This is a genomic window from Streptomyces sp. enrichment culture (assembly GCF_964273145.1).
Classification (GTDB): domain Bacteria; phylum Actinomycetota; class Actinomycetes; order Streptomycetales; family Streptomycetaceae; genus Streptomyces.
Genome location: NZ_OZ186873.1, coordinates 2,608,012 through 2,664,298 on the forward strand (window position 1 = coordinate 2,608,012; position 56,287 = coordinate 2,664,298).

Sequence of the window (56,287 nt, forward strand, 5' to 3'; positions counted from 1 at the left end):
ACGGGCACGAGTGCCGTGCTGGCCGAGGCGGGCGCGGTGATCGAGCGGCGTCCCATCGTCAAGATCGAGAACGAGGTCGCCGAGGGCAGCAGCCCGCGCGCCGCGGCCACCGCCGACTACACCGTCCTGCTCCCCTCACCGGCCGGCGGGGACGGTGTCCCGGCGACGTTCGAGGCGTCCACCAATCGACGCCGGTCGATCGGCGGTGAACTGTACGTGGCGTACGTCCCCGGACGGCCCGAGCTGGGTGCCATCGGCGACGATCAACGCGAGGACGTGGAGCGCCAGCTCGCCGGGCGGGCCGTGAAGGCCAGCAGCGCATGGGGGATCGTCGGCCTGTGGCCCCTCGTGACCCTCTTCCTGGTCATCGGCTTGTGGTGGTGCGGCAGCACACGCCGTCGCGCCCGCACCGTCGGCCCCGGCTGGCAGGCCCTGCGGGTCACCGTCACCGGGGCGGGCGAGCACGTCGACGCGCCGCCGCCCGGCGGTACGACGGCGGCCGACGAGCGCAAGCGGCGGGAGAACACCCGGCGGCTGAAGGGCCTGGTGCTCCAGGGCCGCGGCACGGAGATCCCCTTCCACTCCCGGATGTCCAGCGAGGCCGCCGGAGCCGTGCTCTCGGGGACGCACGGCTGGCTGCTATGGGATCCGCGGCACCGCCGGGGCCGGGACGTCCTCGCCGACCTGGTGGGCGACGACGGCTGGCAGCTGCCCGGCGCGGTCCCGGTCCCGGTGGCCGAGCGGGTCGCGAAGGAGCAGCTCGCGGTCCCCGCACATCCGGACCCCGAGCGGCGGGTCCGCACGCTGGACCTCGGCGCGGGCTGGCTCGTGACGGCGTCGGTGCCGATGCTCGTGGGGTGGACGGTCGCGCTCGGCTGCCTGGCCGCCCTGCTGCTGGTCCCGGACGCCGGCACCTGGCGGCTGTGGACGGCCGCGGCGGGACTGCTGGCGCCCGCCCTCGGCTTCCTCGTGCAAGGAACGGCACCCGAAGACGGCCGGGCGGGCTGAGACCCGCCGGCGAGCGGCCCCCGCCGGGGCGGCCGGAGACCTGCCCGTGCGGGGAGGCGGGGATCACCCGCCCTCACCGCACCGGAATCACCCGTCCCGTCACACCGGGGCCACCCGCCCCCGCCGGACGGCGGCAGGCCGTCGGGGGGACGCCGCTACGCCCCCGGCGGGACCGGCCGTCGTACCGGCCCGGCCCGGTCCAGCAGCCCCGTGCGCGCCGCCAGGGCCGCGGCCTCCAGGCGTGAGCCGACGCCCAGCTTCATCAGGACCCGCTGGACATGGGTCCGGGCCGTGGACGGCGCGATGCCCATACCGGCCGCGATGAGCCGCGTGTCCTCGCCGTCGGCGACCCGGACCAGCACCTCGGCCTCCCGCGGCGTCAGCATCTCCATCAGCCGCTGCCCCTCGTCGTCCGGCTGCGCCACCGGGTTCAGCAGCTCGCCGAACGCCCCTTGGAGCAGTTGCGGCGCCACCGCCGACTCCCCGGCCCGCGCCTTCACGATCGCCCGCTCCACCCCCTCGATGCGCTCGTCGTGCCGCACGTATCCCGAGGCTCCGGCCGCGAAGGCCGCCGCGATCCCCCGCGGGTTCGGCACCGGCCCCAGCACGACCACCGCCACCTGCGGACGCTCCCGCTTGACCTTCGCCACCGGGTCGAACACCCCGGGCTCGGCCGGTGCCGCCGTCCCCAGCAGGCACACCTCCGGTGCCCGGCTGATCACCAGTTCCGCCGCCCCCGCGACGGGCGCCGTCGCGGCGAGCACCCGGTGCCCCCGCAGCTTCAGCGCCGAAGCCAGCGCCTCGGCGTGCAATCGGTGGTCGTCGACCACCATGAGCCGCACTCCCATCGAGCAACCCCCCAGTCCCCCCACGGCTCCCGGCCAATGGCTCCGGCGGGGCACCGCACGGCGCCCCGCCGATGCCCAACTGCGGACGCCCCCTCGGGGATGCGCACACGCCCCCCACGGGCGGAAGCCCCCCCCGGCTTCCGGCGCGACCCCGCCCCGCCTCCTCGTCTTCCGGAAGCTACACGCTTGTTCGACGTTGCGCTCCCCCTACGGGTAAGGAATGCCCCGGATCGCCGAAATCCCTCGCAATACGGCCCACAGCGGCCGGCGGGTCAGGCGTCCTCCGCCAATTCCAGCCAGCGCAGCTCCAGTTCCTCCCGCTGTCCGGCCAAATCCCGCAGTTCAGCGTCGAGTTCGGCCACCTTCGCGAAGTCCGTGGCGTTCTCCGCGATCCGCGCGTGCAGCGCGGACTCCTTCTCGGAGATCTTGTCCAGCTGCCGTTCGATCTTCTGGAGCTCCTTCTTCGTGGCACGCAGGTCGGCGGCGCTCCGCTCGGGCACGGCCCTGTCGGAGGCCGGGGCCTGGGCCGGGATCCGGGCCGGGGCGGAGGCGGCCGCCGCCTCCTCCATCCGCCGGCGCCGCTCCAGGTACTCGTCGATGCCGCGCGGCAGCATCCGCAGCGTGCCGTCGCCGAGCAGCGCGAACACGCGGTCCGTCGTCCGCTCGACGAAGAACCGGTCGTGGGAGATGACGATCATCGAGCCGGGCCAGCCGTCGAGGAGGTCCTCCAGCTGGGTCAGGGTCTCGATGTCGAGGTCGTTGGTCGGCTCGTCGAGGAAGAGGACGTTGGGCTCGTCCATCAGCAGCCGCAGCAGCTGGAGCCGCCGCCGCTCACCGCCCGAGAGGTCGCCGACCGGCGTCCACTGCTTCTCCTTGCCGAAGCCGAACGTCTCGCACAGCTGCCCGGCGGTCATCTCCCGCCCCTTGCCGAGGTCGACGCGCTCACGCACCCGCTGCACGGCCTCCAGCACCCGCCAGGTGGGGTCGAGCTCGGCGACCTCCTGCGACAGGTACGCCAGCTTCACCGTCCTGCCGACGCGGATCCGCCCGCCCGCGGGCTGCCGCTCCCCCTCGCTGAACGCGGCCTCGGCGAGCGCCCGCAGCAGCGAGGTCTTGCCGGCGCCGTTGACGCCGACGAGGCCGATGCGGTCACCGGGCCCCAGCTGCCAGGTCAGGTGCTTGAGCAGCACCTTGGGCCCGGCCTGGACGGTCACGTCCTCCAGGTCGAACACCGTCTTGCCGAGCCTGGACGACGCGAACTTCATCAGCTCGCTGCTGTCCCGCGGCGGCGGCACGTCCTTGATCAGCTCGTTGGCGGCCTCGACGCGGAACCGCGGCTTGGAGGTGCGCGCGGGCGCCCCGCGCCGCAGCCACGCCAGCTCCTTGCGGACGAGGTTCTGCCGCTTGACCTCCTCGGTGGCGGCGATGCGCTCGCGCTCGGCGCGGGCGAAGACGTAGTCGGAGTAGCCGCCCTCGTACTCGTGGACGACGCCGCGCTGCACGTCCCACATGCGGGTGCAGACCTGGTCGAGGAACCAGCGGTCGTGGGTGACGCAGACCAGTGCCGAGCGGCGCTCGCGCAGGTGCCGGGCGAGCCAGGCGATGCCCTCGACGTCGAGGTGGTTGGTGGGCTCGTCCAGGACGATCAGGTCCTGCTCGGCGATGAGCAGCTTGGCCAGCGCGATGCGGCGCCGCTCGCCACCCGACAGCGGCCCGATGACGGTGTCCAGGCCCTGCGGGAAGCCGGGCAGGTCCAGCCCGCCGAACAACCCGGTCAGCACGTCGCGGATCTTGGCGTTGCCCGCCCACTCGTGGTCGGCCAGGTCGCCGATGACCTCGTGGCGGACGGTGGCCCCGGGGTCGAGGGAGTCGTGCTGGGTCAGGACGCCCATGCGCAGCCCGCCGGAGTGGGTGACGCGGCCGGTGTCGGCGTCCTCCAGCTTGGCCAGCATCCGGATCAGCGTGGTCTTGCCGTCGCCGTTGCGGCCGACGACGCCGATGCGGTCCCCTTCGGAGACGCCGAGGGAGATGCCGTCGAGGAGGGTACGGGTGCCGTACACCTTGCTGACGTTCTCGACATTGACCAGGTTGACGGCCATTTCACTCCTGCCCAGGGGATCGATCAGTTTTCAAGGGTAGGCCCTGCGGCCCGTCGGCCACGTCCACGAGCCCGGTCCGCTCACCGGGGCCCGGGGCCGCCCGGCCCGCGCCCGCCGGCATCGGCCCGGCCGCCGTCGGCGGGCTCCGCGCGGCGCCCCCTCAGGCCGCCGCGGCTCCTCGGACCACCGTCGCCCCCGCCACCGGCCCCTTCGCCGTCCGCACCTCCCGGCACGTCCCCGACGCCCGCAGCACCGACGCCACCTCGGCCGCCGCCACCTCGTCGGAGGTGAGGAACGCCGTGGTCGGTCCGGAGCCCGAGACCAGCGCGGCGAGGGCGCCCGCGGCGCGGCCCGCGGCCAGGGTGTCGGCCAGCTCGGGGAAGAGGGACAGCGCCGCGGGCTGGAGGTCGTTGGAGACGGCGACGGCGAGCGCGCCGGTGTCGCCCTCGGCGAGCGCGTCGAGGACGGCCCGGGAGGCCACCGGTTCCGGCACGTCCCGGCCCTCGGTGAGCCGGTCGAACTCGCGGAAGACGGCCGGTGTGGACAGCCCGCCCCGCGCCATGGCGAACACCCAGTGGAACGTGCCGCCCACCTCCAGCGGCGTCAGCTTCTCGCCGCGCCCGGTGCCCAGCGCCGCGCCGCCGACCAGGCTGAACGGCACGTCGCTGCCGAGTTCGGCGCAGAGGCCGAGGAGTTCGTCGCGGGTCGCGCCCGTGCCCCACAGCGCGTCGCAGGCGACCAGCGCGGCGGCGCCGTCCGCGCTGCCGCCCGCCATGCCGCCGGCGACGGGGATGTCCTTGGCGATGTGGAGGTGCACGGCGGGGTCGCGGCCGTACCGCTCGCCGAGCAGCACCGCCGCGCGCGCCGCGAGGTTGGTGCGGTCCAGGGGCACCTGGCCGGCGTCCGGCCCGGCGCAGGTGACGCGCAGCTCGGCGGCCGGCGTCGCGGTGACCTCGTCGTACAGGCCGACGGCGAGGAAGACGTTGGCCAGGTCGTGGAAGCCGTCCGCGCGGGCGGCGCCGACCGCGAGCTGGACGTTGACCTTGGCGGGGACCCGGACGGTGACGCTCACGCGCCCGCCTCCTCGTGCTCGGCGGCCTTGTGCTCCGCGGTCCCTCCCGCCGGGGCCTCGCCCCGCGCGGTCCTGTTCTCGGCGATCCGCGCGAACTCCTCGACGGTCAGCGACTCGCCGCGGGCCTGCGGGGACACCCCGGCGGCGACCAGGGCCGCCTCCGCCGCGGCGGCCGACCCGGCCCATCCGGCGAGCGCCGCCCGCAGCGTCTTGCGGCGCTGCGCGAACGCGGCGTCGACGACGGCGAAGACCTCGGCCTTGGAGGCGGTGGTCCTGATGGGCTCGGTGCGGCGGACCAGGGAGACCAGGCCGCTGTCGACGTTGGGCGCGGGCCAGAACACGTTGCGGCCGATGGCCCCGGCGCGCTTGACCTCGGCGTACCAGCCGGCCTTCACGCTGGGCACGCCGTACACCCTGGAGCCGGGGCCGGCGGCGAGGCGGTCGGCGACCTCGGACTGGACCATGACGAGGGTGCGCTCGATGCTCGGGAAGGTGTCGAGCATGTGGAGGAGGACGGGCACGGCCACGTTGTAGGGGAGGTTGGCGACGAGCGCGGTCGGGGCGGGCCCCGGCAACTCGGTCACCTGCATCGCGTCGGAGTGGACGAGCGCGAACCGGTCGGCCCGCCCGGGCATGCGGGCGGCGATGGTGGCGGGCAGGGCCGCGGCGAGGACGTCGTCGATCTCGACGGCGGTGACCCGGTCGGCGGCCTCCAGCAGCGCCAGGGTGAGCGAGCCGAGTCCCGGGCCCACCTCGACCACCACGTCGTCGGGGCGCACGCCGGCGGTGCGGACGATCCGGCGGACCGTGTTGGCGTCGATCACGAAGTTCTGGCCGCGCTGCTTGGTGGGGCGCACGCCGAGGGCCGTCGCGAGTTCGCGGACGTCGGCGGGGCCCAGGAGGGCGTCGGGCGGGATGGGGCTGCTCACGGGCTCAAGGGTAGCCGCGGGTCGCCCCCGCGACCGCGCCCCGCAGTGCGGCCGGGGGCTCGTCCCCTGGCGCGCGTACGGCTTCCGGGTCCGGTGGGTCCGCTCCGCCGCCGGGGCGTCCTGGGGGCGGCCGTGCCCGCCGGGCCGCCGCCGGGCGCGGGTGGCGAACCGGTACGGGCCGCCCGTGCGTGCCCGCCGGGTCCACGGCGTCGGCCGGCCGCCGGAGCGGCCGTCGCTCCCCCGAACGACGCTCCTGCGGACGGTCGCCGTTCCCCTGCTTTTCGTTACGCCCGGTAATCGAAGGCGCGGGCCGTGTTCGCCCCGAGGGCCGTGGCCATCGCGTCCTCGTCGATGCCGCGTACGGCGGCCATGGCCCGCACGGTGACCGGGATCAGGTACGGGGCGTTGGGCCGACCGCGGTAGGGCACCGGCGTCAGGAACGGCGCGTCGGTCTCGACCAGGACCAGCTCCTGCGGGGCCGCGGCGAGGGCGTCGCGCAGGTTCCGGGCGTTCTTGAAGGTGACGTTGCCGGCGAAGGACATGTAGTACCCGGCGCGGGCGCAGATCCCGGCCATCTCCGCGTCGCCGGAGTAGCAGTGGAAGACGGTGCGCTCGGGGGCGCCCTCCTCCTTGAGGATGCGCAGGACGTCGGCGTGGGCGTCGCGGTCGTGGATGACCAGGGCCTTGCCGTGCCGCTTGGCGATCTCGATGTGCGCGCGGAAGGACCGCTCCTGGGCCGCCTTGCCCTCCTCGCCGGTGCGGAAGTAGTCCAGGCCCGTCTCGCCGACGGCCTTGACGTGCGGGAGTGCGGCCAGGCGGTCGATCTCGGCGAGCGCCTCGTCCAGCGCGGCGTCCCCGCCGGGCTCGCGGGCGCCCTGCCGGGACCAGCCGTCGGGGTCGCCGTGCACGATGCGCGGGGCCTCGTTGGGGTGCAGGGCGACGGCCGCGTGGACGGTGTCGTACGCGGCCGCCGTCTCGGCCGCCCAGCGCGAGCCCCGTACGTCGCAGCCGACCTGCACGACCGTCGTGACGCCGACGGACGCGGCCTTGGCCAGGCCCTCCTCGACCGTGCCGGACTGCATGTCGAGGTGGGTGTGCGAGTCGGCGACCGGCACCCGGAGGGGCTCCGGGAGCGGCGGGGCTTCGGTCTTGTCGGCGTTCGCAGGCATGTTCCGATCCTACGGAAGGGGCCTGCCGGGGGGTCGTGCCGGAGCGGTCAGCTCGCCCCGCGGTGCAGGTGGAGGGCGTTCAGGAGGTCGGAGAGGTGCCAGTGGTGCTTCTCGCCGGCCTTCCCGGTCCTCCCGGCCTCCGCGGCGGCCCTCGGCCGGGGGACCGCCGCCCGCCCGGCGGCCGGCCCCGGGCGGGCCGCCTCGCGCGCGGAGGCGACCCGCCCGGGCCCCATGATGCGCACGAGGTGGTTGCCGCACCGCCCGCAGGTGGGCCGGCTCAGCGGGGAGGGCACGACGCGGCCGTCCGCCACGTACCGCACGAACTCCCTGCCCCCGGCGTCGGTGTGGTGCTCTATGGCGAAGGACTGCTCCCAGCCGTGCCCGCAGCGCATGCAGGCGAAGGAGTACGCCTCGTGCGCGACGCGGGCGGGCGCGCGGCCCGGACCGGTGGATCCTGCGGACTCGCTCATGCCAGCTCCTGTCCAGGAGGGGACGGTTGCCTCGCTTCCCCGCTTCCCCCAGTGGACGCCTCCACCGGCGTGAACGCACTGGTCCTGCCGAGAATTGGGGCTGTCTTGGGCGTTCCTTGCCGAAGCGCCCCGCCCCCTTTGCCCGCCCGTGGCCGCCCCCTTTGCCCGCCCGTGGCCGTCCCCTTTGCCCGCCCGTGGGGCACGCCGCCGGTGCCCGGCCGGACGGCTCACCCGGTGCCCGGCCGGGACGGCTCACCCCTGCGCGTGCTTGGCCGCCACCACCGCGTCGAACACCTCCCGCTTGGGCAGGCCGGCCTCGGCGGCCACCGCGGCGATGGCCTCCTTGCGCCGCTCGCCCGCCTCCTCGCGCACCCGCACCCGGCGCACCAGTTCCTCGGCGCCGATCTCCTCGGACCCCCGCTCCGGCGCCCCCTCGACGACGACGGTGATCTCCCCGCGCACGCCCTGTGCCGCCCACGCGGCGAGCTCGCCCAGCGGTCCCCGCCGGACCTCCTCGTACGTCTTGGTCAGCTCCCGGCACACGGCCGCGCGCCGGCCGTCGCCGAACACCTCGGCCATCGCGGCGAGGGTGTCGTCGAGCCGGTGCGGGGCCTCGAAGTAGACGAGGGTGCGCCGCTCGGCGGCGGCCTCCCGCAGCCGGGCCAGCCGCTCGCCCGCCTTGCGCGGCAGGAAGCCCTCGAAGCAGAACCGGTCGACGGGCAGCCCGGACAGGGCGAGCGCGGTGAGCACGGCGGACGGGCCGGGGACGGCGGTGACGCGGACGTCGCGTTCGACGGCCGCCGCGACCAGCCGGTAGCCGGGGTCGGACACGGACGGCATCCCGGCGTCGGTCACCAGCAGCACGCGCGCGCCGTTCACCAGTTCCTCGACCAGCTCGGGCGTGCGGGCGGACTCGTTGCCCTCGAAGTACGACACCACGCGCCCCTTGGGGGTGACGCCGAGCGCCTGGGTGAGGCGGCGCAGCCGCCGGGTGTCCTCGGCGGCGACGACGTCGGCGCCGGCCAGCTCCTCGGCGAGCCGGGGCGGGGCGTCGGCGATGTCCCCGATGGGGGTGCCGGCGAGGACCAGGGTTCCGGGTGCGACTGTCACGTTTCCATCCTCGCAGGGGCAAGGACGGGACTCGCACGGACGGGTTCCCTACGATGGCGCGGTGACCAGTACCGCGTCCTCCACGGACACCCGGAAGGACCACCAGGCGCCGCACGGCCGGCCACCGTCGTCGTGGCAGCGGCGGCTGCGCCGCTTCGGATACACGGTGGGACCGGACGCCGACGCCCGCGAGCGGCTGGTGCCGCCGTACGCGCGGCCCGGCGCGCGGCTGTGGGCGTTCCTCGGCGTCCCGGCGCCGGCGGCCGACCGGCTCGCGCGCTGGTCGGGCTGGGGCGGCCCGTTGCTGGTGACGCTGCTGGCCGGGGTGGTCCGGTTCTGGAACCTGGGCAGCCCGAAGGCGGTGATATTCGACGAGACGTACTACGCCAAGGACGCGTGGGCGCTGATCCACCGCGGGTTCGAGGTCAACTGGGACAAGAACGCCAACGACCTGATCCTCGGCTCCGGCGGGGACGTGCCGATTCCGACGGAGGCGGCGTACGTCGTGCACCCGCCGGTCGGCAAGTACGTCATCGGCCTCGGTGAGCTGGTCTTCGGGTTCGATCCGTTCGGCTGGCGGTTCATGCCCGCGCTGCTCGGCACGCTGTCGGTGCTGCTGGTGTGCCGGATCGGCCGCCGCCTGTTCCGCTCCACCTTCCTGGGCTGCCTGGCGGGCGCGCTGCTGGCGGTGGACGGGCTGCACTTCGTGATGAGCCGCACCGCGCTGCTGGACAGTGTGCTGATGTTCTTCGTGCTGGCCGCGTTCGGCTGCCTGGTGGTGGACCGGGACAGGGCGCGGGAGAGGCTGGCCGCCGCGCTGCCGGTGGACGCCGACGGCCGCGTCCGGCCGGACGCGCACGTGGCGGAGACCACCCGGATCGGGTGGCGGCCGTGGCGCTGGGCGGCGGGGCTGATGCTGGGCCTGGCCATCGGCACCAAGTGGAACGGCCTGTACATCACGGCGGCCTTCTGCGTGATGAGCGTGTGGTGGGACGTCGGCGCGCGCCGGGTGGCGGGCGCCCGCCGGCCGTACCTGACGGTCCTCCGGCGCGATGTGGGCCGGGCCTTCCTGTCCACGGTCCCGGTGGCGGTCGTCACCTACGTCTGGACCTGGGCCGGCTGGATCTTCTCCGCCGACGACGGCTCCGGCGGCTACTACCGCGACTGGGCGGCCACCCAGGGCAAGGGCAGTTCCTGGTCCTGGCTGTTCCCGGACTGGTGGCGGAGCCTGTGGCACTACGAGACGCAGGTGTACGACTTCCACACCAGCCTCACGTCGCCGCACCCCTACCAGTCCAACCCGTGGAGCTGGATCGTCCTGGGCCGCCCGGTCTCCTACTTCTACGAGTCGCCGGCGCCCGGCACGGACGGCTGCCCGGCCGACGCGGGCGGGAAGTGCGCCCGCGAGGTGCTGGCGCTGGGCACGCCGCTGCTGTGGTGGGCGGCCTGCTTCGCCCTCCTGTACGTGCTGTGGCGCTGGGCCTTCCGCCGGGACTGGCGGGCGGGCGCGATCGCCTGCGGGGTGGCGGCCGGGTACGTGCCGTGGTTCCTGTACCAGGAGCGCACGATCTTCCTCTTCTACGCCGTGGTCTTCGTACCGTTCCTGTGCCTGGCGGTGGCGATGCTGGTGGGCGCGATCGCCGGCCGGCCCGGTTCGAGCGACGTCCGGCGGACGGCGGGGGCCGTGGGGGCGGGCGTGCTGGTCCTGCTGATCGCCTGGAACTTCATCTACTTCTGGCCCATCTACACCGGCACCGCCCTCCCGATCGACGACTGGCGTTCACGCATGTGGCTGGACACCTGGGTCTGAGCCGGTACGTCCCGGTCCGACCCCGGGCCGGTTCAGCCCGCTGGTCTCCGTTCGGCCACCAAACGGAAACTTCCGTACCGCCCGTCACCTCTTTGTGCCTACAGTGCTCGGACTACCGGGCTTTCTGAACACGTTCAGAAAACGTGGGAGGCCCAGGGGAGGGGACAGCCTGATGGGCAAGGGGGTCAAGGTCGCCGCCGTCGGCGGCGTGCTGGCCGTGCTGGTGGGCGGGGCGGGGTACGGCGCCTTCAACCTGGTGTCGGCGGTGAACGGCAGCGGCTCGAACGGGCCGGAGGAGGTCAGGACCGGCCCGCCGGACGCGGACGAGGTGAGGGAGGCGGCGGCGAGGTTCTTCGCGGCCTGGGAGAAGGGCGAGGCGGCGACGGCGGCGACGTACACGAACGACGCCGCGGCGGCCGAGCGGCTGCTGACGGCGTACGGCGCGGACGCCCGCATCACCGGTGTGCGGATCACGCCGGGGGCGGCCGGTGGCGCGAGCGTGCCGTTCACCGTGAGGGCGACGGTGTCGTACCAGGGGAAGTCCGAGCCGCTGACGTACAGGAGCGCCCTCACCGTGGTGCGGGGGATCACCACCGGACGTGCCCTGGTCGACTGGAAGCCGTCGGTCGTCCATCCGGAGCTGCGGGACGGCGACACCCTGGTCACCGAGGAGTCGGCGAACCCACCGATCGAGGCCGTCGGCCGGGACGGCGGCGTGCTGACGGAGGAGGAGTACCCCTCGCTCGGGCCGGTGCTGGACACGCTGCGCGCCAAGTACGGCGACCGGGCGGGCGGCACGCCCGGCGTCGAGCTGGTGATCCGGCACACGGCCCCGGAGGCCGCCGACACCCCCCTGCTGACCCTGGCCGAGGGCGAGCCCGGCACGCTGCGCACGACGCTCAGCGCGCGCGTGCAGGCGGCAGCCGAGCGGGCGGTGAAGCGGTACGCCGAGTCGTCGGTGGTGGCGGTGAAGCCGAGCACCGGCGAGGTGCTCGCCGTGGCGAACAACCGCTCGGACGGCTTCAACGCGGCCTTCCAGGGCCAGGTCGCCCCCGGCTCCACCATGAAGATCGTCACGGCGGCCATGTTCATCGACAACGGCGTGACGTCGATGGACGGCCCGGCGCCCTGCCCGGACACCGCGACCTGGCAGAGCCAGACCTTCCACAACCTGCCGGGCATGCGGCCGGACGAGGACGCCACCCTCGCGAGCAGCTTCCTGCGCTCGTGCAACACCGCCTTCGTCAAGCTCGTCGACGAGGCCCCGCTCACGGACGCCTCCCTGACGGCCGAGGCCCAGGAGCGGTTCGGACTGGGCCGCGACGACTGGAAGACCGGGATCGCCTCCTTCGACGGCCGGGTGCCCGCCTCCGGCGGCCCGGACCGCGCGGCCAACGCCATCGGCCAGGGCCAGGTGCAGATGAACCCGCTGAACATGGCCTCGGTGACGGCCACCGCGATCACGGGCACCTTCCGCCAGCCCTACCTGGTCTCCCCCGACCTCGACGGACGGCGGCTCGCCACCGCCGAGGGCCTGCCGGCCGGCACCGCCGCCCAGCTCAAGCAGATGATGCGGCTGACCGCCACGCGGGGCACCGCGCAGCAGGCCATGGCGGGACTCGACGGGGACATCGGCGCGAAGACCGGTTCGGCGGAGGTGGACCGGCAGGCCACGTCCAACAGCTGGTTCACCGGTTTCCGCGACGACCTGGCGGCGGCGGCCATGACCGAGGAGGGGGGCCACGGCGGCGACGCGGCCGGACCGATCGTGGCGGACGTGCTGCGGGCAGGTGGCTGAACTGCCGGATGATCGACGGGACTCTAGGGTGGAGCCGTCGTGGGAACCGCGGGGCTCGCCGCAAGCGTGGGGCTCGACGGAGCCGTGAGGCCCGCCGGACCCGCCGGGACGCCGAGCGGGCCGGCGCACCGAGGGCTGTTCACCCCGTGGGGTTCCCCTGGGGTTAGACGGAGGAAACGGAAGAGCAGTGGGCAACAGGAAGCGCGTCGCCGAGCGACGGAAGACGAGACCCGCCGTGCTCGGCGGAGTGATCGCCGCGGTCGTCGTCGGCGCCGGAGGGGCGGCCGCCTACGCGCTGTACGACGGCGGGACGGCCGCCGGGGACGGCGCGCGGGCGGCGGCGGCCGAGAAGAAGGTCAAGACCGGTCCGCTGACGGCCGCCGAGGTCTCCACGGCCGCCCGTGCCTTCCTCACCGCCTGGGAGCAGGGCCGCGTCGACGACGCCGCCGCCGCGACCGACGACGCGAAGGCCGCCGCGGACCTGCTCACCGGCGTCGCCGAGGACGCCCGCCTCAAGGGGCTCACCCTCGTCCCGGGCACCCCGGCCGGGGACAAGGTCCCTTTCTCCGTCAAGGCGGTGGTGACGTACGAGGACACCGGCAAGCCGCTGGAGTACGACAGCGCCCTGACCGTGGTGCGCCGCGCCGGTGACGGCGAGCCGCGCGTCGACTGGCACGCCTCCGTCGTCCACCCCGCCCTCGCCGACGGCGACAGGCTGGTCACCGGGGAGGCCGGGACACCTCCGGTGAAGGCCCTGGACCGCGACGGCGGGGAGATCACGGCCGCGAAGTACCCCTCGCTGGGCACGGTCCTGGACGGACTGCGCGAGAAGTACGGCAAGACGGCCGGCGGCAAGGCGGGCGTCGAGCTGCGCGTGGTGCGCGGCAAGGAGTCCAAGGAGAAGAAGCTCTCCGACAAGACGCTGCTGGAGCTGCGGGAGGGCACGCCGGGCACGGTGCGGACCACGCTCGACCCGGCCCTGCAGGCGGCCGCCGAGGAGCAGGTGGCGAAGAGGGCGCGGGCCTCGGTGGTCGCGCTGCGCGCCTCGACCGGCGAGATCCTCGCGGTCGCCAACAGCGGCCACGGCTTCAACACCGCCTTCCAGGGCTCGCTGGCCCCCGGCTCGACGATGAAGGTCATCACCTCCTCGCTGCTGATCGAGAAGGGCCTGGCGTCGGCGGACAAGCAGCACCCGTGCCCGAAGTACTTCTCCTACGGCGGCTGGAAGTTCCACAACGACGACAAGTTCGAGATCAAGGGCGGCACGTTCAAGGCGAGCTTCGCGCGCTCCTGCAACACCGCCTTCATCAGCCAGGCCCCGAAGCTGGGGAACGACGACCTGACCAAGCAGGCCCAGCAGGTCTTCGGCCTGTCGATGGACAACTGGTCGGTCGGGGTGCCCACCTTCGACGGCTCGGTGCCGGTGCAGAGCGCCGCCCCGATGGCCGCCTCCCTCATCGGGCAGGGCGGGGTGCGGATGAACCCGCTGAACATGGCGTCGGTGGCGGCGACGGTGAAGTCCGGCGCCTTCCACCAGCCGTACCTGGTCCCCCCGTCGGTCGACGGGCGCGAGCTCGCCACCGCCTCGCGCACGATGTCCGCCTCCACGCTGGCGCAGCTGCGCGAGCTGATGTCGTACACGGCCACCTCCGGCACGGCGGCGCAGGCGATGTCCGGGCTGGGCGGGGACGCCGGTGCGAAGACCGGCTCGGCGGAGGTGGACGGGCAGGAGAAGCCGAACGGCTGGTTCACCGCCTACCGGGGCGACCTGGCCGCGGCGGGCGTCGTCCAGGCGGGCGGCCACGGCGGTGACACGGCCGGGCCGATCGTGGCGCAGCTGCTGCGGCAGGGCGGCTGAGGCGGGCCCACCGGGACCTCAGCGCGCCGCCGGCTCCGCCGCCGTCGCCGCCCGGTAGGTCCGGGTCAGGAAGCGCAGCAGCGTCTTCGTCTCGAACTGGACCACCGAGCAGCCCTGCGCGGTGTGGAACTCCACCACGGTCTGCACCCGGCCGCACGGCCACACCCGCACCTCGCCGGTCCCGGCCGGCATCCGCAGTCCCTGTTCGAGCAGGGCCCGCGAGAGGGTCCATCCACGGGAGCCGCGCCCGGGCAGTCCGATGCGCACCGACCGCGGATCGTCCTCGGGGTCGTACCGGAGCACGACCGGTACGGCCCCGCCGTCCTCCTCGTCCGGCAGGTCGGCGTCGGTGAGGACGTGGACTCGTGCGTACTGCTCGACCACGGACATCGGACGGCCCCTTACTCTGTGCCACCGGCGCGAAAGCTGTGTCTCCCCACCCCAATGTCGCATATTTTCGTAAATGTGCCTTTTCGGTGGGGCGGTATATCGCATGTGAGATACCGCGGCGGCTTGCTCTTGCAAGCCCTTCGCAACAGCGTCCTATCATCGAACGGTGCACGTACCTGACGGATTCATCGACGCCCCGACCTCCGCCGTGGCCGGGGTGATCGCCGCCGGCGCCCTCGCGGTCGGCCTGCGCGGCGCGCGCCGCGAGCTCGGGGGCACCGGAGGAGAGCGGACGGCCCCGCTGGCGGGGCTGGTGGCGGCGTTCATCTTCGCGGTGCAGATGCTGAACTTCCCCGTCGCGGCGGGGACCAGCGGCCACCTGCTCGGCGGCGCGCTGGCCGCGATACTCGTGGGCCCCTGCACCGGGATCGTGTGCGTCTCCGTCGTCCTGCTCCTGCAGGGCGTCCTCTTCGCCGACGGCGGCCTGACCGCGCTCGGCGTGAACATCACGGACATGGCGATCGTGACGACCGTCGTCGCCTACGCCGTCTTCCGGGGGCTGGTGAAGGTGCTGCCGCGCTCCCGCCGGTCGGTGACCGCCGCCTCCTTCGTCGCCGCCCTCCTCTCCGTCCCGGCCGCCGCCCTCGCCTTCACGCTGCTGTACTGGATCGGCGGCACCACCGACGTCGCGATCGGCAAGGTCGCCACCGCGATGATCGGCGTGCACCTCCTCATCGGCGTCGGCGAGGCCGCGATCACCGCGCTCACCGTCGGCGCCGTCATCGCCGTACGCCCCGACCTGGTGTACGGCGCCCGCGGCCTGACCCGGAAGCTGAAGCTGCGGATCGGCGGCGAGCTGGTCGACGCCCCGGCCGTGCAGCCGGTCACCGTCCCGGCCACCCCGCGTTCCCACCGCAAACTGTGGATCACCGGTCTGGTCACCTCCTTCGTCCTGGCCGGATTCGTCAGCTTCTACGCCTCCGCCAGCCCCGACGGCCTGGAGAGGGTCGCCGCCGACAAGGGCATCGACCAAAAGGCCGAGGAGCACGCCGCCGCCGACTCCCCGCTCGCCGACTACGGCGTCGAGGACGTCGACGACGCCCGCCTCTCCGGCGGTCTCGCGGGCGTGATCGGCGTCGGCGTGACCGCCGTCGCGGGCAGCGCGGTGTTCTGGGCGGTGCGCAGGCGGCGTACGCACGACGTGTCGCCCACGAGCGTCGACGCGGCCACCGGCCCGAACACGAGCGTCTGACATGGGCGCGGGTCACGCGCACCGGCTCTACCGGCGGGGGCACTCGCCCGTGCACGCGCTGCCGCCGCACACCAAGCTCACCGCCGCCCTCGCCTTCGTGGTCGTCGTGGTGTCGACGCCGCGGGAGGCGATGTGGGCGTTCGGCGGGTACGCCGTGCTGCTGGCGGCGGTGGCGTACGCGGCCCGCGTCCCGGCCCCCTTCCTGCTCCGGCGGCTGCTGGTCGAGGTGCCGTTCGTGGCCTTCGCGGTGCTGATGCCGTTCGTGGCCGAGGGCGAGCACGTGGAGGTCCTGGGGCTGTCCCTGAGCGTGAACGGACTGTGGGGTGCCTGGAACGTGCTGGCCAAGGGCACGCTCGGGGTCGCCGCCTCCGTCCTGCTGGCCGCCACCACCGAGCTGCGGGAACTCCTCCTCGGGCTCCAGCGCCTGAAGCTGCCGCCGCTGATGGTGCAGATCGCCTCGTTCATGATCCGCTACGGGGACGTGATCACGGACGAGATGCGGCGCATGCGGATCGCCCGGGAGTCGCGCGGTTTCGAGGCGAGGGGCGTGCGGCACTGGGGGGTGCTGGCGAAGTCCGCGGGCGCGCTGTTCATCCGCTCCTACGAGCGCGGTGAGCGCGTGCACCTGGCGATGGTCAGCCGCGGGTACGCCGGTGCCATGCCGGTCGTCGACGAGGTGACCGCCACCCGGGCGCAGTGGTCGTACGCCCTGGCCCTCCCGTCGGCCGCGCTCCTGATCTGTCTGCTGGGATGGACCCTGTGAACGCCGTGACCCCCACACCCTCCGCGCCCGCCTCCCTGGAGGTCTCGGGCCTCGCCTTCGCCTACCCCGACGGGCACCAGGCCCTCTTCGGCGTGGACTTCTCGATCGCCCGCGGCGAGCGGGTCGCCCTGCTCGGCCCCAACGGCGCCGGGAAGACGACCCTCGTGCTGCACCTCAACGGCATCCTGACCGGCGGCGCGGGCACGGTGACGGTCGCCGGGCTGCCGGTGGACGAGAAGCACATGGCCGAGATCCGGCGCCGGGTCGGGATCGTCTTCCAGGACCCCGACGACCAGCTGTTCATGCCGACGGTGCGGGAGGACGTGGCGTTCGGGCCGGCGGCGGCCGGGCTGAGGGGCGCGGAGCTGGAGGAGCGCGTGGACCGGGCGCTGGACCTGGTCGGCATGCGGGAGTTCCGGGACCGCCCGCCGCACCACCTCTCCTTCGGGCAGCGCCGCCGGGTGGCGGTGGCGACCGTGCTGGCGATGGAGCCGGAGATCCTCGTCCTGGACGAACCGTCCTCCAACCTCGACCCGGCCTCCCGCCGGGAGCTCGCCGACATCCTGCGCGCGCTGGACGTAACCGTGCTGATGGTCACGCACGACCTGCCCTACGCCCTGGAGCTGTGCCCGCGCTCCCTGATCCTCAGCGAGGGCGTGATCGCGGCCGACGGCCCGACCGCCGGACTGCTGTCCGACGAGGAGCTGATGCGGGCCCACCGGCTGGAGCTGCCCTTCGGCTTCGACCCGGGGTCGGCCGGGGGCGGCGCCCGCCCGGCCGCCCCGGGCCGTCCCTGACGGATCCCGCTTACTACCCCCCGGTAACCTGCCTGTTCCCACCGGCCAGTACCTTGTGCGCGATGCACCAGCGCGCGCTTTCCGGAAGAGGCCGGCCATGACCGACAGCACCACCGTCGACACCCGTCCGACGAAGATCATGTACGTGGCCGAGGCCACCGCCCACGGCGGCCGGGACGGCCATGTCACCAGCCAGGACGGCCGGCTGGAGGTGAAGGTCGCCATGCCCCCGCAACTGGGCGGCGACGGCGACGGCACCAATCCCGAGCAGCTGTTCGCGGCCGGGTACAGCGCCTGCTTCCACAACGCGCTGATCCTGGTCGGCGACCGCGCGGGCCACGACCTGAGCGGCTCCGCGGTCACCGCCAAGGTCGGCATCGGCCCCAACCGGCAGCAGGGCTACGGCCTCGCGGTCGCCCTCAGCGTCTCCCTGCCGGCCCTGGACGCCGGCCTCGCCGCGAAGCTGGTGGACGAGGCCCACGAGATGTGCCCGTACTCCAACGCCACACGCGGCAACATCGATGTAACGATCGTGCTCGGCTGACCCGGCGCAGGAATCGCAGGCCGAGAGCGGGGGTTGCACCCACTGTCGCAGGCGAGACGAGGGGAGTGCGGGCGTGGACGCGGACGCGGGCGTGGCGGTGGACGGCACGGTGGCCGAGGGGTTCGAGCCGGTCCGGGACGCGTTCGCGGGGAACTTCGCCGCGCTCGGGGACCGGGGCGCGGCGGTCGCCGTCTACCGGGACGGGCGCAAGGTCGTCGATCTGTGGGGCGGGACGAAGCACGTCGACGGCACCGACGGCGGTGAGCCGTGGGAGCGGGGCACGGCCCAGGTGGTGCGCTCGGCGACCAAGGGCGTCGCCGCCGCCGTGCTCCTGCTGCTGCACCAGCGCGGGGAGCTGGACCTGGACGCTCCGGTCGGGCACTACTGGCCGGAGTTCAAGGCGCACGGCAAGGAACGGGTCCTGGTCCGGCACGTGCTGAACCACCGGGCGGGGCTGCCCGTGCTCGACCGCCCGCTCACCCCCGGGGAGGCGCTGGACCCGGCGCGCGGACCGGAGGCGGTGGCCGCGCAGGCGCCCGTGTGGGAGCCGGGCGCGGACCACGGCTACCACGCGCTGACGTACGGCTGGATGGTCGACGGGCTGGTGCGGCGCGTGACCGGACGCGGCACCGGCGAGTGGATCGCCTCCGAGATCGCCGCCCCGCTGGGCCTGGAGCTGTGGCTCGGGCTGCCGCAGGCGGAGGCGGGCCGGGTGGGGCGGGCCGGCCCGGTCGAAGGGCCGGAGCCGTCCGGGGGCCTGCGGCTGCGGCCCAGGCGCGCGGTCACCGAGGCGTACGAGGACCCGGCCTCCCTCACCCGCCGCGCCTTCGCCGCGATCACCCCCTTCCCCGACCAGAACGACCCGGCGTACAGGGCGGCCGCCCTGCCCGCGGCCAACGGCATCGCCACCGCCGACGGCCTGGCCCGGTTCTACGCGGCGCTGATCGGCGAGGTGGAGGGGGCCGGACGGGCCGGCGGGGGCCGGCTGTTCGACCCGGCGACGGCCGCCCTGGCCCGCGCCGAGGAGTCGGCGGGACCGGACCGCGTCCTGGTCGTCGGCACCCGTTTCGGCCTCGGGTACATGCTGCACGGCAGCGCCTCCCCGTTCCTGTCCCCGGCCTCCTTCGGCCACCCCGGCCGCGGGGGCGCCCTCGGCTTCGCCGACCCGGAGTCCGGGGTCGCCTTCGGCTACGTCACCAACGGCCTGCGCAAGACGGTGACGGCGGACCCGCGGGCGCAGGCGCTGGTGCGGGCGGTGCGGGAGGCACTGGCCCGGGGCGCCTGATCCCCGGTGCCCGGCCGGTCACAGGCTGCGGCGCAGCTCGTGGTGGAAGGCGAGCCGGTCGGCGCAGCCGCCGGCGATCCAGGACTTCCACTCGCCCTCCAGCCGGCCGTCCCAGGTGCCGTGGACCGTGGAACGGTCGTAGTGCGCGTCGGTGGCCTGGTCCGGGCAGAAGACGCCGTCGTTGCCGTAGTGGACGGCGGAGCTCGACGACTGCCGGGAGCAGTCGTAGACGTTCCGCCAGTCGTCCTTGCGCAGCTTCCACCCGTCGGCCGTGGACCAGTTGTAGCCGTATCCGCCCCAGTTCGGCGTCACGCAGTTCTGCGCGTTCCAGTTCCAGTCGACGTCGTTCCTGACCGCGTGGGCCTCCCGGCCCGAGGCGTCGCGCCAGGACGTGCGCAGGTGGCCGCGGGAGCGGGTGTAGGCGCGCACCTCGTCGCGGGACTCGCGGGTGGCGGTGCCCCGGGAGGTGGGCCGGGCCCGCTTCGTCTCGACGGACGCCCCCGGTGCCGCCGGGGTGGCGGCGGAGGCCGCGGCGTCACGGGTGACGGCGACCTCGGTGACGCAGCGCGCCGGGTCGACGCGGACCTGGTCGCCGCGGACGGCCTTCTCGCCGGGGGCGAGGGAGAGCGCGAAGGCGAAGGCGCAGCTGCCGTCCCGGCCCTTGGTGCCCTGCACGGTCTCCAGGGTGCTGCCGGGCGGGGCCGTGCCGACCGTCACCCACGCCGGGCGCGGTTCCGGCTCGCCGGCCGCCCCGGTCGCCGGGGTCGCGAACGCGGTCAGTGCCATGACCGTGACGGCGGTCGCCGCCCCGGCCCGCTTGGTGGTGGCACGCATCGGTACCGCCCTTCTCGAAGATCGCCGGTATTGGGATCTTCCTAACGGGCGGGGCGGTGGTTTTCGCTCAACCTGCTCTCGTGTTCCCCTCTCGTTCACTCGTCCGGACCGACTTCGGGCCGGCTTCGGGCCGGCCCGGGCCGACCCGGGCCGACCCGCGGACGGACTGGCGGACGGAGCTAGACGTGGATCGGGTGGGACACCCGCCCCGCCGTCTCGTCGATCTCCCCGTGCGCCTTGTCGAGCAGCCGCATCGCGAGCTCGTTCAGCGCCCGCGCACCGGCGATCTCCTCGCCCACGCGGGGCTGGTTGGGGTCGGAGCGGTGGCGGCTGGCGCGCCCGTGCGCCCGTACCTCGCTGCCGTCGGGCAGCCGCACCATGGCGACCGCTTTGGTGTGCTGGTCGTCCTCCGCGAACTCCAGCTCGACGTGCCAGCCCACAGCGGTGTGCATCATGACGATCACCTCCGGAACACCTGATTCCAGGGTGCTCCCCGCGGCGGGCGGACGCACCCACGAGACCGCGGGGAGCAGTCCGCCGGTGCGTTCCGGCGGGCTGCTCCCCCGGCCCCGGGACTACTCGGCGGGCAGGGCCTCCCGCATCGCCCGGGCGGTCGCGGACGGGTCGTAGCCCTCGGGGACGCCGTCCACCAGGATGATGTCGCCCTCGATGTGCCGTGAGCGCAGCGGCGCGATCTCCCGGTAGGCGGGCGAGTCCCACCAGGCCCGCGCCTCGGCGGCCCCGGGGAAGCCGATCATCACGACGGAACCGGGCCAGCGGCCCTCCAGCACCTCGTGCTGCGTGACGTGCACGAGGTAGCGGCCCCCGTAGGGCTCGAAGGTGGTGGGGAGCCGCTCGATGTAGTCGGCGACCTCGGGGTGCGGAGCGGCGTCCTGCAGGTGGGCTATGACGTAGGCGGGCATGGGCGTCCTTCCGGGCGGTGGTCGACGTGCGTATGGCGGTGATCGTGGCAAGGTGCCGCGCCGGTGTCGATGACCCGGGAGGTAAGCGGCCCCGGCGGGACCGGCCGGTCACGGCGGGCGGGCGGTGGCGTCACGCGTCCGTCCCCTCGCCGGCGCGGTCGTCCCGGAAGATCCGGTCCAGGTGGTACCCCAGGACCTCGGCGGCCTCCTCCGGGCCGCGCTGGCCCACGAGGACGCTGGTGCCGAGTCCGGCGGACAGGGCGAGCAGGCTGACGGCCTCCGCCCGCGGGTCGGCCCCGGGCCGCAGGAGACCGCGCTCCGCCGCCTGCCGCAGGAGCCCGGCCACGGCGCCCTCGGCGGCGTCGGGGTCCTTGATGAACGGCTGGGAGGCGAGCGCCGGATCGGTGGCCGACAGGACGGCGTACGAGGTGTAGACGAGGTGGAAGGTGCGGCTCTCCTCGTCGGCCGGCAGCGCCGCCCCCAGCACCGCCTCGATCGTCGCGCGCGGCCCCGGGTCGTCGCCGGCGGCCCGGAGGCGGGCGGCGACCCGCTCCCCGAAGCGCTCGGCCAGCCGGTGCAGCCCGTGCAGGAGCAGTTTCTCCTTGGTCTCGAAGTAGTACTGCACCAGCCGCAGGGACACGCCCGCCTCCGCCGCCACGTCGCGCATCCCCACGGCGTGCAGCCCTCGCCGTGCCGCCACCCGCAGCAGCGCGTCGGCGATCTGCGCACGCCGCTCCGCGTGATCCACGCGCTTGGGCATCGACAACTCCTCCGCTCGCCGTGTCCACCGGCCGGTCCCGGTCCCGGCGACCCCGTTGATGGTACAACCGTACCACCAACGTGATACGTTCGTACCACGAAGGCTCGACACCCGGAGGTGGCCGTGTCCCCGACCGCAACCCGCACCCAGGCCGATGTCGGCCGCTTCGTCAGCGACGCCTGGCGCGACCGGTACTTCACCGCCTGCGACGCGGTCTACGCGCTGGGAGCGCCCGCCGCCGCGGAGACCGACGTGGAGACCTCCTTCGGCACCACGCACGTCTACCGGTACGACCCCGCGGACCCCGCCGCCCGGTCGCGCACCCCGGTCGTCCTGGTGCACGGGGCGGGCTCCTGCTCCGCCATGTGGTACCCGAACACCCCGGCCCTCAGCGCCGCCCGCCCGGTCTACGCGATCGACACCCCGGGCGACCCCGGCCGCAGCGTCCAGCGCGAACCCCTCCACCAGCCCGAACGCGCCGCCCAGTGGCTGGAGGAGACCCTCGCCGGGCTAGGCCTCGACCGCGTGCACTTGATCGGCTCCTCCTACGGCGGATGGCTCGCCCTGAACCAGGCGCACCGCAGGCCCGGCCGCCTCGCCTCGGTCACCCTGCTCGACCCCGGCGGCCTGGAGAGGGTGGGCCCGCGCTTCTTCGTCTGGATCTTCGCCAGCCTCTTCGCGACCTTCGCGCCCGAGGCGCTGCGCCCGCGGCTGGCGGCCTGGCTGGAGCAGCCGGTCCTCGTCGTGCCGGAACTGCGCACCATGATCAGGACGGGTGTCCGCGCCTACCGCGTCCGCCGCCCCGCCCCCCGGCCCCTGTCCGACGACGAGCTGTCCGCCCTGCGCACCCCGCTCTACCTCGTACTCGGCAGGCGCAGCCTCCTCGTGCACCCGCGCAGGCAGGCCGAGCGCGTGCCGCGCCTCGTACCCGGCGCCCGGGCCGAGATCGTCGACGGCACCGGCCACGGGCCCCAGATCGACCACGCGCAGGAGATCAACCGCCGGATGGTGGCCTTCATGGACTCCGTCGACTGACGCACGCCGGGCCGCCGGGGGCCGGGCCGCCGGGGGCCGGAGGCGGTCCACCCGGCGTGCGGCATCAGCCGGGTCGGCGTCCCGCCGCCCGCGACCGGCGTGCGGCGGGCCGGCTTGTCGGTGGCCCCTGCGGCGATGGCGCCCCGGCCGGCGCGCGTGACGGCGGCCGGCGTCCCGGCCGCCGTGACCGCCGGGGTCACGCGGTGCGCTCGCGCACCTCCACGAGGGTGGCACCGGCGTGGGCGACGAGGTCCCCCGGCGCCATGGGGAAGACGGTGTACGGCGTCCCCGCGGCGGCCCACACGACGTCGTGCGCGAGGAGGGAACGGTCGGCGAGGACACGGGTCTTCGTCCGGTGCCCGAAGGGCGGGACCCCGCCGATGGCGTACCCGGTGGTCTCCCGCACGAGCTTGGCGTCGGCCCGCGTGACCTTCGCGGCGCCGAGCTCCTCGCGCACCCGCTCGACGTCGACGCGGGAGGCCCCGTCCATCAGCACCAGGACCGGTTCCCCGTCCGCCGCGAAGATCAGCGACTTGCAGATCTGGCTCAGCTCGCACCCGATCGCGGCGGCGGCCTCCGCGGCGGTGCGGGTGGCCTCGGGGAAGCCGCGGATCCGTCCGGTCACGTCGTCGAGGCCGAGGCCGCGGAGGGCCTCGACGAAACGGGGGTGGGCTGCGGAGTCGGTGGTCGTCATGCGACGCACGCTAACGGCACCCGCGGGGACCGCGCGACCGAGTTGGCGCGGGGCGCGGGACGGCGTGCGGCCCGCGCGCCCCGGGGCGCGTGGAAGAAGCCGGTGGGGGCCCTCCGTCCCCACGGAGGGCCCCCACCGGCCGGTTCTCCCCCGGGCGGGCCGGCGCGTCAGACGCGCGCGGCCTCCCGGTCCGCGTCGGGGCCGGTCCGCGCGCGCAGTCCCTCGCCCTCGACGTCGACGTCGGGCAGGGCGCGGTCCAGCCACTTCGGGAGCCACCAGGCCCTGCGGCCGAGGAGGGCCAGGACCGCCGGGACGAGGGCCATGCGGACGACGAACGCGTCGAAGAAGACGGCGATCGCCAGGCCGAAGCCGATCATCTTGATCATCGACTCGGAGGAGCCGATGAAGCCGGCGAAGACGGCGATCATGATGACGGCGGCGGCCGTGACGACCCGGGCGCCGTGCCGGAAGCCGGTCACCACCGCCTGGTCCGGCGTCTCGCCGTGGACGTGGGCCTCCCGCATCCGGGTCACGAGGAAGACCTCGTAGTCCATGGCGAGGCCGAAGACCACGCCGACCATGAAGATCGGCATCATCGACATGACCGGGCCGGTCTGCTCCACGCCCAGCAGGCCGGCCAGCCAGCCCCACTGGAAGACGGCGACGACCGCGCCGAGGGCCGCGAGGACCGACAGCAGGAAACCGAGGGCGGCCTTCAGCGGGACCAGGACCGAGCGGAAGACGACGATCAGCAGCAGGAACGCCAGGCCGACGACGAGGACGAGGTACGGCACCAGCGCGTCGTTGAGCTTCTGGCTGACGTCGATGTTCATCGCCGTCGAGCCGGTGACCAGGACGGTCGCGTCCGTGTCGGCCCTGACCCCGGCGCCCGCGTCGCGGATGGAGTGGACCAGGTCCTCGGTGGTGGCGGAGGACGGCTTGGACTGCGGGATCACGGTGATCGTCGCGGTGTCGCCGGCCTTGTTGGGCGCAGGCGGGGTCACCACCGCCACGTTCTCCAGGCCCTTGATCTCGTCCGCGACGCCGGTGAACACCGTCTTCGGGGCGTCGCTCGCCCGGGCGTCGACGACGACCACCAGCGGGCCGTTGAAGCCGGGGCCGAAGCCCTCGGAGAGCAGGTCGTAGGCGCGGCGCTGGGTCGTGGAGGTGGGCTGGGAGCCGTCGTCGGGCAGGCCCAGTTCCAGGGAGGCGGCGGGGACGGCCGCCGCGCCCAGGCCGACGACGCCGAGCAGGAGGACGGCCGCGGGGCGGCGCACGACGAAGTTGGCCCAGCGGGTGCCCATGTTGGGCCGGGCGGACCCGTCCGCGGCCTTCCGCGCGGCCCGGCCGCCACCGAGCAGCCTGCTCTTCTCGCCGGCCGGCTTGACCTTGCGGCCCGCGTAGCCGAGCAGCGCGGGGATCAGCGTCAGGGCGATCAGGACCGCGATGACGACCGTCGCGGCGGCGGCGACGCCCATCTTGGTGAGCATCGGGATGTTGACGACGGCGAGGCCCACCAGGGCGATGACGACGGTCAGGCCGGCGAAGACGACGGCCGAGCCCGCGGTGCCGGCGGCCCGCCCGGCGGCCTCCTCGCGCTCGCGGCCCTCGGCCAGTTCGGCGCGGTAGCGGGAGACGATGAACAGGGCGTAGTCGATGCCGACCGCCAGGCCGATCATCATGGCCAGCGTGGAGGTGGTGGAGCCCAGGTCCAGCACGCCGGCCAGTGCGGTGATCGAGGAGACGCCGATGCCGACGCCGATCAGCGCGGTCAGCAGCGGCAGCCCGGCCGCCAGCAGCGAGCCGAAGGTGACGACGAGGACGACGGCGGCGACCATGATGCCGATGATCTCCGTCGTGCCGGTCTCGGGCATCGCGCTGAGCGCGTCGCCGCCGATCTCGACGGTCAGTCCGGCGTCCCGCGCCTGCCGCGCGGTGTCCTGGAGGGCGTCCTTCGTCGACTCCTCCAGCTCCATGCCGGAGACGTCGTACTTCACCTGCGTGTACGCGATCGTGCCGTCCTTGCTGACGGCGTTCGCGGTGTACGGGTCGGTGACGGAGGCGACCTCGGAGCCGTCGGACAGCTCCCGGACGGCCTTGCGGACGGCCGCCTTGTTGCCGGCGTCCGTCATCGTCTCCCCGTCGGGCGCCTTGAAGACGACACGGGCGGTCGCCCCGTCGGCGCCGGCACCGGGGAAGCGCTCCTCGAGCAGGTCGAAGGCTTTCTGCGCCTCGGTGCCGGGGATGGAGAAGGAGGTGGTGCCGGCGGGCGGGGCGCCGGCCGCGCCGATACCGGCGAGGGCCAACAGCGCCACCCATATCAGGGCGACGGCGTGCCGTCGCCTGAAGGCGAGCCGGCCGAGTTTGTAGAGGAACGTGGCCACGAGGGCGTACTCCCGGTCAGGTCGTGGGGTGTGACATGGGTCTTCGGGGCAGAGGGGATCGGCCCGACGACGTGAGCGGTGTGACGTCAGGTGGTGAGTGACTCGCGGGGACGTGTCAGGGGGTGGTGGGCACGCCGAGGGCGGGGAGGACCACGGCGTCGACGTACGAGACGAGGAACGCCCGTGTGGGCGGCCGGTCGTCGATCAGCGTGCGGGTGACGAACGCGCCGACCAGCATGTGCACGACGTACTCCAGGGCGGGGGCGTCCTCGCGGACCTCGCCGCGCTCGACCGCGCGCCGCAGCACCCGCCGGAACTCCGCCATCTCCGGCTCGATGAGCAGTTCCTTGAACGCCCGACGCAGATCCGGGTTGGTGTGCACCGCCATGGCCAGGCCCCGCATCAGCGCGGAGTTCCGCTCCATGGCGCAGTCGTCCTCACGGGACACCAGGGTGTGCAGGTCGCCCCGCAGGGACCCGGTGTCGATGTCGGCGACGCCGCCCGGTTTGCTGTGGCGCAGCGCTCTGACGACCAGTTCGGGCTTGCCGCCCCACTGGCGGTAGAGCGTCGCCTTGCTGGAGTGGGTGCGGGCGGCGACGGCGTCCATGGTCAGGGCGTCGTAGCCGACCTCCCGGAGCAGGTCGAGCACGGCGGCGTACAGCTCGGCCGCGCGCTCGGGGGTGATGCGGCTGCGCCGTGCCGTTGCGACCTCGCCCATGCCCCTCACCCTTCCGCTCGCTCGGAACCCGCCGGACGGCAGCGGTCTCGTACGTGAGGAATGTATCCCACCCCACAAGCGAAACGAAACGGTTTCGTACGTGTTCTGGGTCACGACCGGCGTGCCGCGGCGGCGCGCCTTTCCGGCACGGGCTCCGGGCGGCGGGGATCAGGCCCGGATCGCGGTGCCGCTGTCGGGGTGCATGGGGAAGATCTGGTCGAGGCCGACGATGCGCAGGGTGCGCAGGGTGTGGGAGGGAACGGCCGCGAGCGCCACCTCCGCGTGGGCGGCACGGGCCTGGTTGCGGGCGTGGATCAGGGCGGTGATGCCGCTGGAGTCGCAGAACGTCATACCGGCCAGGTCCAGGACGAGGCGCTGCCCCGGCCGCAGGGAGAGCGTGGCGAGCAGGCCGCGCAGTTCTCCGGCGGTGCTGTAGTCGAGTTCTCCGGCGATCTCCAGGAGGGGACCGGCCGGAGTGTCTCGGGGGGTGATCTTCAACGGGTTCACGGTTCGTTCTTGGTCGCCGGGGTGGGGGGAGCGGCGGGGACGCCGAGCAGGAGGAGGGCGGTGTCGTCGTCCAGGCGGTCGCCGAAGTCGTCGAGCAGGCCGATCAGGGCCTTGAGGACGACCTCGGGGGTCTCACCGGCACGGTCGGCGGCGAAGGCCAGCAGGGCCTCGTCCCCGTACAGGTTCTTGCGGTCCTCGCCGATGCGGGCCTCGGTGAGGCCGTCGGTGTAGAGCAGGAGGGTGTCGCCGGGGGCGAGGACCGCGGTGGCCGTGGTGAAGTGCGCGCCCGGCAGCACCCCGACCAGGAGGCCGCCGGGGGTGGGCAGGGGGGCGGCCGTGCCGTCGGCCCGCAGGACCAGGGCGGGGGGATGGCCTCCCGAGGCGAGGTGGACGGCGACCCGTCCGGTGGCCGGGTCGGGGTCGAGGGTGCCGAAGACGACGGTGCAGTAGCGGGGGTCGCCGCTGCCGGTGTAGCGCTCGTGGAGCACCTGGTTGAGGGTGGACAGCACGGAGACCGGGTCGGATTCGAGCAGGGCGGCGGTCCGCAGGGTGTAGCGCACCAGCGAGGTCACCGCCGCGGCCTGGGGGCCCTTGCCGCACACGTCGCCGAGGAAGAAGGCGAAGCGCTCGCCGCCGAGGGGGAAGACGTCGTAGAAGTCGCCGCCGAGGCGGTCGGGGGCGGCGGTGCGGTAGTGGGCGGCCACCTCCATCCCGGGGACCGACGGCAGGGTGGAGGGCAGCAGGGACTGCTGGAGCACGGCGAGGGCGTCCCGCAGCCGGGCGCGGTCGGCCTCCGCCTGCTTGCGCGCCTCCTCGGCCGCCCTCTGGCGGCGCAGGAGTTCCTGCTCGTAGGAGCGGCGGTCCCGGGCGTCGAAGACCGTGGTGCGGATCAGCAGCGGCTCACCGGTGCTGCCGTGTTTGACGACGGAGGAGACCAGCACCGGCAGACGGCCCCCGTCGGCCTGCTTCATCTCCAGGGCGATGCCGCTGATCTCGCCCTGCATCCGCAGCAGTGGGGCGAAGTGCGTCTCGTGGTACAGCCTGCCGCCCACGGTCAGCAGGTCGCAGAAGCGCGTGCGGCCGACCACCTCGTCCCGCTCCCGGCCGAGCCAGCGCAGCAACGTGGTGTTGATCTTGGCGATGGTGCCGTCCATCAACGTGGAGAGGTAACCGCACGGGGCGCTCTCGTACAGCTCTTCGGCGCTGTCCTCCAGCAGTGAGGCGAACGCGGTGTCCGGCGCTCCCCCACCGCCGTGGTCGTGCGGTTCGGGTCGCCGCCCGGCGCGGCACATCACCTCAAGTCCGCGAGGAAGGCGGTGATCGCCTCGTTGGTGGCGTGGGGCGCGGACATGTGCGGGCAGTGCCCGACGGCGTCGAGGGTCACCAGGGACGAGCCCGGGATCGACCGGTGGACGAAGGCGCCCACCTCCCGGGGGGCGATGGCGTCCTCGGCGGACTCCAGCACCAGCGTCGGCACCCGCACGCTCTTCAGGTGGTCCCGGGCGTCCGACAGGAACGTGGTCCGGGCGAAGACGCGCGCCATCTCGGGGTCGGTGGCGCAGAAGCTGTTCTTCAGTTCCTCGCCGAGTTCGGGCCGGTCCGGGTTGCCCATGATCATCGGGGCCATCGTCGCCGACCAGCCCAGGTAGTTCGACTCCAGGGACTCCAGCAGCTCGTCGATGTCCTCCGCGGTGAACCCGCCCCGGTACTCGTCGTCGTCGATGTAGCACGGCGAGGGGGCGACCATCACCAGCGCGCCGATGCGCTCCGGCGCCAGGTCGGCGGCCAGCACCCCGATCATCGAGCTGACGGAGTGCCCCACGAAGACCGCGTCGCGCAGGTCGAGGGCGTCGCAGATCTCCACCACGTCCCGGGCGTACCCGTCGAGGGAGCCGTAGCGTTCCTCCGAGAACGCGGAGGGGTCCGCGCGGCCCGAACCCACGTAGTCGAACAGCACCACCCGGTAGTCGTCGGCCAGGGCGGGCACGGTCAGCCGCCACATGTTCTGGTCGCAGCCGAACCCGTGGGCCAGCATCACCGTCCGTCCCTGTGGGTTGCCTGTGACGGTGACGTGATTTCTGCGCATTATGTCCACACCCACCAGTGTCTCAGGTGCCGCCGCCGTTCCACACGGCCGCAGCGGTGCCCCGCGTCCGGCCCGCTCCCCGTGGGGTCGCGCGCCGCCGTCGGCGCCGTGCGGTCACCGCACCGCCGTCCGCACCGCCGTCCGCGCCGCCGTCCCGGCCGGCGCCCGAGTTGCCCGCGTCCGGCCCCCGGCAAAGCATGGGGAGGTGAGCTATCTGCGCCTTCCGCACCTCAGTGGCGACCTGCTGTGCTTCGTGGCCGAGGACGACCTCTGGCTCGCCCCCCTGGACGCCCCGGGCCGCGCCTGGAGGCTCACCGTCGACCGCACCAAGGCCGGCCACCCCCGCTTCTCGCCCGACGGGCGCCACATCGCGTACACCAGCTGGCGCACCCTGGTGCCGGAGGTGCACCTGGTGCCGGTGGACGGCGGACCGGAGCGGCAGCTCAGCCACTGGGGCAGCGCGGACGCCCGGGTGTGCGGCTGGGCGCCGGCCGACCGGGGCGCGGACGCCGCCGTCCTCGCGGTCTCCTCCCACGGCGAGCCGTTCTCCCACCTCACCTGGGCCTACAAGATCACCCCCGGCGGCGACCCCGGCCGCAAGCTGCCCTGGGGCCCGGTCGGCGACCTCCAGGTCGCCGACCTCGACGGCGAGCGCAAGACGCTGCTGCTCACCGGCGTCCCACCGCACGAACCCGCCGCCTGGAAGCGCTACCGGGGCGGGGCGACGGGCCGGCTGTGGCTGCACGGGCAGCGGCTGCTGCCCGGACTGGGCGGCCACCTGCAGTCCCCGATGTTCGTGGGCGGCCGGATCGCCTTCCTCTCCGACCACGAGGGCGTCGGCAACCTCTACTCCTGCGCGTACGACGGTTCCGGCCTGCGCCGTCACACCGACCACGACGCCTTCTACGCCCGGCACGCCGCCAGCGACGGCACACGGGTGGTGTACCAGTGCGCCGGCGACCTGTGGATCGTCGACGACCTCTCCCCCGGCAGCGAGCCGCGCAGGCTTCAGGTGCGGCTGAGCGGGCCGCGCGCGGGACGGCGCCCCTACCAGGTGCCCGCCGCGCAGCACGTGGGCGGCCTCTCCGTGGACGAGACGGGACGGGCCAGCGCCGTCGTCGTACGGGGCGGCCTGTACTGGCTCACCCACCGCGACGGCCCGGCGCGCGCCCTCGCCGACACCCCCGGGGTACGGGTGCGGCTGCCGCGGATGCTCGGGGCGAGCGGGCGGATCGCCTACGTGACCGACGCCGACGGCGAGGACGCCGTCGAGATCGCCCACCTGCCGCGCGCGACCGGGGGCCGTACGCCGCGGCGGCTGGCCTCCGGGAGGCTGGGCCGGGTGCTGGAGGTGGCGTCGGACCCCGAGGGCGAGCGGCTCGCCCTCGCCTCGCACGACGGCCGGCTGCTGCTGCTCCCGGTGCCCGGCGAGACGTCCGCGGCGGACGCCTCCGGGGGACCGGGCGGCGGACCGGACGGCGGGGACGTCACCGAGCTGGCCCGCTCGGACAACGGGCCGGTGCGCGACCTCGCCTTCTCCCCGGACGGGGCCTGGCTGACCTGGTCGCACCCGGGCATCGGGCGGACGCTGCGGCAGATCAGGATGGCCCGGATCAAGGACGGGTTCGTCGTCGACGTCACCGACGGCCGCTTCGAGGACGAGAACCCCGTCTTCACCCGCGACGGCCGCTACCTGGCGTTCCTGTCCTGGCGCGGCTTCGACCCGGTGTACGACGTGCACACCGGGGACCTGTCCTTCCCGCTGGGCTGCCGCCCCTACCTCGTCCCCCTCTCCTCGGCGACGCCCTCCCCCTTCGCGCTGAACCCGGAGGGCCGCCCAGCCGCCGGCGGCCTGGACCCGGTGCAGGACGAGCGCGGCGAGGGCGGCGCGGTGACCGTCGAGGCGGAGGGCCTGGGGAACCGGGTCATCCCCTTCCCCGTCACCGCCTCCAAGTACTCGGCGCTGCGTCCGGTCGCGGGCGGCGGGCTGGTGTGGCTGCGCTGGCCGATCTCCGGCGCGCTGGGCGAGACGTTCGCCAACCCCAACGACCCCAGCGAGCGGCCCACCCTGGAGCACTTCGGCCTCACCAAGGCGAAGAAGACCGAACTCGTCGGTCACCTGGACGCGTTCGCGGTCAGCGGCGACGGCACCCGGCTCGTCGTCCTCGACGAGGGCGACCTGCGCGCGGTGCCCGCCACCGAGCCCGGCGACGGCGACTCCACCACCTGGATCGACCTGCGCCGCATCCTGCACCAGGCCGATCCGGGCGCGGAGTGGCGGCAGGCGTACGCGGAGGCGGGGCGGCTGACCCGCGCCTTCTTCTGGGAACCGGGCATGTGCGGCATCGACTGGGACGGGGTGCTGGAGCAGTACCGCCCGCTGGTCGAACGGGTCGCCACCCCGGACGAGTTCGCGGACCTGCTGCGGGAGGTGCTGGGCGAACTGGGCACCTCGCACGCCTACGTCTCCGCCGCCCGCCGCAACGAGGGCCCGGCGCACTACCAGCGCCGGCAGGGCCTGCTGGGCGCCGACTTCGTGTGCCGGGAGGGACGCTGGGTCGCCAAGCGGATCCTGCCCGGCGACTCCTCCGACTCCAGGGCCCGTTCCCCGCTGGCCGGCACCGGCATCCGCGAGGGCGCCGTCCTGACCCACGTCGACGGCCGTCCGGTGGACCCGGCGGCGGGACCGTATCCGCTGCTGGCGGGCTCGGGCGGGACGACCGTGGAGCTGACGTTCGAGCCGGCGGCCGGAGGGCCGCCCCGGCGGGTGGCCGTCATGCCGCTGGTCGACGAGCGGCCGCTGCGCTACCAGGACTGGGTGGTCAAGCGCCGGGAGGTGGTGCGGGAGCTGAGCGGGGGGCGGTGCGGCTATCTGCACATCCCCGACATGGGCGGCTCGGGCTGGGCGCAGTTCAACCGCGACCTGCGCATGGAGGTGTCCCGGCCGGCGCTCATCGTGGACGTGCGCGGCAACGCGGGCGGGCACATCAGCGAGCTCGTCGTCGAGAAGCTGACCCGCACCATCCTGGGCTGGGACCTGACCCGTGACGCCCAGCCGGTGTCGTACACCTCGAACGCGCCCCGGGGCCCGGTCGTGGCGGTGGCGGACGAGGCGACCTCCTCCGACGGCGACATGATCACCGCCGCGTTCAAGCTGCTGAAGCTGGGCCCGGTGGTCGGGCAGCGCACCTGGGGCGGTGTGGTCGGCATGACCGGGCGGCACCACCTGGGCGACGGCACGGTCATCACGGTGCCGATGAACGCGGCCTGGTTCGACGCCTACGGCTGGTCGGTGGAGAACCACGGCGTCGACCCCGACCTCGAGGCGCTGCGCACCCCGCTGGACTGGGCCGAGGGCCGCTACCCGGTACTGGGCGACGCGGTCCGGCTGGCACTGGAGCTGCTGGAGACCAACCCGCCCGCCACACCGCCGGACTACCGGGAGGTGCCGGACCGGTCCCGGCCGCCGCTGCCGCCGAGGCCGTGAGCCCCCGCGCCCGGGCCCCGGCCCCGCGCCGGGGCCCGGGTACGGGGGAGGAGCGCCCCCGCCGAGGGGCGCCCCCGCGCTCAGCGCCGCGTCAGGCGTCGTACTCCCGGTCGAGGCGGTCCTCCCGCGTCTGCCGCTCGGTGTCCAGGTCGTCGTCGTCGCGGCGGCGGCGGTTCTGCATCTGCTCCTTGGCCTGCTCGGCCCGCTGCCGGGCCTCCTCCTGCAGACGCTCGGACTTCTCCCGGAACTGGTCCTTCATGCCCATGTGGGTTCACTCCCGTGGTGGGTGGGGAAAACGGGCCCGTCCCCGTACCGGACGGGTTCGGGCTCGATCAGATTCACACGGGCCGTCACCCTTCGCATGTCGATCAATTACACTCCGTGCCCACCTGTCTCCGGTGCTGTTCGTCGGCCGCTCCGCCGGCGCCGACCAGGCCCGTGCGCATGCCGGTGAGCCGGTCCGCGAAGCGCCGCATCTCCCGCGTGCCGACCGCCCCGACGAGCGCCGGGAGGCAGCCGCGCGCCCCCTGCATGCCGCGCAGCCACCACTGCCCGTAGACGTGCGCGGCCCGCCGCTCGATGCCCTCCACGAGCCGGTCGACGGCCGGGCCCGGCGGGTACGTCCTGTTCGCCGGCCACGGCAGCCGCCGCCGCAGCTCCCGCATCACGTCGTCCCGGTCGGCGCCGCGCACCATGTCGGTGTCGGTCCACGACAGGTAGCCGACGCCGACCTTCACGCCCCGGTGACCGACCTCGGCGCGCAGGCTGTGCGCGTACGCCTCCACACCGGACTTGGAGGCGCAGTACGCCGTCATCATCGGGGCGGGCGTGAGGGCGGCCAGGGACGCGATCTGGAGCAGGTAGCCCCGGCTCTCGAGGAGCGACGGCAGAAAGGCGCGGGCGGTCACCGCCGACCCGATCAGATTGACCTCGATCACCCGCCGCCACGCCTCGGGGTCGGAGTCGGCGAACGGCCCGCCGGTGGCGACCCCCGCGTTGGCGACCACGACGTCGACCCTGCCGAAGCGTTCCCTCACCTCCCGCGCGACCCGCGCCATCGCCTCGTGGTCGGTGACGTCGGCGTACCAGTGGTCGCTGTCGCCGTGCAGCCGCGCCGAGACCTGCTTCAGGGCGTCCGGCTCCAGCCCGACGAGGGCCACCCGCACCCCGCGCGCGGAGAGCTTGCGGGCCAGCAGCTCCCCGACTCCGCGCGCCGCTCCGGTGACGACGGCGACCCGTCCTGCCAGGCCGTTCCTGTTCATGCGCTCTCCTCGGTGTGTGCGGCGGGCGGGTGGGCGGACAGGTGGGCGGCGGCGAGGGCGCGGATCTTCCCGGTGACCGGGTCCGGGGCCTCGATCGGCGTCATGTGGCCGATGCCGGGCAGTTCGGTGAGGCCGAGGCAGTCGGGCAGCGCGGCGGCCAGAGCGCGGGCGTGCACCGGCGGGGTCAGCCGGTCGGCCGTGCCGACCAGCACCTCCGTCGGGGCCGTCAGCCGCCCCACCCGGTGGTCGAGGTCGAGCAGGTCGAGCACCCGCGACCAGGTGTGGCGCACCGAGCGCGGGCAGGCGTGCACGATCCGGGCGCACGCCCGGATCATGTGCGGGTCCGCGCCCGGGCCCATGGTCCCGTACTTCAGGACGCGCAGGCTGAGCGGTGTGACCGGTCCGAGCGGGGCGCGGGAGCCGAGGATCCGCCGGGTCAGCCCGGTCCGCAACGGCCCCTCCCGCAGCGGGAGCACGGTCGAGGAGGCGACCAGGCGGGAGCTGCCGGTGCTGCACAGCAGCACCGCCGCCGCGCGCTCGCGCAGGGCGGGCCGGCCCGTCGCGGCCAGCACCGTCATGCCGCCCATGGAGTGCCCGGCGATCACGGCCCGCTCGCCCGGGGCCAGGGTGGCGTCGAGGACGGCCTCCAGGTCGTCGGCGAGGGCGTCGGCGGTGCACACCGGGTGGGCCGGAGTGCGGCCGTGGCCGCGCTGGTCGTAGGCGATGACGCGGTGGTCGGCGGCCAGGGCGCGGATCTGCGCCGCCCAGAAGGCGGTGGAGCAGGTCCAGCCGTGGCAGAGGACGACGGCCGGGGCGTCCGGGTCGCCGTCGGGGCCGTGCACCTCGACGTGCAGGGGGGCGCCGTCGGCGGAACGGACGGTCAGTTCGCGGGCGGGGACGGGCGGGGCGTAGGGGCCGGCGGCGGAGCCGGGCGGGGGAACGGGCACGAGGGGGCGGCGAGGACTCATGCGGCCACCCCGGCCTTCCCCGTGCCGGTGCCCGTGCCCGCGCCGGCATCCGCGCCCGCGTCCGCGTCCGCGTCCGCAGGAACGTTCCTTCTGCCCGGGGGCCGCAGGATCCGGTACTCCGTCAGGTCCACCCGTCGCGTCGCCCGCCGGAACTCGCTCGTCGTGCCCGGCCAGACGGTGGTGTTGCGCCCGTTCGCGTCCAGGTACCAGCTGGTGCAGCCGCCGGTGTTCCACACCGTGCGCTTCATGCGCTCCTGCACCCGCCGGTTCCAGGCCCGCACGGCTTCGGGCCGGGCGTCGAGGGCGACCCGGCCGCCGAGGCCGTCCAGTCGGCGCAGGTAGTCGGCCAGGTAGTTCAGCTGGGACTCGATCATGAGGATCATGGACGAGTTCCCGAGGCCGGTGTTGGGCCCGATGATCGTCATCCAGTTCGGGAAGCCGGCCGCCGAGGCGCCGCGCAGCGCCTCCATCCCGCCCCTCCAGACCTCGGCGAGGGTGCGCCCGTCCGCGCCCACCACCCGCTCGGCGATGGGCATGTCGGTGACGTGGAAGCCGGTGCCGAAGACGATCACGTCGGCCTCGGCCTCGCTGCCGTCGGCGGCGACCAGGGTCGAGCCGCGCACCTGGGCCAGCCCGCTGGCGACGACGTCCGCGTTCGGCCGGGCGAGCGCCGGATAGTAGTCGTTGGAGAGCAGGATCCGCTTGCAGCCGATGCGGTAGTCGGGGGTCAGTTTGGCGCGCAGGGCCGGGTCCTTGATGGCGCGGGCCATGTTCCGCTCGGCGAGCCGCTCCACGATCCCCAGTCCGCCCGGGTACCTGGTGAACGCCTGGGTCTGGAGTTCCCGGATGCCCCACAGCAGGCCGCGGCGCAGCCGTGCGGTGGGCGGCAGCGCCCGGTGCAGGGCGCGCTCGGCGGGGCCGATGGCCCGGTCGGCGCGGGGCATCACCCAGGCCGGGGTGCGCTGGAAGAGGGTAAGGCGGCCGACGCGGGGCTGGATCGCCGGCACGATCTGGATGGCGGACGCACCGGTGCCGATCACCGCGACCCGCTTGCCGGTGAGGTCGCAGTCGTGGTCCCAGCGCGCCGAGTGGAAGACCTTGCCGGGGAAGGAGTCCAGTCCCGGGATGTCCGGGATCCTCGGCTCGGACAGCGGCCCGGTGGCGGAGACGACCATGTCGGCCGTCAGCCTCCCGCCGCCGGTCTCGATCTCCCACCACAGCCGCTCGGCGTCCCAGGTCATCCGCTTCACCTCGGCGCCGAACCGGATGTGCGGGCGGAGCCCGAAGGTGTCCGTCACGTGCTCCAGGTAGGCGCGGATGTGCCGCTGGCCGGAGAAGGTGCGCGGCCAGTCGGGGTTGGGCGCGAAGGAGAAGGAGTACAGGTGGGACGGGACGTCGCACGCGCATCCCGGATAGCTGTTGTCCCGCCAGGTGCCGCCGACGCTGCCGGCCCGTTCCAGGACGACGAAGTCGGTGATCCCTTCGCGGCGCAGCCGCACGGCGGCCCCCAGCCCGCCGAACCCGGACCCGACCACCGCCACCCGTACATGTTCGTGCTCGGCCATTCCGACGCCTCCACACATCGCCTCGGATTCTGCCAGTGAACACTGGCGCAATGGGGAGGGTAGAGGAGCCGCCTACCGACCGGTAGGGGTTGGGACAAGGAAAGTTACCGCCGGTACGGCCTAGGCTTCCGGCGTGGCAGAAGACGCTGGACGCACCGAAGACCCCGGAGCCGGCGAAGGCGCCGGGCCCGCGGGCCCCCGCGAGTACCGCACGCAGGAGCTGGCCCGGCTGGCCGGCATCACGGTGCGCACCCTGCGCTTCTACCGCGAACGCAAACTGCTCCCCCCGCCCCGCCGCGAGGGCCGCATCGCCTGGTACGACGACCGCCACCTGGCCCGCCTGCGCACCATCTCCGCCCTCCTGGAGCGCGGCCACACCCTCAGCGGCATCGCGGAGCTGGCCGACGCCTTCGACCACGGCCGCGACGTGGGCGACCTGCTCGGCTACGGCGAGCCCACCGAGGAGACGCCGGTCCGCCTCACCCCCGAGGAACTCGCCGACCGCTTCGCGGGCCAGGCCACCCCCGAGAACCTCGCCGCCGCCCTGGACCTCGGCTACCTCGGCACCGACGGCGACGAGATCGTCCACATAAGCCGCCGCCTGCTGGACGTGTCCTCGACCCTGGTCCGCGAGGGCATCCCGCTCGCCGACGTGCTGGCGGCGGGCAGGCGCGTGCGCGAACACGCCGACGCCCTCGCCGGCATCTTCGCCGACCTGATCCTGCGCCACACGACCGAGGCCGACCTGCCCCGCCTTCGCCCCCTGGCCCGCAGCGTGGTGGAGGCGGAACTGTCCCTGGCGCTGGACCGGCGGTTGCGGGAGCGGAGGGACGGGTAACGTCCCCTGCGTCGCGCCGCGTACGTACCGTTGCCCGCCCTTAGGGCAGCGGTGCGGACACGGCCGCGGACGGCCGCGGACGGAAGAAGAGGGGGCGACCGTGTCCGAGGAAGTGCGTGTCCCACGTGAGGAAGCGGCGAAGAACGCCTGGCACTTGCAGGGCACGCTCGCGGAGCTGACCCGCACCGCCGACGCCAAGGCGGCCTTCGCCCTGGCCATCGAGTCCGCCGCGCTCGCCGCCATGGCCGCGATGACCGACGCCGGGCGCGGACTGGCCGGTGTCTCCGCCGGGCTGCCGCGGACCATACTGGGTGCAGGCCTCGTGCTGCTCGGGCTCTCCGCCGTCCTCGCGGTCCTCGCGGTCCTGCCCCGTCACGCCCGGGAGGGCGGGACCCGCTCCCCCCTCCCCGACGACTTCGTCTTCTACGGGCACATCCGGCACTTGACACCCGGTGAGCTCGCCGACGGACTCAGTCGCCACGACCCGCTGCCCGCGCTCGCCCGCCAACTGGTTGCCATGAGCCGCATCCTGTGGGTCAAGCAACGATTGGTGCGGCAGTCACTGTTCGCCGCGGTCGGCGCGGGCGCGCTGATCGTGGTCGCGGTGCTCACCGGCTGACCCGCGCGGAATCAGTACCGGCGGCACCGGGCGGCACGGCCCGGCGCAGAGAGGAGGGCGATGACCTCGGACTTCCTGAACGACGGCCCGTCACGACGCGGGAGCGGACCGGCACCGTTCTGGAACCTGCTGGACTCCCCCGCCCGCGTGGCGCTGCGCACGGCCGGCCGGATCATGGCGTACCCGGCCCGGAAGCACCTGCTGCGCCAGGACGACCTCACCGACCACCTCATCGTCGTGGGTGAGGGCTGCGCCAAGGTCACCAGCGTGTCCGCCACCGGTTACCAGGCGGTGCTTGCCCTGCGCGGCCCTGGCGACCTAGTCGGCGAGCAGGCCGGGCTGGACGGTGGACCCCGGTCGGCGACCGTCACCGCGCTGACCCCGGTGCGCGCCCTGCGGTTGTCCGCCGAGATGTTCCGGGCGGTGGCCCGCGATCACCCCGTCGTCACCATCGCCCTCCACCGGATGATCTCCGCCCGGCTGCGCGACGCCGACCGGCAGCGCACCTCGGCCGGTGCCGACCCGCTCGCCTCCCGGCTCGCCGGTCTGCTGCTGGACCTGGCCTCGACGCATGGCCGGCGGCACGCCTCCGGCGCCGTCGAGATCGGCCTGCCGCTGTCCCAGGACGACTTCGCGGGCTTGGTCCTCGGCTCCCGCAGGACTGTCAGCCGCATCCTGGAGCAGTGGCGGTCCGACGGCTGGGTCACCACCGGCCGCACCCAGCTGACCCTGGACAACCCCGACGCCCTGAAACGGGTCCACGAGGGCGGCTCGCCAGCCGGGCGGGACTGACCGCGCCGCGGTTCACAAGTCCGACCAGACCAGCGTGGTGAGGCCGTACTGCCGCGCGAGCGGGTTCCATAACGCGACGACGTCCTTCTTCGCCCGGGTCGCGTCGGTGCTCGCGTCGGCCGCGTCCTGCCAGGCGGCCGAACCGGTGACCCGGGCGGAGGTGCAGGTGCCCGACACCTCGTCCACCACCCGCGCGTACGCCCGATCGGCTTCCTCCGAGCTCTTCCAGGCCGTGCGCAGCCCGGCCGCGAGGCCGTCGGGCAGCTCGTCGAGATTCATCCGGTCCAGCTCCTCCACCAGCCGCCCCCGCGCGTCGGCCGCGTCGACGAACACCTGCCGGGCGGACTGTAGCCCGGTGCAGCGAATCATTGACTGCACAGAGTCGGCGACACCACTGCGCCGGTCAGCGTTCTCGGCCAGCAGCTCACCCAGCGCTTTCACCTGTTCCTCGCGCATGTCCACCTCCTGCCCGCCGCCACCTCCTCCGATTTCGTTCAGATACGCCATCACGGTGACGAGCAGCACCGTCAGCACCACCACGACCTCGGCGATCGCCCGGCCCGTCCGCGAGCGCCGGGGAGCGGGAGCGGTGGACGAGAGTGCCCGTCCGCCTGCGCCCGGGGTGGTGACAGGCCACGGTGCGCTGCCCCCGCCGCCCGGCGCACCCATGCCCCCCGGCGTGCTGGAGGTGCCCGGATGCGTACCGGCCGGGCGCGTGCCGCCGGGACGGGTGATGCCCGGGTTCGGGGGTCCGGCGAACCGCCGGTTCGCCGGCGGCGGGCCACCGGCCTGCCGTGCGGGCTCGGGCCACGTGTCCGGCGCAGTGTCGGCGGCGCGGCGCAGCGGATCCAGCCAGTCGGCGAGCGCGGGCCTGTCGGACGGCGCACCGCTCAGGCCACGCGCGGCCAAGTCGCCGGTCTCCCGGTCGACCCGGCGCAGCGCGGCGGGGTCCTGCCCGTGCTGCTCGTGCAGGAAGAGCCGGACGGCGAGCAGCGCGAACTTGTACACATCGCCCTGCGGTGTGCCGGGCGTCTCCCTGCCGGGCAGCTCCCAGTCCGGTGTCTGCGGGGGCTTGAGGGCCCAGCCACCCGCCAGCCCCATGGCGTCGCAGTCAATCAAGAAGCAGCCTGGGCGTGGGCCGGCCAGCGTGAACAGCAGGTTCTTCGGAGACAGGTCGCCGGCCACCACGCCCAGCCCGTGCAGCCGGTTCAGCGTGTCGGCCAGGGCGAGCAGCAGGCCCATGACTTGGCGGGGAGACACCTTGCCGACCATCCTGTCCACGTAGGACAAGGAGTTGAGCAGGAACTCGAAACCCGCCGTCTTCCGGTCGCCCGAGGGCAGGGTGAGGAAGAACTCGTCCGGGATCTGCCGCATCAGGAAGCCGCGGACGTCCCGACCCTCGGTCACCAGCGCCGCGGGCCAAGCCGTGTTCGTCGCCAGCCACTTGCCGACCGCGGCCGGCTGGGCGGGCAGGAAGGCGACCATGCGCTCCAGCGCTTCGGCCTCCAACTGCCTGAGCGTGTCCGGCTTGTACTCCTTGTAAGCCACCGGCCAGATCTTGTTGATCCGCCGCTTCTCGACCTCCCACACCGTGCCCTGACCGCCGTCGCCCAGTCGGCGGCCGAGGGACAGGGTCGAACGGGGGATCCGAGCGACGCCGGAAGCGGTCACCGTCCCCCTCCGGGCCGGCCGGATCCCCGGTTGCTCCCGGGCAGTCGGTGGCGGGGCCAGACGGCCAGCAGCGTGCGGTCGTCGTCGAAGGTCTCCCGGGAGAAGTCCAGCAGATGAGCCAACACCTGCGGCCGCTGCGGCGGCACCGTCAGTCCTCTGGCGAACAACTCGCCGACCAGCCCGGTGCCGTCACCGAGCGGGACCCCGAAGCCGTCGGTGCCCACCAACAGGACACCGTCCGGAGGCAGCGTGCACGTCAGCGGCCGCGACCGCGCGGACAGCCGCGGCAGGGCGATCACGGCCGTACTGGAGATGTCGTCGGCGCCCGAGTCCTCCTCACGCAGCAGCGGTGTGAACTCGCCGTCCCGAAGACACCAGGCGGAGGAGTCCCCGGCCCGCACCAGTGTGACCCGCATGCCGCCGTCCCCGGTCGGTGTGACCGTGCCCGTGACCAGAGTGGTGGCGAGTGTCCTGATCGCCTCCGTCCGGTCCTGCTCCCCCGGCTCCCGGCCGTGCGCGACCCGCATGAGGAGCTGGTAGGCGGCGGCCTGCAGCACCCGGGACCAGTCGGGTTCCGGCCGGTCCTCCCCGAGCTGCACCAGCAGGTCGTTCACGGCCGTGCGGCAGGCCAGCGCGGCGCCCACGTGGGACCGGGGCGCGGACGAGACGCCGTCGGCCACGGCGAAGGCGATCGCGCCGGTCGGCTCATGCCAGGCGACGGTGACGTCGTCCTGCCGGGGTTGACTGCCGGAGCGGTGCGCGTCTCCGCGCACCGAGGCCAACCGCACGGTCAGGTGCGGGGTCGACCACCCGTCGAAGAGGGTGTCGGGACGGTAGGGGTCGGCGGGCGGGGGCTTCGGCTCCAGCCACGCGGCGGGCGTGCCGACCACGATCCGCCGCCACGGGCCGGTCTCCCTGCTCCCTGTGGGAGCCCCGGTCGCGGACGGGCCGCCCTCCGGCCAGGGAGCGGCGTGCCCCGGCTGGTGGACACCGGGCACCGGCCGGACGTCTCCCTCCCGGTGGGGCTCCGGCGTGGGCGGGGCATACGGGGAGCGGTGGGGAGCGGGAGCCGACGGGGCGTATCCCGACTGCTGCGGGGCGTACCCCGGCGGAAGGTGAGGTGACCGCGCCCCGTGCGGAGCCGTGTTCCGGGGCTCGGAGGTGGAGGCGTAGGGGCCGTCGGCCGTCGCTCCCCCCTCGTGCGGCTGTGCGGCGTCCGGCCGTGGTGAGCCCTGCGATGGCCGGGGTGCCCAGGCCGGTGCCGGGCTGGGCCGCGGAGGGCCGCACCCGGCATCGTACGGCGGCGGGTCGTCCTGTCGGCGGGGGTCCGACCGGTGACCGGCCTGCCGCTCCGGTACGCCCGAAGGGCACGACGATCCCTGCCCGTGCTGCGGTTCCTGCCCGTGGCCCGTAGCCGGCCCGTAGCCGGTGTCCGGTCCCGGTCCGGCGCCCTGTCCTCCGGGCGGCGGTGCGAGGTCCGGGCCACTGTACTCGGGAACCGTGTACTGCGGGACCTGGTAATCGGGCACGGTGTAGTCCGTAACCGCGTGGCCGGGGAGCGCCGGATCGGCTGGCGCGGCCGTATACCGCTCCTCGTCCCGCCCGTCCTCGAGGTCCTCCCGCCTCGGCTCGTCCGGCCGTCCGGTCGCCTGACTCCTGCGCCACCACGCCCGTTTCTCCATGTCAGACCTCGTCGATCGCGAGCCGGAAGCCTTCCGGCTTCCCCACCACCAGCTCGGGCTGCCCCGCCGCCATCGCGTTGCCCGACTCGACCACGCTCTTGGTCAGCGCGGTGAAGAACTTGGCGATGGACTCACCGAGCTGTGCCCCCGGGATGGACACGAACGCGAAGTTCTCCTGCGTCGCCACGGACAGGATCGTCGCGGCCTGCGCCTGGCCAATACCGAACGCGATGACGTTCGGTGCCGCCGCGGTGACGGACCGGTCGGTGAGCCGACGGTGCGTCTCGCGCCACTCCTCGCCGCAGGTCGGCTGCCCGTCGCTGAGGAAGAACACGGCGGGCCGGTGCACCCGGTACCCCTGCGCCTTCAGCGTCCGCACGTCCTGCGGGACACGCTCCAGAAGCGCCCCGAACGCCGCGTCGTAGTTAGTGCCTCCACCGGCCGACAGCCGCGGCAGCTCGGCCTCGCTTCTCAGATCGGCCAGGATCAGCCGCTCCGTCACGCTGTTGGCGAAACCGAGCACCGAGAAGCGCACCTTGGCCGCCGCCATCGGCTCCCCCAGCAGCGCCACGTGCAGCGACTTCATCCCCTCGTTGAGATCGCCGACGTAGCCCGACATCGACCCTGACTCGTCCGCGAGGACGTACACGGGCAGCAACTGCCCTAGTGCCTCAGCCATTCCTCGTCTCCCCTCCGTTATTCCGCTTCACTGCTCGCCGACCACGGACCTGAGCCCCTTCGGGCAGTCCAGGCGCAACTCCATCCGCCCGGCGAGCGCGCTCCGGCCCAGGTGCAGCAGCGTCTGCTGCACCAGCACCGAGAACTGCACCGCGGACTGGGCCAGGTCTGCTCCCTCGACGGCGACGACGCCGAGCTCGGGCCGCGAGGCCAGCCGCCGCACCGTGCGGGCCCGGCCCTGCCCGATGCCGCAGGCCACGAGGTGTGGAAAATACTTGTGCGCCATCAGATCGGCGTGTGCGGTCGGCCATTCGGTGTCGTCCTCGACCTGCCCGACAGCGAGGAAGAACACCACGGGCCGCAGCACGCGCTCCACCTGCTCCTTCAGCCGTTCGGTTTCCAGCGGTACCAGGTCCTTCAGCCGCCGCAGCACCGGCCTGTAGCGGCAGCCGGGCCCGGCGTTCAGCCCGGGGACGCCAGTGCGCCACGACACCTCGGTGAGCGGCAGCACCACGTCGGCGCCGTCGGCGTAGGTGACCACCGACAGGCGGATCGCCGCGGCCACGTCGGGGCTGCTGGCCAGCAGCGTCTGTACGGAGCGGAGCATGTTGCCCAGGTCGGTGAGGCAGCCGGCCGCCGCCGCGGAAGTGTCCAGGACGAGATAGACCGGCACCAGCCCGCTCGGCGGCGCGGACGCCGGCGCCGGGGTGCTGCCGCCCCACTGAACGGGCCCGCCGGCCTCCACGGCGACGGGCGCGGAGATCGCGTGGGCCGGTCCCTGCGGCGGGATACCGGTGGTGAACGACGGGGTGGTGCCGGCGTCGGGCCGCTCCAGCACCCCGGCCACTCCGGTGCCGACCACGCTCGGGCCCAGCACGCCCTGGCGCAGTCCGGGCAGGTCGACCTCGCGCACCACGCCCCGTTCGATCAGGTACTTGACCATCTCGTCGTGACGCTGGTCCCGGATCTCGTGCTGGGTCGCCTCGGTCTCGCGGACCCTGGCCAGCAGCTCGAGGGCTTGGGCGGTGTCCTCCGGGTGACGGACCAGGTGCTCGTGGACGAGGCGCTCGAAGTCCAGCGGGCGGCCGGACAGCGCGGCGCGCTCCTGCTCCTCGCGGCGTCTGCGGGCCGCGGCCCGCAGGTCCTCGATCTCCTCGTCGGAGCGGGCTTCGCCGAGCCGGACCTCGTGGGTGTGCACGCCGAGCCGAGCACGCCGACGTGCCTCCTCCAATTCCCGGATGTACCGGGTCGCCGCTTCGTCGGGTTCCATCTGGATCTTGCAGTGGTAGAGGGTGATGCCCTCCGGCAGCCGGATCTCGCGGTCCAGCTCCTGGTTGATCGCCAGCTGGGCGGCCATAGCCTCGGTGATGGTGAACCGGGCCGCACACAGCCGGATCCGGTCGGTCAGATAGCCGTAGACGACCGCCAGCGCGTCGCGCACGTTCCGCCTGACCACCAGTGCCGGATCGTGCACCCGGAAGCCGACGTCGATCGTCGCCTGGAACCGATGCCCACCGTCCTTGCAGGTCAGCGGGGTTTTGGTGACGGCCGCCTGACGCCGGTGATCGCTGAGGTCGACGACGTAGCAGAGGCGGTTCTTGCCCAGCCAGCGCTGTCCGAACGTACGGACCCGCTCCACTTCGAAGGGCCCGCCCTCCACCGGATAGACGATCGCCACGGCGGGCGGCAGGTCGGGCAGCTCGCCCACCCGGCTGCGGGCGATCGCATGGTCGTTGAGGATCAGCGAGACGGACATCGTCACACCCCTTCCAGGTCCAACTGGGCCCGCACCATGGCGGCGGTCAGCGGCAGTCGCACCATGCGGTCCGGGTGCACCCAGTCGTCGGCGCAGGCGCGCAGGATCCGGCCCGAGCGCACGTCCTGGTGCGCGATGGCGCCGACCAGCAGGCGGAACATCTCGCGCAGCTGCGAGTCGCGCTCGGCGAGCCTGGCCCACGCTCCGATGACCTGTTCCGCCTCGTCGTGGAAGGAGGACTCGTTCAGCGCGCCGCGCCACAGCCGGACGAAGGGATCACGCAGTTCGTGCCGGCAGTGGGCCAGGTACAGCAGGGTCGGCCACTGGGGCACTGCGGCATCCGGGTCCACCTCTGCGGTCTCCACAACCACCTGCGCGGCGACGATCAGGAACGCGAGCGTCGCCGCACGGCCCGAGCGGTGGTCCTCCGCCCCGGCCCGCAGCAGGGACAGTACGGATCCGGCTACGTCCGCGTCGTCGGCCACCAGGTCGGCCAGCGCGAGACCGACGGCCACCGCCACCGTCACGCTGTCGACCGCGAGCAGTCTGCCCAGCTCCTCGACGGGGCGGTCCGAGACCGCGCCCAGGCCGTGCACCCGGGCCGCGGTCGCCCGGGCCGCGGGCCGCTGGTCCACGTACCAGTCGTCGACCAGCGCGGCCGCCTCCTCCCGTACCCAGGGGTCATGGCACGCCACCGACAGGGCGTAGGCGACGGCGGTGCGGCGCGACGGGTTGTCGCTGCGCGCCCAGGGCCGCAGGACGCGGCGCTCGATATGCCGGTAGGACTCCGCGGCGAGCACCCCCAAGCCGGAGGCCGCCGCGTAGACGCGTACCTGCTCCGAGGAGTGGACGACCAGTTCCGAGAGCCAGTCCAGGAGTTCGGTCTGGATCTCGTACTGGGTCCACGCGTGCACGATGAACCGGCGCGCGTAACCGGGGTCCTTGTACTCCAGCACCTTGCCCGGTTCGCCTCCGGGCCGGCCGGTCTCCCGAGCGCGCAGCCGCAGAAGCTGCCGTCGCCGCGGCGTCTCGAAAAGGTCCCGGGAACGCGTCACGCGCCCGTCGGGTCCCGGCGCCCTCAGGTACGGCGAGTCGTCCTCGAGCCGGTCGCGCAGCGAGCGGGCCGCCTCGGCGACGTCTTCCTGCGGCAACCCGTTGAGCACGGCGAGGGCGAGGGCGAAGCTGCGGGTGGCGGTGTCGGGCAGGCTCTCCGCCCAGATCTCGAAGTCCTCCGCCTCCAACCGGGCCCGGTGCTCGCGCAGCCGGTCCAGGTCGAGGCCGCCGTACAGGTCGTACTGCTCGCCCATCATCGCGGCCAGCTCACCGGCCTTCCGGCATGCTGGGAGGTCGCCCAGCAGCTCGGTGAGCACCTCGCGCACCTCGTCGCGGTCCAGCAGCCGGTCCGCGACGCGCTCCCCGAGGCGCCACCGCAGGTGCGCGCGGACGATCTCCTGCGGCTGCGGGGCGTCCGTCAGGTCCTGCACCGAGGCGAGGAGCTCGCCGTCGACGGGATCACCGGTCGTCACGGTGACGACCATCCACGCGTCGGCCTGCGACAGCGCCCCCTGGACCTTGTCGTAGGTCTCCCGGCTGAGGCCGGCGATATCCTCGGGCTGCTCCAGCAGGAAACCGGCGCCCTGTTCGATCACCCCGCCGTCGTTCTCCAGTCGGTCGGCCAGGGAGGCGAAGTCGACGCCACTGTCCAGGTGGTACAGGGTGCCCCGGCAGGCGCCGAGCAGCAGCCGTACGGCCATCGCGGACTTGCCGTATCCGGCGGCCCCGCGCAGGATCAGCAGCCGCTGCCGTCCCAGGGCGTCGCGGGCGCCGGGCAGTTCGGCCGGATCGCAATACGCGAACCGGACACGTTCGGCGATGAGCGGGGACAACATGCGCACCTTGTGCCGCGCGCCTCCCAGCAGCACGACGTACTTGTCGCCGCCGACCATGTCGCCCTCGACGTTGGCGACGGCGTTCTGCAGGTGCCCGCGCCGCTGCGAGCCCTGGCCGAGCCCACCGGTCGCCTCGTACGACTCCGCACCGGGGCCGGACTGCGGCGGTGACTGGGCCGCGCCGTCCTCCCCGCCCGGCGTGGACGGGGCCGGGGACGCGCCGCCGAAAGCGTCCTTCGCCGCCTGCTCCGGGCTCTGGGCCGGACCCGCGGCGGGCGGCGGGGACGCGCCGCCCGCCTCGCCCGCCGCGGATTCCCCCGGCCCGGCCGCCGGTCGGCTCCCCCCTGATGCTCCGGCGGCCGGGGCTCCCGCGGTCGCGCCGGCCGTCACAACCGCACGCTCCCGTTGGTGTGGACGGTCACGTTCTTGTCCCCGGCGATCTGGTCACCCTGAACGGTGCGGGCACGCTGGGTGACAGCGGGGTGCCCGGCCGGGGACGTGTCCCTCGCGGGAGGGGGAGCAGTGGCGGTCGCCGGTGTCGGCAGGCCCGGTGGGGCCGGATATCCGGGGACGGTGATCCAACTGTTGATCGTCTCGCCGTGCTTGGTGGTGAAGTCGCAGGGCAGGTAGGCCGCCGGATCGATGCCGCGGTGACCGTGTCTGATCACGGCGCGGTGCACCTCGTCCGAGACGGCGAACACCATCCGTGCCGAGGGCGCGGCGGCCAGGGTCTCCCGCAGCGGTTGGGCGTCCACCAGCCGGAACGTGGTGTTGACGGCGTCCCCCGACCAGCCGTGCTCGTCCCTCGCCACAAGCCCTTGGTGCAGTGCCAGGCGCAGGCGCACCGCGTGTTCCGGGTTCGACTCCTGCGCGTACTCACCCAGCTCCAGGTTCAGTTCGCGCACGAAGGGTCCGGCGATCAACAGGGGTGAGACGGTCGGCTCGACCAGCAGCAGCGCTCCGTCGCCGCGGTCCTCCGACACCCTGTCCGCCGCGGCGAGGCCGGCCCGTTCCATCGCGGCGCTGAGCACCCGGTACATCGCGGCCCGCACCCTGCGCTGCACGGGGTCCCGGCGCTTGCTGAAGTTCTCGACGTCCAGCGCCATGATCCAGCGATGTGTGGCTTCGTCCGCCATGCGCATGCCTCCCCGTGCTCCCCGTGACATGCCGTTGACCGGAACACCCCACCGGCCGATCGGCTCCACCAGTAGACGGCACACGCGGGGAACCGGTCCACGCCATATGGCGCATTCATGGGATTGACTGAAAGAAACCTGCAATACAGGTTCGAAGAGGGAACAGGAGTGCGATTACTACCTGAAGTAGACCACCCGGATGGGTGGTCGACGTGCGCGGTCGTCGTGTCCGTCCGGGCTGCCGAGCGCCGGGAGCGCACGAGCGGCCGGGCCCGCACGCAGGGCGGAACACATGCGGGCACGAGGGAGAGCCTCCGGGTGGTGCGCGTCATACCCCCGTACGAAGCGGCTGGGGCGCGGGGCGGCTCCCCTACAGGTCGTAGACGACGGTCACCGGCGCGTGGTCCGACCAGCGCTCGGCGTGCGTGGCGGCGCGCTCGACGGACGCCCTGACGGCCGCGGCGGCGAGCCCCGCGGTCGCGGCGTGCAGGTCGATCCTCCAGCCCGAATCGTTGTCGAAGGCCCGCCCCCGGTACGACCACCACGTGTACGGCCCCTCCACCCCCGGATGGAGCGCCCGCACCACGTCCACGTACCCGCCGTCCGCCGGGTCGAGCACGCGTCCCAGCCACTCCCGCTCCTCGGGCAGGAACCCGGAGTTCTTGGCGTTGGCGCGCCAGTTCTTCAGGTCGGCCTGCTGGTGGGCGATGTTCCAGTCGCCGCAGACGAGGACCTCGCGGCCGTCGGCGGCGGCGCGCTCGCGCAGCTCCTTGAGGTAGCCGAGGAACTCGCCCATGAAGCGGATCTTCTCGTCCTGGCGCTCGGTGCCGACCTCGCCGGAGGGGAGGTAGAGGGAGGCGACCGTCACACCGGGCAGGTCGGCCTCGACGTACCGGCCGCTCGCGTCGAACTCGGACGAGCCGAAGCCGATCCGCACGCGGTCGGGCTCGCGGCGGGTGTAGAGGGAGACGCCGGCGCGGCCCTTGGCGGCGGCCGGGGCGTGCGTCACGTGCCAACCCTCGGGCTCACGCACCTGTTCGGGGAGCTGGTGCGGTTCGGCGCGCACCTCCTGGAGGCAGAGCACATCGGCGGAGGTGGCGGCGAGCCACTCCACGAAGCCCTTCTTCGCGGCGGCGCGCAGGCCGTTCACGTTGACGGAGGTCACCGTTAGCAAAACACTCTCCTGATCAGGCGGGCGCGTCCGCTGTGGAACGCCGCCCGGTACGGGTGCCGACCCCCACGGGTCAGGCTCCCACACAGGATGCACCCGAACGCGCGGACCCCCGTCGGTCCGGTCGACGGCCACGCACCGGATGATCTGCCGGTGAATGCCGTTACGCCCTCGTCCGGCCCTTACGGGCTGGGCGGGGGCGTTTCGTCACGCCTGGGGTGGCGCGTCGACCACAAAGCTGCCTTTGCCGCGCACGGTGTGGACCAAGCCGCGCTCAACGAGCAGTTGCACGGCCGCCCGCGCGGTGGGCCGTGACACGCCGAACTCTTCCACGATCTGCGCCTCGGACGGGATGCGCCGACGCGGCAGGTATGTGCCGTCGGCGATCCGGGCGGCGAGAATCTGTGCAATTTGCTCGTACAGAGGCTCCGGCCCGTCGAGATCCAAGGTCATATATCGACCGTAGGAGCCATACGACAATGCTTCCCGTCTAGTGACGTCACCTGATAACACCTGACAAGTTCACGTACCGTCGGAACGAGAAGACCCCCGCAACCGCGCGACCGGTCCGGGGGCGTGGCCATCGCTACACAGGAGCGACGACAGATGAAGCGTAGAGCAAGCGAACCGGCCCCGGCCGTACCCGGGTGCGCCGAGTGCGCACGCCTCCGGAACGAGAAGCGGGCCGCGCAGGAGGAGCACGACCACTCGCGCGCCCTCGACTGCCGCATCCTGCTCGGCCGCCACCGCCGTGACGTTCACGGAGTCGCGCGGTGAGCGCCGCACCGACCGCCGGGAGCGGCGAGCCGGCGGGCGACGGAACCGTGCCCGTGCAGTGGTGCTCATGGCACGGCGGCATGGCCGAGGCCCGCCCCGTCGAGGTCATCGAGCGCGGGCCCGGGGCGGGCGGCACCCTGTACGCGTGCCGCCCGTGCCGGATCGCGAACAACCTCGAGCCCCTGCCCACGGCCGCCGCCCGGTACGCCGTCTTCGCCCACCTGGCGGGGACCGCGGACACGAAGCCGTACGCACCGTGCAACCGGCACGAGTATTGCCCGGAGGGGGCCGCCCTGTGGGCTGAATACCGCCGGCAGCGGAAGGCGGACCAGGAATGACCGCCGCCGACCGCGCCGAGCGGGACGAGCCCACCGGCGTCCGCGGGCACCTCATGACGATGCGTGTCACCCGCTTCCGTGACGGCCGCGTGATCGAGCGGCGCGACACGGTACGGATCACGGCCGGCGACCCGCTCGAACCGGTGAGCACCCTCGCCTGGCCGCCGTGCCAGTGCCCGCAGCACCGTAACCGCGAGTAGACCCGCACACGACCGCGCCGCCGGTCGCGGCCGCGTGCGACGAGGGCCCGCCCCAGCACCCCGGGGCGGGCCCTTTCAACGTTTTCGCAGGTCACGCGGCAAGCGTTTTACCCACGGTGTTCGAGCTCACGGTGAACACCAGGGCGCCTTACCGGCACACTGGACGAGGTCCTGTTCCGGACCGCCTCGACATCAGCCGGTCCCACACCGAACACACGGTAGGCAGCATGGACATCCGCCCGGTCCCCTTCGACCACCCCGACGCCGTCAAGCTCAACGACGAGGTGCAGGCCGAGTACGCCCTGCGCTACGGCGACGGCGGCGACGCGACCCACCTGGAGCCGTCGCACTTCGCCCCGCCGAACGGCCTGTACCTGCTCGCGTACGACGAGGCCGGCGTCCCGGTCGCCTCGGGCGGCTGGCGGGCCCAGGACGCGAACGAGGAGAACTACCGGGACGGCGACGCCGAGCTGAAGCGGATGTTCGTGATCGAGCAGATGCGCGGCCGGGGGCTGGCCCGGCGCATCCTGACCGCGCTGGAGGAGGACGCACGGGCGGCGGGCCGGACGCGCATGGTGCTGGAGACCGGCACCAAGCAGCCGGAGGCGGTGGCGCTGTACCTGTCCAGCGGCTACGAGCCGTGCGAGAAGTTCGGCTACTACCGCTTCCACGAGAGCAGCCTCTGCTACGCCAAGAAGCTCTAGCGTCCCGGCGGGCGACGTCCGCCGCGGCGCCCGGCACCGGCTCACGCCCGCAGGAAGGCCAGCACCGCCAGCACCCTCCGGTGGGTGTCGTCGGCCGGCGGCAGGTCCAGCTTGGCGAGGATGGAGCCGATGTGCTTGCCGACGGCGGCCTCGGAGACCACCAGCTCCCGGGCGATCGCCCCGTTGGACCGGCCCTCGGCGACCAGCGCCAGCACCTCCCGCTCGCGCGGGCTCAGCCGCGCGAGCGGATCCCGGCGCCGGCGCAGCAACTGCCGTACGACCTCCGGGTCGACGACCGTGCCGCCGGACGCCACCTCGTGCAGCGCGTCCGTGAACTGCTCGACCTGGCCCACCCGATCCTTGAGGAGGTAGCCGACGCCGGTACCGTCCCCGGAGTCGAGCAGTTCGCCGGCGTAGGCCCGCTGCACGTACTGGCTGAGCACCAGCACCGGCAGCCCGGGCCGCTCCTGCCGCAGCCGGACCGCCGCGCGCAGGCCCTCGTCCTGGAAGCCGGGCGGCATCCGCACGTCCGTCACGACGATGTCGGGCGTGTGCTCGGTGGTCTCGTCGATCAGGGCGTCCGCGTCGCCGACCGCGGCGACGACCTCGTGTCCGAAGCGGGTGAGCAGGCCGACGAGCCCTTCGCGCAGCAGGACGCTGTCCTCGGCCAGGACTACGCGCAGGGAGCGTTCTGGTCGGTCGGCCGGCAAGGGATCTCCACACGCAGCAGGGTCGGTCCGCCCGGCGGGCTGGACAGGGAGAGTCTGCCATCGAGGACCGACACCCGGTCGGCGAGTCCGGTCAGGCCGCTGCCGCCGCCCGCGTCCGCCCCGCCGCGGCCGTCGTCGCGGACCACCAGGACCAGCCGCCCGTCGGCATACCCGCCGCGCACCCCGGCCCGGTTCGCCCCGCTGTGCCTGGCGATGTTGGCGAGGGCCTCGCACACCACGAAGTACGCGGCCGTCTCCACGGGCCCGGGCAGCCGTCCGGGCAGGTCCAGGTCGAGGTCGACGGGGACCGGGCTGCGGTCGGCGGCGTCGGCGACGGCGGCTTCGAGGCCGTAGTCGGTGAGGACCTTGGGGTGGATGCCGTGGATGAGTTCCCTCAGTTCGGCCAGGGCCCGGCCCGCCTCCTCGTGGGCCTGGGCCAGCCGGTCGGCGAGCGGTCCGGGCGGGGTATCCAGGCGGACCAGGCCGAGGGTCATGCTGAGGGCGACCAACCGCTGCTGGGCTCCGTCGTGCAGGTCGCGTTCGATGCGCCGCCGTTCCGCCTCGAAGGCGTCGACCAACCGGGCGCGGGAGCGCACCAGTTCGGTGACCCGGTCGCTGTCGCCGTCCTTCGCGGCGAGCAGCGCCCGCGCCAGCTCGGCCCGCGCCCCGGCCACCACGCCCAGGGCGTAGGCTCCGGCCGCCAGCAGCACCAGGCCGAGCGCGGCGACCGCGCAGGCCCCCGTCCAGGTGTCCACCAGGAACAGCTTGACCACCTTCGCCTCGCCGCCGGCGGCGACCAGCACCGGCGCGGCCACCATGGACAGCGGCAGGCCCGCGGCGGCCAGGACGGCCAGCGCGTCCAGCGGCCACAGCACCAGGCCCAGCAGCACCGCGTACGCCAGCTCCCGCCAGGTCGCCGCCTCGCGCAGCCGCGTCGTGAGCCAGGACACCAGTCCGGGCCGGCCGGGCACCCGGTGCTGTCCGTCCGGCACCGGGCCCAGCCCGGCCAGCCGCAGCCGCCACCGCTCCACGGCGGCCACGGGTATCCCGGTCAGCGCGGTGAGCACCAGCAGCGGCAGCCCCAGCAGGACGACGGCGAGGGCCCCGCCGACCACGACCCCGCTGACGGTCACCACCAGGACGGCCGCTCCGAGCAGCGCCCCGCTCGCCAGGAACGCCGCCGCCCGCCAGGGCCAGGCCGACCCCAGGTATCCGCGCCCGCCGAGCGCCCGCCACACCGTCATGCGGATCACCGTAGGGGCGGGCCGCGCACCCGCGCCATGGGCGTGGCGGGAGGCCGGGAGGTATGCCTGGCCCTACCCCAGGTCTCGCCCCTGCCGCACTGACCCACCGTGCCGTCCCGCGGTTTCGTGGACCCCACGGCAGACACCGGCACGACGACGCCGGTACGGCGACTAACACGGCAATGAACACGGCAACGAGTGGGGACACGGGGACGGATGGGACCCAACGCGATCGAACTGCGCGCGGTGCGCAGGCAGTACGGCTCGAGGGAGGGCCGGGTGACCGCGCTCGACGGCGTCTCGCTCGCCTTCCCGCGCGGCTCCTTCACCGCCGTCATGGGGCCCTCCGGCTCGGGCAAGTCCACCCTGCTGCAGTGCGCGGCGGGGCTGGACCGGCCCACGGCGGGCTCGGTGCGGCTCGGGGAGACGGAGCTGACCGGACTGAGCGAGCGGCGGCTGACCCTGCTGCGCCGCGAGCGGATCGGGTTCGTGTTCCAGGCGTACAACCTGGTGCCGTCCCTGACCGCCGCGCAGAACGTCGCCCTGCCGCTGCGGCTGGCCGGCCGGCGCCCGCGCGGGGCCGAGGTGCGGGAGGTGCTGCGGCAGGTCGGGCTCGCCGAGCGGGCCGGGCACCGGCCCGACCGGCTGTCCGGCGGCCAGCAGCAGCGGGTGGCGCTGGCCCGCGCCCTGATCACCCGGCCGGAGGTGCTGTTCGGCGACGAGCCGACCGGCGCGCTGGACTCGGTGACCGGCCGGGAGGTGCTGGCGCTGCTGCGCGGCATGGCCGACACCGAGGGCCGCACGATCGTGATGGTGACCCACGACCCGGTCGCCGCCTCCTGGGCCGACCGCGTCGTCTTCCTCGTCGACGGGCGGGTGCACGGCGAGCTGGCCGGCGCCCCGGCCGGGGAGATCGCGGCACGCATGACCACCCTGGAGGCCCCGCGGACCGCCTCGGAGGTCCTGCCGTGCTGAGCATCGCCCTGCGCACCCTGCGCACCCGCTGGACCACCTTCACCGGCAGCTTCGTCGCCCTCGCACTCGGCGTGGCCCTGCTCACCGTGATGGGCCTGGCCCTGGCCTCGGCGGCCGACGCTCCGCAGCGCGCCCCGGAGCGGTTCGCCGCGGCACCGGTGGTGGTGCGGGGTCAGGACACTCTGAGCGTGTCCACCCCGATCGGGGTCCGCGGCAAGCCGCTGCCGCGCCCCCGCCCGGTGCCGGATCGGACCGTGGCCGCGCTGCGCGCCCTGGGCCCGGTCACCGAGGACCGCTCCTTCCCGGTCCGGGCCGAGGGGGCGCCCGGCCCGCTGGTGGGCCACCCGTGGTCGACGGCCGCCTTCGCCCCGTACGCCCTGACCGCGGGCCGCGCGCCGCGGGCGGCCGACGAGGTGGTGGTCACCGGTGCCTGGGCGACCGTCGGCGACCGGCTGCGCACCGGTCACGGCACCGTGCGCGTGGTGGGAACGACCACCGACCGCGGTTTCGAGCGGGCCGTCTTCCACACCGACGCGCGCGCCGCGCGGCTGGCGCCGGTGAGCACCCAGCTGGTCGTGGAGGCGGACCCCGGCCGGGTGCGGCGGGCGGTGGGCGACACCGCCCGGGTGCTCACCGGGAACGCCCGCCGCCTGGCGGACGCCGACCCGGACCGCGACCGGGAGGCGGTCACGGCGCTGAACGCGCTGTTCGGGACGGCGGGCGGTGTGGCCGCCTTCGTGTCGGTGTTCGTGGTGGCGTCGACGTTCGCCTTCTCCGTCGCCCAGCGGCGCCGAGAGTTCGGGCTGCTGCGCCTGGCGGGCGCCACCCCGGGCCAGATCCGCCGGCTGGTGGGCGCGGAGGCGCTGCTGATCGGCGTGCTCGCCTCGGCCGCGGGCTGCGTGCTGGGCGCGTACGCCGCCCCGCACCTGGCCGCGTGGGTGGTGCGGGAGGGTCTGGCACCCGGCTGGTTCGCCATCGGCGACCACACCTGGCCGTACCACCTCGCCTTCTGGACGGGCCTGCCGGTGGCGCTCGGCGGGGTGGTGGCCGCGTCCTGGCGGGCCGGGCGCACCGGCCCCGCCCAGGCGCTGCGCGAGGCGTCCGCCGACACCGGGGCCCTGACCCGGGGCCGCCTGCTGTGCGGTACGGCCCTGCTGCTGACGGCCGTGGCGACCCTGGCGGCGGCCCTGCTGACCGACCCGGCCGAGCTGCTGCACCGCAAGACCTACGTCAGCCGCCCGATGCTGCTGATCACGGCGGTGGCGCTGCTGTCCCCGCTCCTGGTGCGCCCGCTCGTCCGGCTGATCGCCTGGCTGCCGTCCCGGCTGCCCGGCGCGGGCGGGATGCTGGTACGGGAGAACGCCGCCGCGGCCGTCCGCCGCACCGCCTCCGTCGCGGCGCCCGTGCTGGTGACGGTGGCGCTGACGGGGTCGCTGCTCGGCGCGACGGCGACGCTGAACCGGGCGCAGGCCGCGGAGCAGCGGCAGCGCACCGCCGCCGACCTCGTGGTGACGGCACCGGGCGGCCTGGACCCGGCGGCGGTGCGCCGGCTGCGGGCGGTGCCCGGCGCCGAGGTGTCCGTGACCGCGCCGAGTGCCGTGTACGTCCTGGAGGAGGGCGTCGCCCTTGTCCGCTCCGAGGCCCGCGCGGCCGACCCGGCGGCGCTCGCGGCGACGGCCCGGCTGCCGCTGGCGGACGGCCGGGTCACCGGCCTCGACGACGGCTCGATCATCGTCAACGAGGAGTGGGAGCGGCACGCCGTCGGGCAGCGCGTGGACGTCTGGCTCGGCGACGGGACGCGCCGGACGCTGCGCATCGCCGCGGTGATGCCGGCCGGCACGGGCGACAACGGCGTGTACGTCACCGCGGCCAACGCGCCGGGCGCCGTGCCCGACCGGGCCGAGGTGCGGGTGGCGGACGGCGCGGACCGGGCCGCGGTGACGGCGGCGCTGCGAAAGGCGGCGCGCTCCTCGGGCGAGCGGGTGCTCACCGCCGACGCCTGGCTGCGGGAGACGTCCCCGCACACGGACGGCCGGACCCGGGCGGGCTTCCTGCTGGTCCTCGGGATCGCCCTGCTCTACGCGGGCATCGCGCTGGCGGGCACCCTGGTCGTGGCGACCTCCGACCGGCGGCGGGAGCTCGCGTCCCTGCGCCTGGCGGGCGCCACCCGCGCCCAGGTGCTGCGCCTGGTCGCCGCCGAGGCCCTGACCGTCACCGCCGTCGGCGGTGTGCTGGGAGTCCTGGTGGCGGCCCTGAACCTGCTCGGCATGGACGCCGCCCTGCGTCTGCTGTCGGCCCCGGCCGGGGCGGTACTGCCGTGGTCCGCCCTCGGTGCGGCGGCCGGGGCGTGCGCGGTGGTCGCGGTGGTGTCGGCGGTGGTACCGGCGGGCCTGGCCCTGCGCCGCTGACGGCCCGCCGGATCGCACATCCGCTCAGGGCCTGGCCGCGACGAGGACACGAAGTCCGCGTGGCCCGCCCCCACGGGGCACACCGGCCGCCCCCACGGCCTTGGCGGTGGTCCGGCGGGGCATGGCCCCCTGGCGGGCCAGGGTCCCGCCCGGCCGGGCGGGACCCGTGAGGTAGGCGCCGGCCGCGCCGAAGGTGAGCAGGAGCGCGGCGGTCGCCGCCACGGGAAGGGCCACTGCTCCAGAAGCCTGTTCCAGCAGCAGGGTGAGCGGGGTG

General features: G+C 74.2%; 52 protein-coding genes (1 of these 52 cut by a window edge). 20 read left to right on the top strand and 32 right to left on the bottom strand.

What is annotated here, in order from left to right; translation table 11 throughout:
- On the top strand, nt 1-1,008 hold the 3' portion of the coding sequence (locus ACSU6Z_RS11665; RefSeq protein ID WP_437044985.1) for a hypothetical protein. It extends 414 nt beyond the left edge of the window; 1,008 of the gene's 1,422 nt are visible here — the last part of the coding sequence; its start codon lies beyond the left edge, outside the window; its stop codon occupies nt 1,006-1,008.
- A gap of 155 nt (nt 1,009-1,163) precedes the next feature.
- On the opposite strand, the gene ACSU6Z_RS11670 is transcribed toward ACSU6Z_RS11665, so the two are convergent.
- The 7 genes from ACSU6Z_RS11670 to rsmI all read right to left on the bottom strand — a co-directional run bounded on the left by ACSU6Z_RS11670 (nt 1,164) and on the right by rsmI (nt 8,705).
- Nucleotides 1,164-1,856, bottom strand: coding sequence for a LuxR C-terminal-related transcriptional regulator (locus tag ACSU6Z_RS11670; RefSeq protein ID WP_437044987.1), 693 nt, complete (start codon nt 1,854-1,856; stop codon nt 1,164-1,166).
- Nucleotides 1,857-2,128: 272 nt separating this feature from the next.
- Nucleotides 2,129-3,955 (bottom strand): ABC-F family ATP-binding cassette domain-containing protein, encoded by a 1,827-nt coding sequence (locus ACSU6Z_RS11675; protein WP_437044989.1) that lies wholly within the window; start codon nt 3,953-3,955, stop codon nt 2,129-2,131.
- A gap of 160 nt (nt 3,956-4,115) precedes the next feature.
- A complete protein-coding gene (locus ACSU6Z_RS11680; protein ID WP_437044991.1) occupies nt 4,116-5,027 on the bottom strand; it encodes a 4-(cytidine 5'-diphospho)-2-C-methyl-D-erythritol kinase in 912 nt (303 codons plus the stop codon).
- Nucleotides 5,024-5,956 carry a 16S rRNA (adenine(1518)-N(6)/adenine(1519)-N(6))-dimethyltransferase RsmA gene (rsmA, locus tag ACSU6Z_RS11685; protein WP_437044993.1) on the bottom strand — a complete coding sequence of 311 codons (933 nt, stop codon included), beginning with the start codon at nt 5,954-5,956 and terminating at the stop codon, nt 5,024-5,026. Before rsmA ends, ACSU6Z_RS11680 begins: the two co-directional genes overlap by 4 nt.
- 284 nt (nt 5,957-6,240) lie before the next feature.
- Nucleotides 6,241-7,125: a TatD family hydrolase gene (locus tag ACSU6Z_RS11690; protein WP_437044995.1), complete on the bottom strand. Its 885-nt coding sequence runs from the start codon at nt 7,123-7,125 to the stop codon at nt 6,241-6,243.
- 47 nt (nt 7,126-7,172) lie between these two features.
- Nucleotides 7,173-7,595, bottom strand: a complete 423-nt coding sequence (locus tag ACSU6Z_RS11695; protein WP_437044997.1) for a hypothetical protein — start codon at nt 7,593-7,595, stop codon at nt 7,173-7,175.
- Between the two features lie 252 nt (nt 7,596-7,847).
- Nucleotides 7,848-8,705, bottom strand: a complete 858-nt coding sequence (rsmI, locus tag ACSU6Z_RS11700) for a 16S rRNA (cytidine(1402)-2'-O)-methyltransferase (RefSeq protein WP_437044999.1) — start codon at nt 8,703-8,705, stop codon at nt 7,848-7,850.
- A 61-nt stretch (nt 8,706-8,766) separates the two neighbouring features.
- On the opposite strand from rsmI, the gene ACSU6Z_RS11705 reads away from it, so the two are divergent.
- From ACSU6Z_RS11705 to ACSU6Z_RS11715, 3 genes are all read left to right on the top strand, one after another.
- Entirely contained in the window at nt 8,767-10,515 is a 1,749-nt protein-coding gene (locus tag ACSU6Z_RS11705) for a dolichyl-phosphate-mannose--protein mannosyltransferase (RefSeq protein WP_437045001.1), read from the top strand.
- A 172-nt stretch (nt 10,516-10,687) separates the two neighbouring features.
- Nucleotides 10,688-12,313 carry a penicillin-binding transpeptidase domain-containing protein gene (locus tag ACSU6Z_RS11710; RefSeq protein ID WP_437045003.1) on the top strand — a complete coding sequence of 542 codons (1,626 nt, stop codon included), beginning with the start codon at nt 10,688-10,690 and terminating at the stop codon, nt 12,311-12,313.
- Between the two features lie 187 nt (nt 12,314-12,500).
- Nucleotides 12,501-14,171 carry a penicillin-binding transpeptidase domain-containing protein gene (locus tag ACSU6Z_RS11715; protein ID WP_437045005.1) on the top strand — a complete coding sequence of 557 codons (1,671 nt, stop codon included), beginning with the start codon at nt 12,501-12,503 and terminating at the stop codon, nt 14,169-14,171.
- An 18-nt stretch (nt 14,172-14,189) separates the two neighbouring features.
- On the opposite strand, the gene ACSU6Z_RS11720 is transcribed toward ACSU6Z_RS11715, so the two are convergent.
- Entirely contained in the window at nt 14,190-14,561 is a 372-nt protein-coding gene (locus ACSU6Z_RS11720) for an SsgA family sporulation/cell division regulator (RefSeq protein ID WP_437045007.1), read from the bottom strand.
- A gap of 166 nt (nt 14,562-14,727) precedes the next feature.
- Between ACSU6Z_RS11720 and ACSU6Z_RS11725 the strand changes: the two genes are divergently transcribed.
- From ACSU6Z_RS11725 to ACSU6Z_RS11745, 5 genes are all read left to right on the top strand, one after another.
- Entirely contained in the window at nt 14,728-15,813 is a 1,086-nt protein-coding gene (locus ACSU6Z_RS11725; RefSeq protein ID WP_437045009.1) for an energy-coupling factor ABC transporter permease, read from the top strand.
- Between the two features lies 1 nt (nt 15,814).
- A complete protein-coding gene (gene cbiQ / locus ACSU6Z_RS11730; RefSeq protein WP_437045011.1) occupies nt 15,815-16,576 on the top strand; it encodes a cobalt ECF transporter T component CbiQ in 762 nt (253 codons plus the stop codon).
- Entirely contained in the window at nt 16,564-17,373 is an 810-nt protein-coding gene (locus ACSU6Z_RS11735; protein WP_437045013.1) for an energy-coupling factor ABC transporter ATP-binding protein, read from the top strand. Before cbiQ ends, ACSU6Z_RS11735 begins: the two co-directional genes overlap by 13 nt.
- Before the next feature lie 97 nt (nt 17,374-17,470).
- Nucleotides 17,471-17,917: an organic hydroperoxide resistance protein gene (locus tag ACSU6Z_RS11740; RefSeq protein ID WP_437045015.1), complete on the top strand. Its 447-nt coding sequence runs from the start codon at nt 17,471-17,473 to the stop codon at nt 17,915-17,917.
- 91 nt (nt 17,918-18,008) lie between these two features.
- Nucleotides 18,009-19,202: a serine hydrolase domain-containing protein gene (locus tag ACSU6Z_RS11745; RefSeq protein ID WP_437050268.1), complete on the top strand. Its 1,194-nt coding sequence runs from the start codon at nt 18,009-18,011 to the stop codon at nt 19,200-19,202.
- Between the two features lie 18 nt (nt 19,203-19,220).
- On the opposite strand, the gene ACSU6Z_RS11750 is transcribed toward ACSU6Z_RS11745, so the two are convergent.
- The 4 genes from ACSU6Z_RS11750 to ACSU6Z_RS11765 form a co-directional block, all read right to left on the bottom strand.
- On the bottom strand, nt 19,221-20,036 hold the full coding sequence (locus tag ACSU6Z_RS11750) for a hypothetical protein (protein WP_437045017.1): 816 nt from the start codon (nt 20,034-20,036) through the stop codon (nt 19,221-19,223).
- Nucleotides 20,037-20,215: 179 nt separating this feature from the next.
- The gene (locus ACSU6Z_RS11755) at nt 20,216-20,491 is read right to left on the bottom strand and encodes a DUF1876 domain-containing protein (RefSeq protein WP_437045019.1); all 276 of its coding nucleotides are present in this window, start codon (nt 20,489-20,491) and stop codon (nt 20,216-20,218) included.
- A 120-nt stretch (nt 20,492-20,611) separates the two neighbouring features.
- Nucleotides 20,612-20,959 carry a DUF1330 domain-containing protein gene (locus ACSU6Z_RS11760; RefSeq protein ID WP_437045021.1) on the bottom strand — a complete coding sequence of 116 codons (348 nt, stop codon included), beginning with the start codon at nt 20,957-20,959 and terminating at the stop codon, nt 20,612-20,614.
- Between the two features lie 130 nt (nt 20,960-21,089).
- On the bottom strand, nt 21,090-21,719 hold the full coding sequence (locus tag ACSU6Z_RS11765) for a TetR/AcrR family transcriptional regulator (protein WP_437045023.1): 630 nt from the start codon (nt 21,717-21,719) through the stop codon (nt 21,090-21,092).
- A 123-nt stretch (nt 21,720-21,842) separates the two neighbouring features.
- Here ACSU6Z_RS11765 and ACSU6Z_RS11770 point away from each other — a divergent pair, with 123 nt between their 5' ends.
- Nucleotides 21,843-22,754: an alpha/beta fold hydrolase gene (locus ACSU6Z_RS11770; protein ID WP_437045025.1), complete on the top strand. Its 912-nt coding sequence runs from the start codon at nt 21,843-21,845 to the stop codon at nt 22,752-22,754.
- A 196-nt stretch (nt 22,755-22,950) separates the two neighbouring features.
- Here the strand turns inward: ACSU6Z_RS11770 and ACSU6Z_RS11775 are convergent, their stop codons facing one another.
- The 6 genes from ACSU6Z_RS11775 to ACSU6Z_RS11800 form a co-directional block, all read right to left on the bottom strand.
- Nucleotides 22,951-23,448, bottom strand: a complete 498-nt coding sequence (locus tag ACSU6Z_RS11775; protein ID WP_437018805.1) for a YbaK/EbsC family protein — start codon at nt 23,446-23,448, stop codon at nt 22,951-22,953.
- Between the two features lie 167 nt (nt 23,449-23,615).
- Nucleotides 23,616-25,832 (bottom strand): MMPL family transporter, encoded by a 2,217-nt coding sequence (locus ACSU6Z_RS11780; protein ID WP_437045027.1) that lies wholly within the window; start codon nt 25,830-25,832, stop codon nt 23,616-23,618.
- A 115-nt stretch (nt 25,833-25,947) separates the two neighbouring features.
- Nucleotides 25,948-26,550 carry a TetR/AcrR family transcriptional regulator gene (locus ACSU6Z_RS11785; protein WP_437045029.1) on the bottom strand — a complete coding sequence of 201 codons (603 nt, stop codon included), beginning with the start codon at nt 26,548-26,550 and terminating at the stop codon, nt 25,948-25,950.
- 168 nt (nt 26,551-26,718) lie between these two features.
- A complete protein-coding gene (locus ACSU6Z_RS11790; RefSeq protein WP_437045031.1) occupies nt 26,719-27,057 on the bottom strand; it encodes an STAS domain-containing protein in 339 nt (112 codons plus the stop codon).
- Complete coding sequence (locus ACSU6Z_RS11795; protein ID WP_437045033.1) at nt 27,054-28,349, bottom strand: SpoIIE family protein phosphatase; 1,296 nt, start codon at nt 28,347-28,349, stop codon at nt 27,054-27,056. Before ACSU6Z_RS11795 ends, ACSU6Z_RS11790 begins: the two co-directional genes overlap by 4 nt.
- A complete protein-coding gene (locus ACSU6Z_RS11800) occupies nt 28,349-29,152 on the bottom strand; it encodes an alpha/beta fold hydrolase (protein WP_437045035.1) in 804 nt (267 codons plus the stop codon). Before ACSU6Z_RS11800 ends, ACSU6Z_RS11795 begins: the two co-directional genes overlap by 1 nt.
- A gap of 196 nt (nt 29,153-29,348) precedes the next feature.
- Here ACSU6Z_RS11800 and ACSU6Z_RS11805 point away from each other — a divergent pair, with 196 nt between their 5' ends.
- Nucleotides 29,349-32,630, top strand: coding sequence for a S41 family peptidase (locus ACSU6Z_RS11805; RefSeq protein WP_437045037.1), 3,282 nt, complete (start codon nt 29,349-29,351; stop codon nt 32,628-32,630).
- A gap of 91 nt (nt 32,631-32,721) precedes the next feature.
- On the opposite strand, the gene ACSU6Z_RS11810 is transcribed toward ACSU6Z_RS11805, so the two are convergent.
- The 4 genes from ACSU6Z_RS11810 to ACSU6Z_RS11825 form a co-directional block, all read right to left on the bottom strand.
- A complete protein-coding gene (locus ACSU6Z_RS11810) occupies nt 32,722-32,889 on the bottom strand; it encodes a hypothetical protein (protein ID WP_437045039.1) in 168 nt (55 codons plus the stop codon).
- A 109-nt stretch (nt 32,890-32,998) separates the two neighbouring features.
- Nucleotides 32,999-33,892 carry an SDR family oxidoreductase gene (locus ACSU6Z_RS11815; RefSeq protein ID WP_437045041.1) on the bottom strand — a complete coding sequence of 298 codons (894 nt, stop codon included), beginning with the start codon at nt 33,890-33,892 and terminating at the stop codon, nt 32,999-33,001.
- Entirely contained in the window at nt 33,889-34,860 is a 972-nt protein-coding gene (locus ACSU6Z_RS11820) for an alpha/beta fold hydrolase (protein ID WP_437045044.1), read from the bottom strand. The genes ACSU6Z_RS11815 and ACSU6Z_RS11820 overlap by 4 nt, the downstream gene beginning before the upstream one ends.
- Entirely contained in the window at nt 34,857-36,425 is a 1,569-nt protein-coding gene (locus tag ACSU6Z_RS11825) for a flavin-containing monooxygenase (protein WP_437045046.1), read from the bottom strand. The genes ACSU6Z_RS11820 and ACSU6Z_RS11825 overlap by 4 nt, the downstream gene beginning before the upstream one ends.
- Before the next feature lie 220 nt (nt 36,426-36,645).
- Here ACSU6Z_RS11825 and ACSU6Z_RS11830 point away from each other — a divergent pair, with 220 nt between their 5' ends.
- The 3 genes from ACSU6Z_RS11830 to ACSU6Z_RS11840 all read left to right on the top strand — a co-directional run bounded on the left by ACSU6Z_RS11830 (nt 36,646) and on the right by ACSU6Z_RS11840 (nt 38,674).
- Complete coding sequence (locus tag ACSU6Z_RS11830) at nt 36,646-37,263, top strand: MerR family transcriptional regulator (RefSeq protein ID WP_437050270.1); 618 nt, start codon at nt 36,646-36,648, stop codon at nt 37,261-37,263.
- A 100-nt stretch (nt 37,264-37,363) separates the two neighbouring features.
- On the top strand, nt 37,364-37,882 hold the full coding sequence (locus ACSU6Z_RS11835; protein WP_437045048.1) for a Pycsar system effector family protein: 519 nt from the start codon (nt 37,364-37,366) through the stop codon (nt 37,880-37,882).
- A gap of 60 nt (nt 37,883-37,942) precedes the next feature.
- Nucleotides 37,943-38,674, top strand: coding sequence for a Crp/Fnr family transcriptional regulator (locus ACSU6Z_RS11840; RefSeq protein WP_437045050.1), 732 nt, complete (start codon nt 37,943-37,945; stop codon nt 38,672-38,674).
- Between the two features lie 12 nt (nt 38,675-38,686).
- Here the strand turns inward: ACSU6Z_RS11840 and ACSU6Z_RS11845 are convergent, their stop codons facing one another.
- The 8 genes from ACSU6Z_RS11845 to ACSU6Z_RS11880 all read right to left on the bottom strand — a co-directional run bounded on the left by ACSU6Z_RS11845 (nt 38,687) and on the right by ACSU6Z_RS11880 (nt 49,110).
- The gene (locus tag ACSU6Z_RS11845; RefSeq protein ID WP_437045052.1) at nt 38,687-40,345 is read right to left on the bottom strand and encodes a hypothetical protein; all 1,659 of its coding nucleotides are present in this window, start codon (nt 40,343-40,345) and stop codon (nt 38,687-38,689) included.
- Nucleotides 40,342-41,343, bottom strand: a complete 1,002-nt coding sequence (locus ACSU6Z_RS11850) for a protein phosphatase 2C domain-containing protein (RefSeq protein WP_437045054.1) — start codon at nt 41,341-41,343, stop codon at nt 40,342-40,344. The genes ACSU6Z_RS11845 and ACSU6Z_RS11850 overlap by 4 nt, the downstream gene beginning before the upstream one ends.
- A 685-nt stretch (nt 41,344-42,028) precedes the next feature.
- The gene (locus ACSU6Z_RS11855; protein ID WP_437045056.1) at nt 42,029-42,706 is read right to left on the bottom strand and encodes a vWA domain-containing protein; all 678 of its coding nucleotides are present in this window, start codon (nt 42,704-42,706) and stop codon (nt 42,029-42,031) included.
- A 27-nt stretch (nt 42,707-42,733) separates the two neighbouring features.
- On the bottom strand, nt 42,734-44,461 hold the full coding sequence (locus ACSU6Z_RS11860) for a vWA domain-containing protein (RefSeq protein WP_437045058.1): 1,728 nt from the start codon (nt 44,459-44,461) through the stop codon (nt 42,734-42,736).
- A gap of 2 nt (nt 44,462-44,463) precedes the next feature.
- Nucleotides 44,464-46,740 carry a hypothetical protein gene (locus ACSU6Z_RS11865; RefSeq protein WP_437045060.1) on the bottom strand — a complete coding sequence of 759 codons (2,277 nt, stop codon included), beginning with the start codon at nt 46,738-46,740 and terminating at the stop codon, nt 44,464-44,466.
- Entirely contained in the window at nt 46,737-47,486 is a 750-nt protein-coding gene (locus ACSU6Z_RS11870; RefSeq protein ID WP_437045062.1) for a hypothetical protein, read from the bottom strand. The genes ACSU6Z_RS11865 and ACSU6Z_RS11870 overlap by 4 nt, the downstream gene beginning before the upstream one ends.
- Nucleotides 47,487-47,856: 370 nt before the next feature.
- Nucleotides 47,857-48,660, bottom strand: coding sequence for an exodeoxyribonuclease III (locus tag ACSU6Z_RS11875; protein WP_437045064.1), 804 nt, complete (start codon nt 48,658-48,660; stop codon nt 47,857-47,859).
- A 204-nt stretch (nt 48,661-48,864) separates the two neighbouring features.
- Nucleotides 48,865-49,110, bottom strand: a complete 246-nt coding sequence (locus ACSU6Z_RS11880) for a GntR family transcriptional regulator (protein WP_437045066.1) — start codon at nt 49,108-49,110, stop codon at nt 48,865-48,867.
- 153 nt (nt 49,111-49,263) lie between these two features.
- Between ACSU6Z_RS11880 and ACSU6Z_RS11885 the strand changes: the two genes are divergently transcribed.
- The 4 genes from ACSU6Z_RS11885 (at nt 49,264) to ACSU6Z_RS11900 (ending at nt 50,676) form a co-directional block, all read left to right on the top strand.
- The gene (locus ACSU6Z_RS11885; protein ID WP_437045068.1) at nt 49,264-49,434 is read left to right on the top strand and encodes a hypothetical protein; all 171 of its coding nucleotides are present in this window, start codon (nt 49,264-49,266) and stop codon (nt 49,432-49,434) included.
- Nucleotides 49,431-49,772 (top strand): hypothetical protein, encoded by a 342-nt coding sequence (locus ACSU6Z_RS11890; RefSeq protein ID WP_437045070.1) that lies wholly within the window; start codon nt 49,431-49,433, stop codon nt 49,770-49,772. The genes ACSU6Z_RS11885 and ACSU6Z_RS11890 overlap by 4 nt, the downstream gene beginning before the upstream one ends.
- Entirely contained in the window at nt 49,769-49,972 is a 204-nt protein-coding gene (locus ACSU6Z_RS11895; protein ID WP_437045072.1) for a hypothetical protein, read from the top strand. Before ACSU6Z_RS11890 ends, ACSU6Z_RS11895 begins: the two co-directional genes overlap by 4 nt.
- Nucleotides 49,973-50,199: 227 nt before the next feature.
- Nucleotides 50,200-50,676 carry a GNAT family N-acetyltransferase gene (locus tag ACSU6Z_RS11900; RefSeq protein WP_437045074.1) on the top strand — a complete coding sequence of 159 codons (477 nt, stop codon included), beginning with the start codon at nt 50,200-50,202 and terminating at the stop codon, nt 50,674-50,676.
- Nucleotides 50,677-50,717: 41 nt separating this feature from the next.
- Here ACSU6Z_RS11900 and ACSU6Z_RS11905 read toward each other — a convergent pair whose 3' ends face one another.
- Nucleotides 50,718-51,386 carry a response regulator gene (locus ACSU6Z_RS11905; RefSeq protein WP_437045076.1) on the bottom strand — a complete coding sequence of 223 codons (669 nt, stop codon included), beginning with the start codon at nt 51,384-51,386 and terminating at the stop codon, nt 50,718-50,720.
- The gene (locus ACSU6Z_RS11910) at nt 51,350-52,630 is read right to left on the bottom strand and encodes a sensor domain-containing protein (RefSeq protein WP_437045078.1); all 1,281 of its coding nucleotides are present in this window, start codon (nt 52,628-52,630) and stop codon (nt 51,350-51,352) included. The genes ACSU6Z_RS11905 and ACSU6Z_RS11910 overlap by 37 nt, the downstream gene beginning before the upstream one ends.
- A gap of 216 nt (nt 52,631-52,846) precedes the next feature.
- On the opposite strand from ACSU6Z_RS11910, the gene ACSU6Z_RS11915 reads away from it, so the two are divergent.
- Together ACSU6Z_RS11915 and ACSU6Z_RS11920 are read left to right on the top strand one after the other, a co-directional pair.
- Complete coding sequence (locus ACSU6Z_RS11915; protein ID WP_437045080.1) at nt 52,847-53,605, top strand: ABC transporter ATP-binding protein; 759 nt, start codon at nt 52,847-52,849, stop codon at nt 53,603-53,605.
- Nucleotides 53,599-56,013, top strand: coding sequence for an FtsX-like permease family protein (locus ACSU6Z_RS11920; RefSeq protein ID WP_437045082.1), 2,415 nt, complete (start codon nt 53,599-53,601; stop codon nt 56,011-56,013). Before ACSU6Z_RS11915 ends, ACSU6Z_RS11920 begins: the two co-directional genes overlap by 7 nt.
- Nucleotides 56,014-56,287: the final 274 nt, after the last annotated feature.

Bases quoted from the DNA above. Each gene is read 5' to 3' on its own strand.
- ACSU6Z_RS11825 (WP_437045046.1), bottom strand. From the start codon at position 36,425: ATGGCCGAGCACGAACATGTACGGGTGGCGGTGGTCGGGTCCGGGTTC.
- ACSU6Z_RS11795 (WP_437045033.1), bottom strand. From the start codon at position 28,349: ATGTGCCGCGCCGGGCGGCGACCCGAACCGCACGACCACGGCGGTGGG.
- ACSU6Z_RS11785 (WP_437045029.1), bottom strand. From the start codon at position 26,550: ATGGGCGAGGTCGCAACGGCACGGCGCAGCCGCATCACCCCCGAGCGC.
- ACSU6Z_RS11820 (WP_437045044.1), bottom strand. From the start codon at position 34,860: ATGAGTCCTCGCCGCCCCCTCGTGCCCGTTCCCCCGCCCGGCTCCGCC.
- ACSU6Z_RS11760 (WP_437045021.1), bottom strand. From the start codon at position 20,959: ATGCCCGCCTACGTCATAGCCCACCTGCAGGACGCCGCTCCGCACCCC.
- ACSU6Z_RS11670 (WP_437044987.1), bottom strand. From the start codon at position 1,856: ATGGGAGTGCGGCTCATGGTGGTCGACGACCACCGATTGCACGCCGAG.
- ACSU6Z_RS11885 (WP_437045068.1), top strand. From the start codon at position 49,264: ATGAAGCGTAGAGCAAGCGAACCGGCCCCGGCCGTACCCGGGTGCGCC.
- ACSU6Z_RS11915 (WP_437045080.1), top strand. From the start codon at position 52,847: ATGGGACCCAACGCGATCGAACTGCGCGCGGTGCGCAGGCAGTACGGC.
- ACSU6Z_RS11675 (WP_437044989.1), bottom strand. From the start codon at position 3,955: ATGGCCGTCAACCTGGTCAATGTCGAGAACGTCAGCAAGGTGTACGGC.
- ACSU6Z_RS11810 (WP_437045039.1), bottom strand. From the start codon at position 32,889: ATGAAGGACCAGTTCCGGGAGAAGTCCGAGCGTCTGCAGGAGGAGGCC.
- ACSU6Z_RS11710 (WP_437045003.1), top strand. From the start codon at position 10,688: ATGGGCAAGGGGGTCAAGGTCGCCGCCGTCGGCGGCGTGCTGGCCGTG.
- ACSU6Z_RS11740 (WP_437045015.1), top strand. From the start codon at position 17,471: ATGACCGACAGCACCACCGTCGACACCCGTCCGACGAAGATCATGTAC.
- ACSU6Z_RS11755 (WP_437045019.1), bottom strand. From the start codon at position 20,491: ATGATGCACACCGCTGTGGGCTGGCACGTCGAGCTGGAGTTCGCGGAG.
- ACSU6Z_RS11720 (WP_437045007.1), bottom strand. From the start codon at position 14,561: ATGTCCGTGGTCGAGCAGTACGCACGAGTCCACGTCCTCACCGACGCC.
- cbiQ (WP_437045011.1), top strand. From the start codon at position 15,815: ATGGGCGCGGGTCACGCGCACCGGCTCTACCGGCGGGGGCACTCGCCC.
- ACSU6Z_RS11690 (WP_437044995.1), bottom strand. From the start codon at position 7,125: ATGCCTGCGAACGCCGACAAGACCGAAGCCCCGCCGCTCCCGGAGCCC.
- ACSU6Z_RS11815 (WP_437045041.1), bottom strand. From the start codon at position 33,892: ATGAACAGGAACGGCCTGGCAGGACGGGTCGCCGTCGTCACCGGAGCG.
- ACSU6Z_RS11750 (WP_437045017.1), bottom strand. From the start codon at position 20,036: ATGCGTGCCACCACCAAGCGGGCCGGGGCGGCGACCGCCGTCACGGTC.
- ACSU6Z_RS11735 (WP_437045013.1), top strand. From the start codon at position 16,564: ATGGACCCTGTGAACGCCGTGACCCCCACACCCTCCGCGCCCGCCTCC.
- ACSU6Z_RS11910 (WP_437045078.1), bottom strand. From the start codon at position 52,630: ATGACGGTGTGGCGGGCGCTCGGCGGGCGCGGATACCTGGGGTCGGCC.
- ACSU6Z_RS11895 (WP_437045072.1), top strand. From the start codon at position 49,769: ATGACCGCCGCCGACCGCGCCGAGCGGGACGAGCCCACCGGCGTCCGC.
- ACSU6Z_RS11855 (WP_437045056.1), bottom strand. From the start codon at position 42,706: ATGGCTGAGGCACTAGGGCAGTTGCTGCCCGTGTACGTCCTCGCGGAC.
- ACSU6Z_RS11695 (WP_437044997.1), bottom strand. From the start codon at position 7,595: ATGAGCGAGTCCGCAGGATCCACCGGTCCGGGCCGCGCGCCCGCCCGC.
- ACSU6Z_RS11840 (WP_437045050.1), top strand. From the start codon at position 37,943: ATGACCTCGGACTTCCTGAACGACGGCCCGTCACGACGCGGGAGCGGA.
- ACSU6Z_RS11880 (WP_437045066.1), bottom strand. From the start codon at position 49,110: ATGACCTTGGATCTCGACGGGCCGGAGCCTCTGTACGAGCAAATTGCA.
- ACSU6Z_RS11765 (WP_437045023.1), bottom strand. From the start codon at position 21,719: ATGCCCAAGCGCGTGGATCACGCGGAGCGGCGTGCGCAGATCGCCGAC.
- ACSU6Z_RS11870 (WP_437045062.1), bottom strand. From the start codon at position 47,486: ATGGCGGACGAAGCCACACATCGCTGGATCATGGCGCTGGACGTCGAG.
- ACSU6Z_RS11860 (WP_437045058.1), bottom strand. From the start codon at position 44,461: ATGTCCGTCTCGCTGATCCTCAACGACCATGCGATCGCCCGCAGCCGG.
- ACSU6Z_RS11775 (WP_437018805.1), bottom strand. From the start codon at position 23,448: ATGACGACCACCGACTCCGCAGCCCACCCCCGTTTCGTCGAGGCCCTC.
- ACSU6Z_RS11900 (WP_437045074.1), top strand. From the start codon at position 50,200: ATGGACATCCGCCCGGTCCCCTTCGACCACCCCGACGCCGTCAAGCTC.